Raw genomic sequence first — 57,671 nt, 5'->3', positions numbered from 1 at the left:
AGGGCGACAGCATCAGCGACCAGGGTGCGGCCAGGCACAGACAGGCCGCCGCCAGCGCGGTGATGGCGCTGTACAGCTCCACCGCCGGGCGCAGCAGGGTTTCAATAACGTGGCGGTTACTCATTGTGACAGCCCGGTTTCGGTGATCAGCACCGGATAAGCGTGCAGCTTCAGACGCTGCGCCAGATCTTCGCCGCTGACCGGCAGCAGCGTCAGCCCGGGAGCCTGCTGGCGCAGACTCTCCAGTTGAGCGGATGTGGCGACATTCACCACCAGCCCGGTGGCCTGTAAGGTGATAAGCGCCTGGTGATGCTGTTTCAGCCAGCGCAGCGAAAAGGGATCGACGCCGGTCAGAAACAGCGGTGAGAAACCGGGGAGCGACAGCGGGCGGGAAGCCACCGGGCCGGGATGCAGATGCGGTGAAATCACCGGCAGTACATCGTTTTCACTGAATGCCGGGGCAACGGAATGGGGGGAGGGAGGCGTATTCCCGTTATCCGGCTGAATGGCCTCATACAGCGGCGCGGTGGACTCACCGCCCAGATCGGCCACCACGGTTAAACCGGCGGCAGCCTGAAAGCTCAGGCCGAGCAGCAGCGCAGGAAAGGTATTTTTCATGATGTCATGCTTTCCTTCTTTCATGAGGAGAGATCCTGCAGATAGCGGGCCACTTTCTGGCGGTAGCGCCGGGCGGGTACTCCTCCTGCCGGATGATGATAGCGCCCGGCGGCATCCAGCCAGCTGTGTTGTGCGTCAAAATGCGTGCGCAACAGTTGTGCCGCCACCTGCAGATTCCGGTACGGATCCAGCGCATCGCACGGCGAGGCGAAAAGCCGTCCGTTCCAGCCGATGTTGATTTGCCCCAGTCCGGCGTCGATGCGCCGGGGATCCCGGGTGCGCAAAAACTGGTTCAGGGCCTGGCATGCCTGCTGCTGCGTGGTGTACTGCCAGGCCCGGCCTGCGACATTGAGCGTCCACGGCCACGGATGCACGCCACGGGAAAGCTGCGTGCCGCTTTCGGTCAGGGCCACGGCGTAGAGCAGTTCTGCCGGGATATGTGCCTGGCGGGCCACCTGCTGATAGCCTGGCGGAATACGCGATGATGCCAGACCGGTCAGGGCGGGCAGCAGCAGGATCAGGGTGAGGCGACGGATTGCCATTGTCCCTCCTGCTGTTCCAGTACCGCCGGGATCGGCTTGTTGCCGAGTTGCTGCCAGCGACCGGCGTCATGGTTGAGCGTTATCTGCCGTGATTTGACCTGCTGTGGATCGATCTGCTGCGCCAGCGCCCAGCGCCGCAGACGGGCGTCGTCGCCCTGGCTGCCGACCAGCCAGATATCCAGCGGATGCCCGGAACGCAGCAGTGTTTTCAGACGCGTTTCGCAGGGCGGGCAGTTTTCGCGCACGAAGACCGCCAGGCGGCTGGTCGGGGAGCGCGCCGTCTGCAGGTGGGCATCGGTCACTCGCGTCAGCAGCGGGTAACGCCGCTTCCAGGCCGCATCATAAGCCCGCTGGAACGCGAGTTCCTTTTCCACCCGCCGGGACTCTTTTTCCACCAGCAGGTCGGCATATTTGCGGCGCTCTTCATCGGTGCCAGCCTCCACGCCCAGCGTGGTCAGGGGGTCGAGACCCGGCGACCAGATGCCGCGCTCGCCCTGACGGAGCCGGAGGTACTGGCTCCACTCCTCGCGGCTGAGTCCCCAGCGCTGTGCCTGCTGTGCTTCACTGAGCGCCTGGCGGGTTGTCTGCTGTGTGGTGGTTGCCGTTTCTGTAGCCGCAATGGCGGTCAGGCTGAGGCAGAAAAACGGCATCATCAGTGGCAAAAGGGTTCGCATGATATCACCCTCTGCGCGGTGAGCGGATGGCAGGAGCGGGTTGCCAGCAGACGGTGCGGCTGACCTCATCGGTGGTCATCACCCAGGCACTGCCTGCAATGGTCTGCAGTGCGGCTTCGGTGCGAACCGGCCCCATCCGGCGCTGGGCATCCGGCAGCGGACTGCCGTAGAACAGCTTCATCGGCGTGGTAACCGGTAAACACAGGCCGTAACCGCTGCCGTCCAGCCAGCCGCGCAGCGCTTCTTCGCGGGTCAGGTGGCGGTGGTGTTTTCCCGATGCCGGGAGTGTCTTACTGATGATCTGTCGCAGGGGAAAGCGCAGCGTTTGCGCCGGCGCGATATCAACCAGCGTATAGCGGGCGGTATGCACCCTTTCCGCGAGCACCGGGGCTGGCGATGTGGGGCAGGGTAACGGCGGCGCGGGGGGCGCGGTGCAGCCCGCCAGTAACAGCAGGCCAGGAATAAGGGATTTTTTCATCACACAGGTTCTCCGGGAAATAATGTCAGGGAGCAGCATGCGCGGGCGTAATTATCGCTTCAGCAGGAAAAGCGATACGGGAAAAGAATAAAAAAACAGGCCCGGTTGCCGGAGCCTGTTTGGGAGGTTTACTGGGGTGGCAGATACGGTGTGATAGCGGATGAGGCCTGGCTGAGATTCTGTCATTGATACTGTTCAGGGGCGCAGAGATCAAACGTGGTCATAAACGACAGTGCCTGCTGCTTATCGTGATAAAAGCGACGGTGAAAAAATCCGTCTCCGTTGGCATACCGGACGCAGTAATTACCGTCGTGTTTCTCCAGAATGCTGGCGCTTATCCGGTATTTTTCCGCCAGGCGAGTGAGATCCCGAAGACAGAACCCCTGCTGCAGGGCAAGTTGTAACATCTGCCTGACGGCGTATTTTTCCTGAAGGTAAATATCATTCAGTTCAGCCTGTAATTCCGGGGAGAGTATCGTCATTTTTATTTGCTCCATAAATAGCGTGTTTTTTACTGAGCTAATACGGCAGGGAAAGTATTTCTCTTTCCACCATGGCCGTTTGCTGGCAGGGCTCTGCGCGGCTGTCGGCGTCCTGCAATATCCAGTAGCGCCAGTCAATGGATTTGCGGGCAGTCCGGATATGGTTCAGAAAACTTTGGGCCAGTTCGTGGGTCGGGAATAACAGATAATGATCAAACCGGCTCCAGGGATCGTCCGGGACGCTGGCGTAATACAGGCTGACATGAAAATATTCAGTATACTTTCCGGTGTCGGCGTCTTTAAGGGAATGGCGCATAATGGTGAAATCACGGATCATAATTATTTCCTCGAATACCGGGGGCGTTTTGCAGGTAAAAAAAGTTTCCGGTCCGGGGGGACACTCTGCTTACAGGAAACCACAGAGCTAAAAGGGCGCTGTCGGCGACAGCATTAAGCCCTTCAATTAAATTCCTCTCGCCAGGGAGACGACAGTCAAAATTCTTTTATGCCTGGAAAAATAAAAGCGCTTAATCAATTTTTATTGATAATAAAAAAGGAACAGCGCCAGAATTCAGAAGAATAATGGCGCTGGCAGGATTTAACCTGACGGTTAAGGAACCTCCGGAGATAGTGCCTTTCTCGGCATTATCCCGATTCGCTCAAAGGAGGGACGAATCGAACTGAATGGCGCTTTCGCACAAAAGGCTCCGGTTGGTTGCCGGTCGGCCACCGGCTACAGGGCAGAAGAGTGTTGCCTTGTCTGGCTACTTTAATGGCCTGAGAAATAAAAACAGTCGTTAATTCATTCTGGGTCATGAAGATTGACTGACGGTCCATACTACGTTTTTTATTTCAGTATTATGCCTGAAAAAAACGGGCATCAGAGGATGATGCCCGAAGGGGTTGAGGAACCCATGTATGACGGGAAGGAAAACAGCATCAGAATAATCAACAGAGAAAATACAGACAGAGAAAATTGTTTTTCAGACAGAAATAAAAGGTGGGGTGATATTCGTGCCGAAATGACTATTTTGCCCGGTGGTTAATATTCCGAAGGCAACAGGATGGTGGTAATACCTTCATCGGTCAGTATCCAGATTTTAATATCTGGCGTAATGGCATAGGCCGACAGAATTCTGTCATCATGCGTCCGGACTGCATCATCGTTGGCTAGTTTGTCATCGTCACCGATATCGCCCCAGTCGCCGCGTAAATGTCGGCTAAGCAGGGGGCGAATATCAAGCCCCTGTGATATCAGGTGATTAACGCCAGCGGTGGCGTACAGACGACCTGGAGAAAATAATATGCGCATAAGCTGTTCTCTGTGAATAAAGGGAGGCGAATTAAGGGATGGCAGTGTCATCATGCGGCAGGCAGCATCCCCGGAAAGTGTTTTGCCACGATGTCGTTCATTTTATCCACCAGATCCGGGCGTCTGAAGGTGATGTGCGCGCTGCCCTTCCGGAAATAGCGAATGGAGAAAAGAGTGTCTTCAAAGTGCTGCTGGTGCGGGTTGTCGCGGATAAAATCCATCAGCCGGAGAGCGATGTCATTCCGGTTGTCGGGGATCGCTTTGCCGTCCAGCAGGAACAGCATCCGCTCCAGATCGACCAGTTGATCGCGTCGCCAGTTCCAGTTCAGGCTGTAACCCCATTTATCATGCCTCACCAGACCGTTGACGATGATGCGTTTGCCAAAGCAACGGGGATTGTTGGTTTTATAGTGCCAGCTTAATCCCTTAAAGACGTTGATAATGCCACGCTCAAAGACTTCGTGTTTGCTGTGGTGGAGTTGCTCAAAGGTGCTGAGAATGTTGGCTTCACTGATCGCCGGAAGACTGCCGCTCTCCAGGTCTTTCGACCACTGACTGCGGGCGGCAGCGTCCATCAACGCCAGCATGCCGGATTTAACCATCAGGCTGCGCCAGATACTGCGGTCAATATTACGGGTGATCCCCTTCATGGCCTTGTCCACGGGCTGCATCAGCCAGCAGTCGAAAGCGCGGCCCTGGTATATGGCCCAGTGATTTGCCACATCGCCGCCGATTTCGGCGGTCAGCCGGGAGATATTATCAAGCTGGTGGAGCAGGGCTTCGATTTGCGTAAGCGCAGCATCGCGCCCCGTGACGATACGCTCAATGCTGGTTGAGCAGATAACCTCATTGTGGTCGGTTAAAACTTCAGATTCTGTTGGCATGATGATGGTTCCTGTTAAGGCCAGTACGTCCGCCGGAGATGGCAGACGTACTGTGGGTTGAACAACGGAGATAAAAGATCTGAAATGTGAGTGGCTCACCAGTCAAAGACGTCAAAGCCCGGCAGCACATCCCCCAGGGCGTCCAGATGGATCAGCGAGAGACGGCAATGCAGTGCTGTGGCGATCAGTCGGCGGGCGGATCGGGATAACCCGAGCGCCTTAAGCCGCAGCAGCGGGTGACGCCATGCGCTGAGGCGCAGCAGATAACCCGTACCGGTAAAGTGTATCCATTCACCCTCGCCATACTCTTCATGACGGTGTGACGCACGCCACAGGCAGTCATTATCGGCGCTGGTTAGGTGGGCGGTACTGCACTGGATGCCGCAGAAACAGGCTGAAACAGGCAGTTCGATAGCAACCATAAGCTCACCTCCTGTCAGGCCGGGTAAATGGTGAGGTAAACGTAGCCGCAGGAGCCGCGCGTGTCGGCTTCGCAGGTCAGTCCGTTAACGGTGTCGGTTATCCAGGTGGAGCGGCGTGGATCCAGCCGTCCGTCGTGAAGCGCCACTTCAAGTCGCGCAATAAACAGCGGAAAAGTGGCGTCCAGCTTTTCACGTTGCTCTGGCGTAAACTCACCGGAGAGCGTGGCCCGGTCAGCAAGAAAGTGCAGCTTTGGCCCTTCCTGAACTAACCGTGCGCCAAACGCGGGCGTGATATCGTGCCGTAAGCCCCAGACGGGGTCGGGTGGGTTAATTTCTGACATCGATGTGTCCTTCGTGAAGGTAACTGAAGAAGAGGGGAAGTGTTGCTGAGAAACCGCGTTACGCAGAAAGCCGGTAAGGCTGCTCTGCCGCCTGTTTCAGCAGCCATTCACAGGCCTGACGGGCCTGTCCACTGGCGCGGATAATCGCTTTATTGTCTTCGCGGAGTATCTTCAGCCAACTGGCGATATAGCTGGCATGCTGTAGCCGGGACGCAATACCGGTATGGGCGCACAGAAATGCCGACCCCATCTCCGCCACCAGTTCTTCAAACGCATAATGCGCGTTGCCAAACCGGGCGGTGGGTGAAGTGATCCCTTCACGGCTCAGGCGGGACTGATGCCCGGTGGCGTGGGTGAGTTCGTGCAGCAGGGTGCTGTAATAGTTCTCCTGGCAGGAAAACTGCGCCGGGTGAGGGAGCATAATCCGGTCCTGCGCAGGGTAGTAATACGCTCTGTTTTGCTGGCGGTGGGCAACCGTTACCCCACTGTGCGTTTTGATGTTTTCCGCTGTTTCCAGCGGTGTATTCATCCTGACCACGGGGGCCAGAAACGCGTCGGGTAATCCCTCACACTGCGCCACGTTAAACAGGCGAAACTCTTTCAGCAGCGCGAATTGTGTCACCTGCGGTGAGCCGTCATCGTTCAACAGTGGTGCGCCGGTTTTATCCAGCAACTCCCGCTCTTTTGGCAGGTACAGGACGGCAAAGGTGGATTTTTCGCCCTTGCGGACATTTCCTCCGGCCTGCAGTGCCTGATGGAACGTGAGCCAGCGGTCATTTTCATAACCGTTTTTATCGGCGCTCCGCCAGAGCAGGGGAATGTTGATGCCGTTATAGGCGCGTCCTGATGCGATGTTGAGTGGAAATACCGGTTCGCCATCGCGCCAGGGGCGTATCCAGGGGGGATTCCCCTGCTCCAGGGCTTCGATGATTTCGTCGGTGACTTTCTGGTAGATATCGCTGTGGGGTGTTGAAGATGTCATAGGTTGCCTCGTGATGTCAGACAGAGGCTGGCTCCGTCAGGAGTCGCCCCTGACGGGTGAGTGAAGGTATATGAGGGACGGGTTCAGAACTGAACGGCGTCTGCGTCTGTTTTTACAGCGGGTGTCAGAGGTACTTTCGGTTGTGGTTCAGGTTTTGGTTCGGGTTGCGGCTCTGCGGCTTCAGGCGCCGTTGTTTCATGCGCCCAGACCAGGCTGCCGTTGATATACACCGACGAGATGAAAATCAAACGTCCCCTGAGGCTGATGCCCTGCTGACCAGCGCGTTCGCCTTTGCGGTATTCGAAGATTTCGGGACAGATATCCCCGATACGAAAAGCAATCAGCACCTTGTCCTGACGCGCAAGCGCCTCCTGGCAGCGGTTGAGCAGGTGAACGGCTTCGTCGTTATAAACGCGTACGTCAAACCAGGTATATTCCACGCTGTCCGTCGAACCTCGCAGGGCGGCGATGGTACAGGCGGTAAAGGCATCGCCTTTTTTCGGCGTGACCGTGCGCAGGCGATTCACATAGCCAATACCACGGGTGTGCAGGTCAAAATATTTGTGTTCAGTGTTCATTATGAATCTCTAGGTATGTTGTGACCGGAGACAGATCCCGGGCGGGATTTGTCTCCCGCAGGGGGTAAAGTGGTTAAAACAGCAACGACGGTATACCGGGTATACTGCTCATTTTCAGTCGTATTGAGCATTCAGAGCTGGCATTGCATCAGGGATGCGACAGCTTTCAGCCTGCTGTCAAAGGGCCATCCGTACAGGATGAGTGACGCAGAGCTATCAGACGATAAAAGCCGTGGACGAAACAGCGGAAAATGTTTTCGGCAGATAAAAATAAACAGGAATAGCACCGGTACCGGACGCCATTCCTGTTATTTTTCAGCCATCAGCATCAATTAATCAGCGTCTTCCTCATGGTTGCCTTCCGTTAATCCGGGCAATTCCGGCTGCCGGGTGTCAGTTTCTGGCTCAGGGGAGATGTCAGTTTGCCCGGTGGCAGACACGCCCGGTCTGTGGCCCAAAATCTGCAGCGTACCGTTCATATCCACGATAACCTCAACGGCCAGCCGCTCCGCGCCAAGATTATCCGTCCAGCGCCGGGTTTTCAGGCGACCTTCCAGATACACCTGGTTGCCCTGTTTCAGGTATTGTGCGGCGACATCGGCCAGCCGGTTATAGACAACCACCCGGTGCCACTGCGTGTGCTCCTGATGCTCGCCGGTCTCTTTGTTGCGCCAGCTTTCCGTTGTGGCGACGGAAAACAGGGCGATGGGTTGCTTATCTGCGGTGTAGCGGATCTCCGGATCCTGGCCGAGATAACCGATAATGCACAGCTTATTTAAGTCCCGTCGGGCCATGATGAGGTCTCCTGTCGGGTGAGGGGGAAAGCGAGGCCGCCAGCGTGTCGGCATCGGTGATTTTTTTGGCGCATTCACGGCACTGGCGCAGAATAAAGGTGAGGACCGACATCTGCATGTTGAAGACAATCCGGTCGCGCTCAATCTGCAGCAGGGCCTCCCTGGCCTGAGGCGGCAACGTTGGCGACTGCAACAGCTCCTGCCAGGCCAGTACGCCGGAGCGGTTGTTCTCCTGGTTGCGCCAGCGCAGAAAATTTGCACCAGAGCGGGCTGGCCCACGGCACAGAAGTAACGGTAAGTAGCGTACCGGGAAGCGCCAGGCGCGCTGAAGCATGCGAACCTGAATCTGGTGCAGGGTCGCTCTCGCCGCCAGCGCATCCTGCGCCAGCAGCGACAGCTCCCTTACTCTTAAAAGGCCCTTTAGCGTGCTTTCATCAGCCAGCGGGTTATAGTCTTCGTCAGCCAGGCGTTTGTAGCCCTGATCAGCCATTATTCCGCCTCCGTTTCTGGCACAGGCAATGTGTCGGTGCCGGGCTGAGGGGAATCTGGCGCAGCGTCATCCGTTTCATCCGCTGGCGCAGGCGGCGGGGGATTTTCGGTGGCAGAAGCACGGCGCAATGGTGGCGCAAACTGTGAACGGCGGGAGCCATCAAGAATATCGCCGGGCAGCTCGCCGACAAGCGCCGTCGCCGCTTTTGCCCGGGCGTTGTCCTCCTTAAAATCGCTGCGGGTGACGGGGATACGGCGGTATTTTTGCGCCAGTGAGAAAATGCTGCGGATAATGCCCGAACTGCGCTGAATGAGATCGTTGCATTCGGTGCGGTTCAGCAGCGCCATATGGGTCGCCAGTTGGGTGTTACGCGCCAGCTTATCAAAGTCGGTCAGCAGGTAGATGCCGATAAAGCCCAGTTGTGAGGCAGAGAACACCGGAAACCGGACGGGCTGGATGCTGAGGCAGTTTTCCACCGTCAGCGTGTCGGGAAGAAGCTTAAAAATACCGTTTACGCTGCCCGTCATCCGGTCCATCTCGCGGCGGGCCTTCAGCAGCCGCTCTTCGAGTTTCAGCATATACAGATCGGCGCAGGGGTTATCCAGCGAGGAATCCATGCGGATGATATTGAGCAGGTTCAGAAAACGGGGGATGCCGATAATCGGGTGCAGCGGATGGCCTTCCGGTGAGGCTGAGGCCTGGCGTCCCTGCCAGAGCTGAACGGCACGGTGGGTATGCAGTTCGATGGTGATGGCGCTGCGCAGCGGGCCGCTGGTGAGGGTATAAGATTGCTCGTGACTGGGGTCGCTCATAATAAACTCCGTCTGGTGGTGAGAGGACGGGCTACCATGCGCTGCCGGGGAGGGGGTCAACAAGGATAAAACCGGTCTGGCGGGTGAAAGTTAATCAGCCGGACGACAACAGAAACAGATGAATGTAAAAATGTCGCGCCCGATTATGCGGGGCCGCATAATTCAAGGCTGTACCTTACAGCTCTGTAAGGTACAGCCTATTGATGTTGTTATTAACATGATTAATCAGCCAGTTACGCTACAGGTGCCATGTCAGTGACTGCTTACATTATACGCCATGTTAGCCCTGTCGCTCCGCCTCCTGCTGGCAACTGACACACAGGCTGACGCCGGGTATCAACTGCCGTCGCTTCTCGGGGATAGGTTCTGCGCAGCGCACGCAGAATAACTGTGACGGTGAGGATGAGCGGCACGAACGAATCTTATCAATGCAGGTTTGCAGACTCTGCTCATTAAACGCCTGATCGCGGTCGATTTCATCAACCATGGGATCTCTCCTCTTTTTCCTTTTCGCACAACATGATGCGGTTCCATACCACGGTCAGGGACAGCTCGTCGGGCTGTGAACCCAGTTGTTCCGATTCCTGCAGCTCTTCGGTAATGCGCAGCATGGCGTCCAGCGCCTCCATGGAATACAGGTTTGTCGGGCGGCGCTGCTGCCAGCCCTGCCAGATTCTGGCGTCAATCTCTTCACTGGGGATCTGGGTGCGTCCCTGCGGCAGCGAGATCCCCTGTAACCGTCGGCGGGCGCTGATTTCCCCGGATGACAGGCCGAAAAACTGGTTGAGGAGTTCAATAGAGCCGCCCAGTTGAATGGCCTGGCGGATCCGGATTTGCAGCGTGAGCTCCTGGCGGGCCTGGGCGAGGATCTGGCGCAGAACATCATGGTGGATAGTGACATTCATAAACTGGGCGGAGGTCCGGCTGAGGGCAAACAGCTCATCAAGAGACAGCGCATTGATGGCGTTCAGTTCATCATAGGTGAAGCCCATCGATTCGCAGTGGCGAAGATTCCCCTCTTTCAGGGCGCTCAGGACGTCAGTCAGAACGGCAAAATTAAGCGACGGGATCATGGTGTGGCTCCTTCCTGCTGTTTTTCATGCAGGCGGCGTAATGTACGTATCAGCCGGAACAGCGGGATCACGGTCGTATCGTCAAGGGTGGCGGACTGGTCTGGCGAACCTATCAGCAACAGATGCCAGATTGTAGGAGGACCGGGGGTTTTTCCGGCCAGGAAGGATAGCAACTGAAACAGAAGCCTGGCATCGCCGGACATTTCACCTTCCGGGCAGGCAAGATCAAACCCGTTGTTTTCGCAAGGGATAACAAGATGCTCCAGCTCCGCCGTTGCCGCCAGTTCCCAGGCTATCTGATCGGCGACAGTGGCAAGGCATTCGGGTGTATCCATCAACGGGTCAATATCCCAGATAATATCGGGGTCTGGGCGCGGATGACCTGCTGGTGACGCAGGCTCCGGCATCCTCGTTTCATCGGCCTCCGGGGGAAGGGAAACCCGGGGGCTTTTGTCTGCTGGCGTTGCGGAAATATCGTCGGGGATTTTATTGTTGAGTGGAGGTGTATCGTCGGGCGTAATTTTTTTGCCCTCAGTGGCGTCCGGGGGACGGACTCGTTGTTGTGCCACATCAGGCAGCGTGGGCTCAGGCACGCCGAGTAAATGCTGGCGTTTTTGATTCCGGCTGTCGGTCACCAGTGCGACGATATTGTAATCCACCCCCAGTGCCTGACTGAGTAAGCCGGTCAGTTCATCACGCAGGTGGTCCGGTGAAAAACCGGCCAGTGGCCCGTTAAACGGCAACAGGGCCATGGCAAAAATATCGGCAAACAGCGGCAGGTCATCCCGGTTTGCCGATTGCTGAAACCAGAACTGTTCGGTGTTATTACGCAGCAGCAGTATTTTTTCAATCACGGTACGGGAAAGACCGCCATACAGCAGGTCAGGGATATGCGGGAGCAGTAATTCAATGGTGGACTCCATGCGGCTGACGGAGGACTGCGTCACCGGAAATCCGTCGTGGCACAGTTGCCGGGCCAGTTGAGTCTGCGACAGGGTGCCTGACGTGGTGTGCTGATACAGGTCTTTAGCGCGCTGAACGCCCAGCGCACGTTCAATGAAGGTCAGCGATCCCCGCATTTCATTTTCAATCAGATGACCGAGCAGGCAGTGCAGGTTGCCTTCATCGAGGCTTTTTTCCGTTTGCCATGGGTGACAAATACAGGTGACGTTCTGGTATTTGTCATCACGGGTTTCCTGCCAGAGCTCATTCAGCACCGCCAGCCGGGTATTACCGCCGCTGGCGATAATATAAAACGATTCACCGGGACGCTGGGTGACCAGGGGAGGGTGATCCAGACCCCGTAAACGAATGGACGCTTTTATCTCATCGTAGTCCGGATTACGCACAATCCGCGGATTCATATCAAAGGGGCGTAATTTTTTCAGGGGAATAGTGATCAGTGTTTGCGGATTATTATTCATGAGGATTGTTCCTTTTTGATGGGGGCAATTACCGCTGGTCCAGTTTTTCCTTAATCCAGTTGTCAATTTCCTGCTCCAGCCAGGCAACGCTGGCGGGGCCAATTTTTATGGATGCCGGAAAGGCGTGTTCTTTCATGCGGGCATAAATCTGTGAACGTTTAAGCCCGGTCTTATTTTCAACCTGCTTAATGCGTAATAAACGATAGCTGTCACTATGGGATGACATACCTTTTCTCCTGCGGAGTGAATAAACAGCAATGTTGATTATTACCTTTTGACACCTGGCGGAGAAAAGATAAAATTAGAACAGGACGGACGATGTTTTATGAATGATTTTGTGAGTGGGTGTCATTTGTGTGTCCGTGTGTTACGGGCTGTGTGCACGGGGGGGGCATTATAAATAGTCAGTCTTTCATAGTTTTTAATTTAATAGTTGAAGAACTTTCTTGTTAACAATGGATTGAATTTTATTATTGCATTGTGATTATTTTCTCCAGGACGATTTTTGTGATGTGCATCAGGTTTTCCAGGTGTAGTGATAAAAATAAAAGCTAACAATAAGTAATGATATTGCTGGTGCTGTGGTCTTATTTATTTTGTAAGTTTATCAACATCGTTGGTTGTCTTAATCATTAACCCGGCGTTGTTCAGTTTTATTCTGGTGTCCGGTGAGTTGATTTGTAGTAATAGCGGTAACCTCTGCACGATAGTGGCTACGTACTGCCATGTTTCAGATGTCCGCTGGTTCTTCGGCAGGGCTCAGCGACCTTCATCCATATTAAGCAGTCCCCGTCCTGACAAAACGCACCTTCTCTGTTTTATTCCAGGACTTTCTTCAGCGCGCCACTGGCCTGTTTCTTTGTTGCGCAGCAACACCGCATGGCAGCCCTGCCCATGCTGAAGGGTACTGACTCCCGGTTGCAATGTACTTTACGTTTTTAGTGATGAATAAATGGGAAATGCGAAGATACTCACCCGGAGTAAAGGAAACCGGTAAGGTTCAGAACAGAAGTCAGAATTTTATAAGTAAATGGCCTTGGGTAATTTTCTTGTTTATTCTTTTAGTGAATTTGTTTGCTGCATTGCATTCATTGAGTGAATATAAAAAAGCTCGCAAAAAGCATATTCTTTTCATTCTTAAATTCATCTGGTGATTAAATTGTTACTCGTCTGAAATAATTGGTTTCGAAAATTAAGTTATCTGAATAAAGATATAATCCGGGTTAAGCCCGCCCTTCAGAGCGTGAAGCGTCATTTTAAAACCCGTCATTCAACATGGTCTGGCTTAAAAATAAACAATTCCAGTCACCGAATTTTACATTTACCTGTGCCCGTCATCTTGTTAACACGCTACATCGGCGTAGCATTTTCCTCGTAACTGTCTGTTTTATCCATTTTATTCATTGCGGTGAATGCGGTAGCGTGCTGCCTGGAATGTGTGTCAGTCGTTCCCGGCTGTCCGTGGCCTGATCCCGCCCTATGAAGGAACATTGCATGTCCGGTTCATTCCAGGAAGAAATCCCCAAAGCCCGTATTAATTTAAAGCTGTCGTTACACACAGGGAATGCCCAGAAGAAAGTCGAACTGCCGCTCAAACTCCTGACTGTGGGAGACTTCAGCAACGGACAGGAAAATCGCCCGCTGTCTGAGCGTGAAAAAATCGACGTGAATAAAAATAACTTCGACAGCGTGCTGGCTGAATTCTCTCCTTCCGTAAACCTTACCGTCGAAAACACCCTTGCCGCCGACGGCAGTGAAGAAAATGTCCGCCTTGCCTTTAAAGAGATGAAAGATTTCGAACCAGAACAGGTGGCACGGCAAATTCCGCAGCTGAAAGCGATGCTCGCCATGCGCAGCTTATTACGCGACCTCAAATCGAATCTGCTCGATAATTCGGCATTTCGTAAAGAGCTGGAGATCATATTACGCGACCCGGCGCTGAGTAATGAACTCAGAGCTGAAATTGCCGCGCTGGCACCCAAAGACTGACGGATAAAATAAGGAATATGCTGATGTCTGTACAGAATGAGACCGCTGTACCCGCAGGTGAAGTCATTACCCGGGAACGTTCCACATCGGAAGGGGTTTATGCCTCCCTGTTTGAAAAAATTAACCTGAAACCGGCTTCTCAGTTAAGCGACCTGTCAGTCTGGCAGGATGAGACCGCCATGGCGGAAGCAGGTGCTAACGAGCGTATCACCGCTGGCGTGCAGGTGTTCCTGGAGCGTCTGAAGCAGTCCGGTCAGAAAGTGGAAAAGCTCGATAAGACATTAATCGACCACCACATCGCCGAACTGGACCACCAGATTAGCCGCCAGCTTGACGCGATCATGCACCACCCGGACTTTCAGTCCGTGGAATCCCTGTGGCGCGGGCTGAAGCATCTGGTGGATAACACTGACTACCGTCAGAACGTGAAAACTGAAATTCTGGATATATCCAAAGACGATTTGCGCCAGGATTTTGAGGATGCGCCGGAGGTTATCCAGAGCGGACTGTACTGGCATTCTTACGTTTCGGAGTACGACACCCCAGGCGGCGAGCCGCTTGCGGCGGTGATCTCAGCGTATGAATTTGATGCATCAGCGCAGGATGTGGCGCTGATGCGTAACATATCTAAAGTGTCTGCAGCAGCGCATATGCCGTTTATCGGTTCTGCAGGTCCAAAGTTCTTTTTAAAAGAAAATATGGAGCAGGTTGCTGCCATCAAAGACATCGGCAACTACTTCGACCGCGCTGAATACATCAAGTGGAAATCTTTCCGTGACACCGACGATTCCCGCTACATCGGTCTGGTGATGCCGCGCGTGCTCGGTCGTCTGCCGTATGGCCCGGATACCGTACCTGTTCGCAGCTTCAACTACATCGAAGAAGTGAAGGGCCCGGACCACGAGAAATACCTGTGGACTAACGCCTCGTTCGCCTTTGCCGCCAACATGGTACGCAGCTTTATCAACAACGGCTGGTGTGTGCAAATTCGTGGTCCGCAGGCGGGCGGCGCGGTGCAGAACCTGCCTATCCACCTCTACGATCTGGGTACCGGCAACCAGGTAAAAATTCCGTCGGAAATTATGATCCCGGAAACCCGCGAATTTGAGTTCGCCAACCTCGGCTTCATCCCTTTGTCGTACTACAAAAACCGCGACTATGCCTGCTTCTTCTCGGCCAACTCCACCCAAAAACCGGCACTGTACGACACCGCCGACGCCACGGCCAACTCGCGCATCAACGCCCGTCTGCCGTACATCTTCCTGCTGTCGCGTATTGCCCATTACCTGAAGCTGATCCAGCGCGAAAACATCGGCACCACCAAAGACCGCCGTCTGCTGGAGCTGGAGCTTAACACCTGGGTACGCAGCCTGGTCACCGAAATGACCGATCCGGGCGACGAACTGCAGGCCTCCCACCCGCTGCGCGATGCCCGCGTGACGGTGGAAGACATTGAGGACAATCCGGGCTTTTTCCGCGTACAGCTGTTTGCCGTACCGCACTTCCAGGTGGAAGGGATGGACGTGAACCTGTCGCTGGTGAGCCAGATGCCGAAGGCCAAAGCGTAGGGGCGTTATGAAAATCTATCGTCCGTTATGGGATGACGGGGCGTTTCTGTTCCCGCAGCAGTTTCAGCAGCAGGCGCGCTGGGATGCGCATGTGGCGGATACGGTGGCCCGGATGGCGCTGGCGCACCCGTGGGGCGTGTTGTGCGCTGAATTTGACGAGGGCGCGCTCGCGCTCTCCCGCCTGAACGCCACCCGGCTGGTTGTCCGCTTTTCTGACGGGACGCTGACGGATACGGAGCTGGCGGATACGCTGCCGCCGGTCTGTGATTTGTCGGTTGCCAGTGGCCTGGAAAGTGTGGAGGTGGTGCTGGCGCTGCCGTTGCTCAGCGCGAACGGCGGCAATCTGGACGACGGCAGTGACAGCGCCCGCCCGCGCCGCTGGCGCTCAGAGCGGGTGACGGTGCAGGAACTGGCCGGTCATGAACGCAGTGAGCTGGCGGTGTTGCGTCACGCCCTGACGCTGCGCCTGTCGAACCAGGAAAACAGCGCCTGGCTGACCTGCCCGGTGGCGCGGCTGATGCGCAACGCCCAGGGGCAGTGGAGCCTGGACCGGCGCTTTATTCCGCCGCTGCTGTCGCTGGCGGCCAGCCCGTTACTGCTCAGTGAACTGAACGACCTGCTGCACCGCCTGCAGGCGCGGCGTAAGCGTCTGATGGACATGCGCCGGGAAAGCAACGAACGGATGGCGGATTTTGCCGTCGCCGATGTATCGCTGTTCTGGCTGCTCAATGCGCTTAACAGCGCGGAGCCGGTGCTGACGGAACTGCACCAGTCGCCGTCGCGCCACCCGGAGCTGCTCTACCGTGAACTGGCGCGGCTGGCGGGCAGCCTGCTGACCTTCTCGCTGGAACACAACGCAGACGATATTCCCCTGTATGTACATGAGGCCCCGGAGCAGGTCTTTCCGCCGCTGTTTGCCCTGCTGGACAAACTGCTGGAAGCCAGCCTGCCGTCGCGGGTTATCGCCATTGACCTCACTGCGGACGGTGAAATCTGGAAGGGCGTGCTGCACGATGCGCGGCTGCGTGAAGGGGCGGACTTCTACCTCTCGGTGCGTTCCGCCCTGCCAAATCACGAACTGCAGACCCGCTTCCCGCAGTTGTGCAAGGCGGGCAGCTTTGACGCGGTCTCGGATGTGGTCAATGTGGCGCTCAGCGGCCTGGTACTCAAGCCGCTGTCCCATGTGCCGGCGGCTATCCCGCTGCGCCTGGAAAACCAGTATTTTGCGCTGGACTTATCCTCGGAGGCGGCCCGCGCCATGCTGGACGCCGGGAACTGCACCTTCTATACCCCCCGCTCACTGGGTGAGGTGAAACTGGAACTGTTTGCGGTACTGCGCTCATGAATAAAACCGATAACACCCTGACGGACACCACGTTTTATCCCGGCTGGCTGATGGTCAGCCAGTTGCGCAGCGGACAGGAAATTAAGGACGGTGACGCGCTGTACCGCCGGGCCTGCCAGTGGGTGAACGACGCCCGTGATGCGCTGAACGCGGCGGGCTTCAGCGCCACCGCCTGCGACCACATGCTGTATGCGTACTGCGCCCTGCTCGATGAGAGCGTGCTGAACCGCCAGGTGCGGGACGACGGCTACCGTAAATGGCACCAGGACCCGCTTCAGGCGCGTTTTTTCAGCACCCTGAATGCCGGGGAGGAGCTGTGGGAGCGTATCCGCACGCTGCTGCGCGAGCCTGCGCCGGATATTGCGGTGCTGACCTGCCTGTACCGCACCCTGCAACTGGGCTTTGTCGGGCAGTACCGGGCGCAGGATGACGAGCGGCGCGAAGATGTGGTGAAGGCGCTGAGCGAGCGGGTACCGCCCTTTGCTCTGACTCAGGATGCGCCGGTAGTGGTGCGCGCTTCACGCCTGCGTGCCGGACGCCGGGCATACTGGCTGTCATGGGCGGCGGGGGCGATGGTGCTGGTCGCATTGTGGTTCACGCTCTCCTCCCTCCTGGCGCATCAGGTGGCGCAGATAACGGGGAAGGGGTAACGGATGCGTGACGCTTCCCGCGCGGTACTCACCGTACTGGCCACTCTGCTGGCGCTGTGGCTGGTGCTGGGGTTCTGGCCGCTGACAGGCGTCAGTCAGGGTATTCTGAGCCTGTTCATTCTGCTGATTGCCGGAACTGCGCTGTGGTTTCAGTGGCGGTGTGACCGGATGCAGCAGGTCCTCAGCGAGCAGATAACCGACAGCCTGCTGCCGCCGGAAGATTTTCAGGGGGCGGTGGTGCTGGTCTGTGGCGATACAGAATCCCTGTTTTCAGCGTCCGCGCTGTACCGGGAAACCCGTCAGGGCTGGTACCTGCAGGCAGAGAATGCGGAGAAACTTCCCCTGCTGGCGCAGCATCTGGCCACACAACGCCCGGCGCTGGTTGCACAGGTCTCGGTGCTGCTGGCGCTGATGCCGGAGCAGCAGTCGTCAGAAGAGGCCTTCACGCAGTCCCTGCATGGCTGGCACCGGAGCATTGTGCAGTGCCGGAGCTGGCTGAACGGCATTCCACCGGTCTGGCGTGTCAGCTGGATTTCGCCGCCGGACGCCGTCACTGAGCAGGAGCCGCTGTGGTTTACCGTCACCCCGGATTTACCGGGCGTGCGGGTGCGCCAGAACGGACACGTTGCCCTGCCGGTGGCTGACTGGCAGCGGGAAACGGGCAGTGGACTGCGTTTTTGCCAGACGCTGTGGCTGGACAGCCAGCTGGCCTGGGTTCACCGGCATGTGACCCGGAAACTCAGCACCCGGAAGGGGGAACTGCCGCCGCTGAACGTCTGCGCCGTCGGGGTCTGTCTGACCCCCGTCCGCGCCGTCGCGGATAACCTCCGCCAGAAGCAGATAAGTGATATCACCACGCTGGCCCCGGTGAATACCGCATCGCCCGACATGCTGCCTTTGCCTGACCTGCTGTTACCCCACCTGCCGCGCCGTCACGGCATCAGCCGCCGGATGCAGGAACTCCGGCAGGCCGGTGTGCTGTGCTTCACCTTTCTGGTGCTGGCGTGTCTGGCCTCCTTTGTTAACAACCAGCGCCTGGTGCGCAGCGTGGAAGACCATCTGGCGCTGTACCACCGACTCAGCGGCCAGCCTCCGGCCCCGAAAGCGCAGGCGCAGCAGCGGCTGCGGGCCGACAGCCGCCTGCTGGACGCGTGGCTGCGTAAAAGCGAACCGCTGCGCTACGGGCTGGGGCTGTACCAGGGGCTGCGGCTGATACCGCCGGTGGAAGCCGCCATCAGTGACTGGACGCCTCCGCCACCACCGGCCCCGGTGATTAAGAAAATCGTCACCGGTCCGCAGACGGTGCGCCTGGACAGTATGTCGCTGTTCGACACGGGTCAGTGGCAGCTTAAACCGGGTTCAGTGAAAGTGCTGATTAACGCCCTGGTCGGCATTAAGGCGAAGCCCGGCTGGCTGATTGTGGTGGCCGGGCATACCGACAGCACCGGTGAGGCGAAAGCCAACCAGGTGCTGTCGCTTAAGCGCGCGGAATCGGTACGCGACTGGATGCGTGATACCGGCGACGTGCCGGAAAGCTGTTTTGCCGTACAGGGATACGGGGCCACCCGACCCCTTAAGACCAACGACACGGCACAGGGGCGGGCAGCCAACCGCCGTGTCGAAATCAGTCTGGTGCCGCAGGCGGATGCCTGCCGGATGCCAGGTACCGGAACCGTCGCCAGAGCAGGCGACCCCGTAAATCAAAAGTAATGAAGGAGTTCTGAAATGGCAATACCTGTTTATCTGTGGCTGAAAGACGACGGCGGCGCGGACATCAAAGGTTCTGTGGACGTGAAAGACCGCGAGGGCAGCATTGAGGTGGTGGCGCAGGAGCATAACCTGTACATCCCGACCGACAACAACACGGGCAAACTGACCGGCACTCGCGTTCATACGCCGTTCCTGTTCACCAAGGAAATCGATTCCTCCAGTCCGTACCTGTATAAAGCGGTGACCACCGGCCAGACCCTGAAATCTGCCGAGTTCAAATGGTACCGCATCAATGACGCCGGCCAGGAAGTGGAGTATTTCAACACCAAACTTGAGAACGTCAAGCTGGTGAAAGTGGCCCCGCTGATGCACGACATCAAGGACCCGGCCAAAGAGAAGCACAACCACCTTGAGCGCATCGAGCTGCGCTACGAAAAAATCACCTGGACCTACAAAGACGGCAACATCATTCATTCCGATTCATGGAACGAACGCACCACAGCGTAAGACCCTGGCGGACAGATCCCCTCTGTCCGCCATTTTTGTTTTGCTCTGCAAAGCGTCCGTCTGACGGGCGCTTTGCAGAGCAGTATCACACTTTATCGGCATGAACCTTATGGGCATCGGTTAACGGCCACGGGCGGTAGCGTGCCTGAACACGAGAGCAAGCGACATGGAACATCATTCAGCAGTCCTGTTACGACGTTTAAACCCATACTGCGCGAAAGCGCTGGAGGCCGCAGCCAGCCTGTGCCAGACGCGGGCGCACGCCCACATCACCCCGGAGCACTGGCTGCTGAAACTCCTCGAAGGCGGCGAGGGCGACATCACCGTACTGGCGCGGCGCTATGAGTGGGATATGGACGCGGTGTGGCGGGATTTACTCGCCCATCTTGACCGCCTGCCGCGCTCGGTGCGCAGCCGCCCGGAGCTTGCCGACAGCCTCGACGGCCTGCTGAAACAGGCGTGGCTTATCGCTTCGCTTGCCAGCGACGGCAGTCAGATACGCAGCTGCCACCTGCTGCAGGCGATGGCGGAAAACCCGAATCTGGTCGGCTGCGATGGCCTGTGGCCCCTGCTGAGCCTGCGGGCCAGTCAGTTTGAACGCCTGCGCCCGCTGCTGGATGCGCAGTCTGATGAACGCCCGGAAATGCAGCAGGAAGCACAACTACAGCAACCGACAGGCGGCGAAGTAGAGTTTATCGGTCGTCCGGTCAGTGCGGAAATGAACGCAGGTGAGCTTAACCCGGCGCTGCAGAATGTGCTGGATAAATTCACCCTCGATGTGACGGCGAAAGCCCGCGAACAAAAAATCGACCCGGTGTTTGGCCGCGATACGGAAATCCGCCAGATGGTGGATATCCTGTCACGCCGGAGAAAGAACAACCCGATTCTGGTGGGCGAGCCGGGTGTCGGCAAGACTGCCCTGGTGGAGGGCTTAGCTCTCAGAATCGCCGAAGGCAACGTCCCGGACAGCCTGAAACCCGTCACGCTGCGTACCCTTGACCTCGGCCTGCTGCAGGCGGGCGCAGGCGTGAAGGGGGAGTTCGAACAGCGGCTGAAAAACATTATCGATGCGGTGCAGCAGTCACCGACGCCGATTTTGCTGTTTATTGACGAAGCGCACACCATTATCGGCGCAGGAAACCAGGCGGGCGGCGCGGACGCGGCCAACCTGCTGAAACCTGTGCTGGCGCGTGGCGAACTCAGAACCATCGCCGCCACCACCTGGAGCGAATACAAACAGTACTTCGAACGCGACGCCGCACTGGAGCGCCGCTTCCAGATGGTGAAAGTTGATGAGCCAGACGACGACACCGCCTGCCTGATGCTGCGCGGCCTGAAATCCCGCTATTCGGAGCACCATGGCGTGCATATCACCGATGAAGCGGTCACAGCCGCCGTCACGCTCTCGCGCCGCTATCTGACGGGCAGACAACTGCCGGACAAGGCCGTTGACCTGCTGGACACTGCCAGCGCCCGCGTGCGCATGAGCTTAGATACCGTGCCGGAGCCGCTGACCCGTATCCGTTCGCAGCTCACCGCGCTTGCAATGGAAAAGCAGGCGCTGCTGGAAGATATTGCGGTGGGCAACAATAAAAGCGGTGAACGCCTTGCCGCCATCGAACAGGAAGAGGTTGCCCTGATAGTCGAACTGGACGAGCGCGAAACGCAGTACGGCCAGGAACTGGCGTTGACGGAACAACTGATGGCCTGCCGTGCCGATATCTCCCGTCAGGCGGAAACTGCCGCACTGCAACAGCAACTGAGTGAGCTTCAGCAGAACGACCCGCTGCTGTTCCCGGACGTGGACGCCCGCACCGTCGCCACGGTGATTGCCGACTGGACCGGTGTACCGCTCTCTTCCCTGATGAAAGATGAACAGACGGAACTGCTGACGCTGGAACAACAACTCAGCCAGCGTGTGGTCGGTCAGGATGAGGCGTTGACCGCCATTGCGCAGCGCCTGCGCGCCAGCAAAACCGGTCTCACCCCGGAAAACGGCCCGCAGGGCGTATTTCTGCTGACCGGCCCGAGCGGTACCGGGAAAACCGAAACCGCGCTGGCACTGGCTGACAGTCTGTTTGGCGGCGAAAAAGCGTTAATTACCATCAACCTGTCGGAATACCAGGAGCCGCACACCGTTTCGCAACTGAAAGGTTCACCTCCGGGCTACGTCGGCTACGGGCAGGGCGGCATCCTCACTGAAGCGGTGCGCAAACGCCCGTACAGCGTGGTGCTGCTGGACGAAGTGGAAAAGGCGCACCGCGACGTGATGAATCTGTTTTACCAGGTGTTTGACCGGGGCTTTATGCGCGACGGCGAAGGGCGGGAGATTGACTTTCGCAACACGGTCATCTTGATGACCTCCAACCTCGGCAGTGACCTGCTGATGCAACTGTTACAGGAGCAACCTGATGTCAGCGATGCGGATATGCACGAGCTGGTGCGCCCGATTCTGCGCGACCACTTCCAGCCTGCGCTGCTGGCGCGCTTCCAGACCATTATTTACCGCCCGCTCACCGCAGAAGCGATGCGTACCATCGTCGGCATGAAGCTAAACCAGGTCAGCCAGCGCCTGGCGCGTCACTACGGCATGAAAACCACCCTCGGCGAAAGCCTGTACGGCGCGCTCACCGCCGCCTGCCTGCTGCCGGACACCGGGGCGCGCAATATCGACAGCCTGCTGGACCAGCAGATTTTACCGGTGCTGAGCCAGCAACTGCTTACCCACATGGCGGAAAAACAGAAACCGCAGCATCTGACGCTCGGCTGGAATGAGGATGAGGGGATTGTGCTGGAGTTTGACCATTAACCGGGGCAGAAAATATGGATACGGTTGAAGAGCTGAACGATACCTATTTTTTTGATGGGATGAATAACCTGACGGCCTGGGAGTTACTTTTCTGGGTTCTGGTTGATGAGACGGAAAAACAACTGGGGATACAGGATATTGTGGGTATCGCTTCTTTAATTCTGGGTAATAACATCATTGATATCCCTGGAAAGCCTGAAACCGCAACGCCCGGAACATCGCCTGCATCATTATTTTTTCGCAGACATATCAGCTATAAATTCAGGAAAAGAGTATTGCCGACATTGACCAAAAAATCATTTTCCTTAAGAGGGATAAAGATTTTTTGGGTCAATAATCTCGGCGCTTTCGCCGGAAGAGCCGTTCCTGTTCTGGGCTGGATAATCATGGCGCACGATGTCTCGGTTATCAGTTACCGTACCGTTACCCGGTACAACACTATCGCCCGTGAAGAGGATAAAATCTGGTGAGCGACTCTGTTGATAAAAAAGTCAGGGATTTTGTCCTTCGCGAGTTGCCGCTGGTGACAACGCTCTTTCTGAAAAAAATTTATCCTGATGATGATGCGGCATTACAGGATCTTTATGAATCCGATGATGTGGCGGAAATGGCCCGACATTATTTCAGGCATTTTAATGTACTGCCCGCCGGGTTTTCCATTGACAACTATTTTCCCTGGAAAACACCGTCAAATAAAACAAACCGGCAGGATAAATATCCCCTGACGATCCGTATGTTTATCGAATCGGCCCGGGCAGGCTGCTGGCTATATCAGTAATCGGCCTTCCGACGTATACAACATATTATTACCACGGAGTCACCATAATGAGTCTGACGGACACGCTGCAAAACACGCTTTCAGGTATGGCGAATACCACGCTCAATCGTTACCAACTGGATATTCCCGGCTGTGCTTCGCCGCTGGATGTTGAGGACTTTTGTGGGTCTGAACAGCTAAGCAGGCTCTACCGCTATGACATCAGTTTCACCAGCACAGACAAAGACATCGATGCCCGTCAGCTGGTGAGTAAACCCGCCACGCTGACGATGGGGGGCGGCGGATTGCTGGCCCTGACCGAGTGCAAGCGGGTGCATGGCGTCATCACGCATTTTGAGCGTATCAGCAGCTCTGCCGATCAGGCGGAGTATATGATAACCCTTGAACCTTTTCTTTCCCTGCTGGACAAACAGTTTCGCACCCACCGCTTTTTCGTTAACAAGTCGGTGCCGGAAGTAGTGGAACAGGTTTTACAGGACCACGCGCTGCACGGCTGGGAATATGAATTTAACCTCAAACAGAGCTACCCGAAACGTGAGCAGATAAACCAGTATCAGGAAAGTGACCTGGCGTTTATTCAGCGTCTGCTGGCCGAAGTGGGGATATTCTACTTCTTCACCCTCCAGGAGGACGCGCAGACCGAAGTGGTGCATTTTATTGATGCGCAGCGGGGGCTGACCTTTGGTAAAACCCTGCCGGTCAACAGCCCGTCGGGGATGAGCGACAGCGGCGCGGACTCGGTGTGGGGGCTGAATGTTGCCCACAACGTGGTGGAGGCGAACGTCACCACCCGGGATTACAACCACCGCGAAGCCCAGAGCATCCTGCAGTCCGTTCCGGCGGACATGACCCGGGGTGACGGCGAAGGAAATACCTACGGCGAGGTTTACCACTACAGACTGCGCCACCTGGAGCGCGGCGACAAAATCGACCCCACCGCAGAAACCGCCAACTTCTACGCCCGCCTTGACCACGAGCGCTTTCTGGCCAGCCAGACGCTGATAACCGGCGCCAGCACCGATGCGACGCTGGCCCCTGCGCAGGTGCTGACCATCACCGACAGCCTGCCGCCAACCTTACCGGCACCGTTACAGCAGCCGGTATTAATCACCGGGGTGGGGTTTACCGCCAGCCGTAAAGATGCCCTGCGGGTGGACATTACGGCAGTCCCTTACAGCGAAACCGTCTGCTGGCGACCGCCGTTGCTGCCGCGTCCGAAGGTCAGCGGGACGCTGACTGCGCGCGTCACCAGTGCGAAGGCGAATGATATCTACGCCTGGCAGGATGCATCCGGCCTGTACCGGGTGAAGTTTGATGCCGACCGGGATGATAAACAGCAGGGTAAAGAGAGTATGCCGGTGCGGCTCGCCAAACCCTACGGTGGCGATGTGTACGGCTTTCACTTCCCGCTGATACAGGGCACGGAAGTGGCGATAGCCTTCCACGAAGGCGACCCGGACAGGCCGTATATTGCGCACGCGCTGCACGACTCGCGGCACGTTGACCATGTGACGGAGAAGAACAGTACCCGTAACGTGATACGCACACCGACGAATAATAAGCTGCGGATGGAGGATAAGCGTGGCGAGGAGCATATCAAGCTCAGCACCGAGTACGGCGGCAAGACACAATTGAACCTGGGGCACAATGTGGATGCGTCCAGGGCGCTGCGGGGAGAAGGGTTTGAGCTGCGTACCGATAAGTGGGGCGCGCTACGGGCAGGCAAAGGGATATTTATTAGCGCAGACCAGGCGAGTGTTGATGCACAGATACTGGATATGAAAGCTGCCATTATTCAGCTTGAAAGTGCGCTGTCGCTGGCAAAAAGTTTATCTAAAGCGGCAGAAATAGCCAAAGCTGAGAAAGCTGAAACCAGTAGTCAGGAGACACTGAATCAATCCCTGGAGCAACTGACTGCACCGGGGATTGTGATGCATGCCCCGAAGGGAGTTGGCGTTGTCAGCCCTAAAGCGATACGAATAGCCTCAGGGAACGAAAGTGTGGGGGTTGTTTCAGGAAGTAATACCGATATCGCTGCCGGGAAAAGCTTTACAGCAGTTGCAGGGGAAACGGTAAGCCTGTTTGCCCAGGCTGCCGGCATGAAGTTGATCGCGGGCAACGGTAAAGTTGATATCCAGGCACAGGATGACAATATTGAAGCTGTTGCCAGACAGGACATCAAAATTACCAGTGCTGAAGGTGAGATCATAGTCACCGCTGCAAAAGAGCTGGTTCTGACTTGTGGTGAGGCATATATAAAAATTAGTGGCGGAAATATCGAGTTAGGAGCCCCAGGTAATATTCTGCTTAAAGCAACGAATGTTCAGAAGATGGGTTCCGCCAGTCTGAGTGTAGTTCCACCAGAAATACCTAAAGGGTTTAACGAATTCTTTATTCTGGCGGATGAAGAAACTGGAAAACCCCGGCCTTATTTTCCTTATCGAATTATCACTCCAGACGGAGAGGAACTTAAGGGAAGGACGGATCATGAGGGTAAAACGATGAGAGTATATAGCGCCACGCCAGGCAATATGCAACTTTTCCCGGATGACGAATAACAGGATATTTCTATGACAGACTCAAATAAACCAATAGGCCAGACTAAAACGAAGGCTCAGGGAAATGGTACCCCGGCAAAGCTGAAATCGAAAAAAAATGGTGTTGTTTACTTTGAAATTGCGACCGGATACTACTACGTTGTAGAAGCTGCTATTGCCATGGCTATTGAAGATGAAAATAATAAACTCCAACATCTTCTGGAAATGCAGATTAGAGCCATTCGTGAATTTGAAGCGATCAAGAACGAATGTCTGGCAGATCCTAAAAATGAGGCGCTAAAAAATAAATATACTGCCTTAGAAAATAATCTGTTTGATGCAAATAAAAATCTTAAGGCAGGTCTTGGTTTCCTTGGGCCAGTAGTCACCAGTGATGATGATAAAACAAAAATTCACTCTCTAAGTAACATTTCAGGTGATACGGAAAAGTTAGTTGAAGTACTGCCAATAAGAAAATCGAATGGCACAGGGAGAGTAATTTATGTCAGGTCGGGGCTGAATAAAGAGAAATGGAAGCCGTATATCCCTGAGCAATCCGAAAATGGAAAAGGCAGTTTTTTAAACAGCAAGGGGATAGATAAAAGTGAACTGCGTAAACAATTAACAGATGTTTCTTTTAAGATTAAAAAAGACTGGGACATCATAGATCCTAAAGAGCATACCGGGACATTATTTGACTGGGCCGATAAGTGGAACAAAGCAAGGCAGTATCAGTTGCATAAAGAAAAAGACCAGTCTCCGGACGATCACTTCGATGCGTCGTTTGGCGCACAATTAATGCGTTACACTGCAGGTCTGGGGGCCAGTATTGAATTTGACCCCACAAAAATGGAAGGTCAGGCTAAAGTAAGTGGTAATGCAGAATTTGCTATCTGGGAAGCTAAGGGTAACTTTAAGATTATGTTTCCACATCGTCTGGGGTGGTTACCTTCGCTTCCCAGACGTGATGGCAAGGGAGAGTGCGTGCTGGGGTATTTGCGGATCGATCTGGAAGCTGTTGCAACCAGTAGCATTGGTGCCTCAATAACGGCAGAAATAGGGGTGGAAATAAATAAAAAACCAGATGAGGCTGAAAAAGCAGGCATCAGAGGCATTGGTTCTGATTATAAGCCAACGCCCGTACCTTCTGAGCGGAAAATTGATTTATCTAAAGTGATTGAAAACTCAGACGTAAAAGGCGGAATTCGCGCCTTTGCTGGCTTTGAGGCTAAAGGGGAGGTATCAGGTTCTGTTATGTGGAAAGAGCCTGAAAAGATGACATCGAAAAGTGAAGACGATTATAAGCCCATTGCCAAAGTGAGTGAGAGTATATCCTATTTAGCGGGTGCAGGTGTTGAAGCAACCTTTCAGATTAAATTATACAAAAAGAAATTATATGTTTCCTTTCATGCAGGGCTTTGCTGGGGGGAAGGTGCCAGCGGTGGTCTCAGTTTTGAAGTGGATGCAGGGGAGTTGTATGATTTTCTGAAATATGTTTGCTATTTGTTACGCGATGCAGACTTTCAAAAGCTGTCTTTGATTATTGTTGATTCATCATTCCCTCTGATTACAAAGTTAATTATGCTTACTCTTGTCATGGATATTGAGTCGGTGCGCATATTGTATGATAAGGGCATGAATTTGGATAAATCCATTGAAGTATATTTTTCTGACAAAGAAAAGAGAGCTGCTTTTATTACAAAAATATCAAGTGATAAAGAGCTGTGTCATTATACACCTCCCGAGGTAAAAGGTAATATGTTAGCCATGTTGATAGAAGAGGATTTATACGACGGAATAAGGGACTCGTTCCCAGGGAACCAGTTAAATATTAAGAAAGGTGTGCTAAATATATTCCGGTGGGTGCAATCTAGAGCAGAGTATCGGAATGTTTTGCAGCATTGTTCGCTAACCTTAGGTGAACGAAAATATCCAGATTGGGAAATGAAAAAAGAGCAGCTAGAGATTCGCATGTATGCTCCTGATATTACAGAGGTTAATCACAACTGGATGAAGGGAACTGTAATTGATAGTGATGGTTATGGGGCCGCGTTTGAAAAAATATATGACTCGTTAAGTGAACAGCCAATGCCTGGGTTTCCAATTATACCGAACGACTCCGATGATTACAGAATATTCAAAAATAAACTAAACAAAAACTATTACGATATGAATCAACGATTGGTTTAATTAAAAGGATGTGGCTATGAATTTTAAAAGTGGGAAAATAGCATTATACCTTAGCGTGTTACTTTTAGCAGGGTGTGATAAAAGTGACCAGGCGGTTGATGCAGTTATGCAGAATATGGTGTTTGTTCAGGGCGGGACCTTCGAAATGGGAGATATTTGCTTCAAAAAATATGGTTCACCCTGTACTTTTGCCAATGAAGGTGCCAGTTTTCCGGTTCATACCGTCACACTGGACAGTTTTTATATTGCCAAATATAAGGTCACATACAAAGACTATGATCTTTATACAAAAAACAAAGGGTTACCTGACCTTAAAATTGATGCTGGATATATAAAAAGATATCCCAAATTGCGTAATGATGACTATCCGGCAACAGCCAACTGGCAACTGAGCCGGGATTACTGCCGGTGGTTAGGCGAGAAAACCGGGTTACCTTTTGATTTACCTACCGAAGCACAGTGGGAGTATGCCGCCCGCAATCGTGGCCAGGATGTTCATTATGGAACAAATGACGGTCATTTCAGGGTTGGAGTGAATGCGCCTTCTTATGAACAGCAAGGGCGTGATTCGGGGCTGAATGATGGACTTTTCCCTGTAGGACAATTTCCTGCTACGCCACTGGGATTATTTGATATGGGAACCAACGGGCAGGAGTGGATGCGTGACTGGTACAGTAAAACCTACTATCAGCACAGCCCGCAGCATAACCCGGCGGGGCCAGATAGCGGTACCGAAAAGGCTCTCAGGGGCATGCTAACTTCGGACAGCCGCGATAATGATGCGGCACCAACGGCAACAACAATGTTCAGGACCGGTGAGGACCCTTTGCTGAAAGGGATCCCTCCCGATTTGTGGAGTAAGTATAATGGTGATGTGAAGAAAGCATTAGCGGGAGATACTGAAAATAGCCCTTACGAAATTGCAAAACGTGGGTTTATTCCAGAAATAACTTTTCGCTGCGTGATTAATGCGCAATCTCTTCCGGAAAAATATATGAAAAAATGAAGATAATAAGGCCAGTTAGCAAGAGTAAAGTGAACCAGGGGAAAGGAAATAATAAAATGAAATATAAAACATCAATTTTACTTCTTGTGCCGCTTTTTCTTTGTGGATGCGATAAAAGCGATCAAACTGTGAATGAGACTATGCAGAATATGGTGTTTGTTCAGGGCGGGACCTTCGAAATGGGAGATATTTGCTTCAAAAAATATGGTTCACCCTGTACTTTTGCTAATGAAAACGCCAGTTTTCCTGTTCATAGTGTAACACTCGATAGTTTTTATATTTCTAAATATAAAGTCACCTATAAGGATTACGCTTTTTATACCAATGACAAAAATCTGCCTGATTTAAAAATAGATCAAGATTTATTACGATTTTATCCAAAACTGCAGACTAGTAATTCTCCGGCAACAGCCAACTGGCAACTGAGCCGGGATTACTGCCAGTGGTTAGGTGAGAAAACCGGATTACCGTTTGATTTACCTACCGAAGCACAGTGGGAATATGCCGCCCGCAATCGTGGCCAGGATGTTCATTATGGAACAAATGACGTTCACTTCAGGGTTGGAGTGAATGCCCCTTCTTACCAGCAGCAAAAAGATTATTCAGGCCTGGGTGAGGGGCTTTTACCTGTAGGGCAATATCCTGCCACGCCACTGGGATTGTTCGATATGGGAACCAACGGGCAGGAGTGGATGCGCGACTGGTACAGTAAAACCTATTATCAGCACAGCCCGAAACATAACCCTGCGGGGCCGGAAAGCGGTACCGAAAAGACTCTCAGGGGGATGCCGGTTGAGGACAGTCGGGCAGATGATGCGGCACCGACTGCAACAACAATGTTCAGAATGGGGAAGGAACCACTATTAAAGGACAATCCTCCAGGGCTTTGGGATAAATATAATGGAGATTATAAAAAAGCACTAGCGGCAGATACCGAAAATGATCCTTATGAAATTGCAAAACGTGGATTTGCTCCAGGAATAACTTTCCGCTGTGTGATTAATGCACAATCTCTTCCGGAAAAATATATGAAAAAATGAAGATAATAAGGCCAGTTAGCAAGGGTAATGTGAATCAGGGGGAATGGAAATAGTAAAATGAAATATAAAGCATCAGTTTTACTTCTTGTGCCGCTTTTTCTTTGTGGATGCGATAAAAGCGATCAAGCTGTGAAAGAAGTTATGCAGAATATGGTGTTTGTTCAGGGCGGGACCTTCGAAATGGGAGATATTTGCTTCAAAAAATATGGTTCACCCTGTACTTTTGCCAATGAAGGCGCCAGTTTTCCTGTTCATACCGTCACACTGGACAGTTTTTATATCGCCAAATATAAGGTCACATACAAAGACTATGATCTTTATACGAAAAACAAAGGATTACCTGACCTTAAAATTGTGGATACTTATATACAAGACTATCCAAAACTGCGTAATCCTAATTACCCGGCAACAGCCAACTGGCAACTGAGCCGGGATTACTGCCAGTGGCTGGGTGAGAAAACCGGATTACCGTTTGATTTACCTACCGAAGCACAATGGGAATATGCTGCCCGCAATCGTGGCCAGGATGTTCATTATGGAACAAATGACGGTCATTTCAGGGTTGGGGTGAATGCTCCTTCTTATGAACAGCAAGGGCGTGATTCGGGACTGAATGATGGACTTTTCCCTGTAGGGCAATACCCTGCCACACCACTGGGATTATTCGATATGGGGACCAACGGGCAGGAATGGATGCGCGACTGGTACAGCAAAACCTACTATCAGCACAGCCCGCAGCATAACCCGGCGGGGCCAGATAGCGGTACTGAAAAGGCTCTCAGAGGCATGCCAACCTCGGACAGCCGCGATAATGATGCGGCACCAACGGCAACAACAATGTTCAGGACCGGTGAGGACCCTTTGCTGAAAGGGATCCCTCCTGATTTATGGAGTAAATATAATGGTGATGTGAAGAAAGCATTTGCGGGAGATACTGAAAATAACCCTTATGAAATTGCAAAGCGCGGTTTTATTCCAAAAATAACTTTTCGCTGCGTGATTAATGCACAATCTCTTCCGGAAAAATATATGAAAAAATGAAGGTAATAAGGCCAGTTAGTAAGAGTAATGTGAATCTGGGGGAAAGGAAATAATAAAATGAAATATAAAACATCAATTTTACTTCTTGTGCCGCTTTTTCTTTGTGGATGCGATAAAAGCGATCAGGCTGTGAACGAAGTTATGCAGAGTGACGTGATGACATAAAAGGAACTGGATGCCAGTGATCTGGAATCTGCTTTTAATGATAATTGGGGTGCTAATGCCGAATGCCTTAAAAGCAAAGAACATGGTGTGAGTAATGAAAAGATCGAAGAGATTAGGACCAAGATACACGAATTAAACCGAAATGCGGGGTTATATTAAATGAGTATTAATATTGAGACATTGGTGAAACAATTAGGAAAACCATATCAAGAAATTTATGATATGGGGTTGATGCCTTATAAAACAAAACCTTATGGTTCAGTAAGTGATAGTGTTGCTAGTTTAGACATGAAGCGCGAAGGAGTGTCTTTATCCTTTATTAACAATCAAGAAAAAAAACTTAAAGAAGTGACGCTAAAGTTAGAGGATGACGGTAAAGCCGATTGGATATTCCCCAATCAGATGCCTTTTGGTTTGGAACCTGTTATGGCCCAGCAGTGGGTGCGGGCACGCTTCGGGTTACCGATGATTTATGCTGATGCAGAAACAATAATGACTATTTATATAGGCGTGAAAGAAGTTTATGCTCTACCAGCCCCTTATCAGCATATCGCTGCAGCGTTTACCTATAATAAAGATCTTTTTGTGGAACATATTACCTTTTATCCACTGGAGCGAGCCAAGGAAATTCTGGCTGCGTTAGAGAAAAAACGATTGGGTAGATAGCAAGCACAATGGTCCTACCAACGTAGGACTGTTTTTCGAGTAGTGGATGCGCTAACCCAATGAAGTAATATGCTGCCTGATAAAATACTACTGTGCAGGCGTAGATTTGCCTGTTCATTGCGTAGGGTGGTTATATGGGAATGATTTTTGAGTGCTATTTTAACATGAGTGTTGAACATTAATGAAAATATTAAGTGGGTTGTGTAAAACTAATGCGAATTAGTTTTATTTCTACATAGGATCATGAGTGATAATTCTTAATGAACTAATGGTTTCTTTGTGTGAGTGAATTGTGTTCACTACGATTGATAAATTTTAAAATGGCTTTTCTGCTGGCGGCGATGTTATTGATGTTAGACTGGATAGAATTATTAAGTGATGTGAAGTCCTGAGGAGGAATTATTATGTCTAAAGGTTTCGTCTTACTCGGTGATAAAACTACGCACGGTGGTTCCGTTATTTCTGCATCCTCCACCATGACAGTAAACGGTAAAACGGTTGCTCTGGTGGGCGACAAAATCAGTTGTCCGGTTCAGGGGCATGGAACTAATTCCATCATTGAAGGTTCACCAGAATGGTCTTCCGATGGTAAGGCTGTCGTTGTGGATGGCTGTAAATGCCAGTGCGGTTGTCAGGTTATTTCCAGCGCACCGGATTGCGCAATAGGGTAAATCATCATGGGCTGGGAACGAACTAAAGCGATAACCTCTGAACTCTCATCGCCCCCCGCGTTGGGCTGGTGGTTACTGGCGGGTGTTCTGGTGGTGATCGCGGGAGTATTGATCTTTATTCTGCATGCCTCCGGAACGATAAGAGCACTGTCAGCAATGAATATCTGGTGGGTATCACTGGCACCTGTTGGCTGCTGGCTACTGCTGTTCTGCCTGCGCAGCTATTTATGGGGGCGGGAGGTCAATGAGTATCAGTTTTTGCAAAAAGAAGCGCGACATGCCCAGCAACGGTGGGAAGCGTGGGCAGAACGTTATCTGGTTATTCTCCGGAGCATTGTTTTTTTGCCGGACAATCTCACGGTGTTTTCTCTGACGAGTGAACTGCCTCAGCAATATGGCCTTACCCGCAGGATTAATTACCTTCCCGTATCATCATCTGATGTCAGCACAATAAAAATATTGCTTGATGGCACGGGCGATGGTTTGCGGTCGCTTCCGCCAGACCTTCCCCTGCGGGTAACGCTTGTGGCGGATACTCTTTCTGACGGGATGGCCGAAGGCTTTACCTCCGTCTGGCTCGAATTATTTCCCGGGCGTCCGGTTCCGGGTGACATTACCGTTACTGATTCGCTCTCTTTTTCCAGGGTGGAAGAGCGCATCAAACAACCGGTGCTGACGGCAGATCTTATCCTGGTCATGCAGCTTAACGGCGGTGAGGCGTATTCCGACGGCCTGACGGCACTGCTGTTGACCAGTGATGACGTTGCACAAAAATTCCATTTACCCCATTCATCGCGTTTACTGCGCCCGATGCCGCTGGACATGACGAAATTCGATGATGACATCACGCTGTTCCTGGAGACCCAGGCTGCGGCTTGTCGGACGTCCAGCGTACTGGGCGATACAAAGGCCTGGACGGAGAAAAGCGCAGCGCTTATCACCCGGGGAGGAAAAATGAATGCTCCGTGGAAGGCCGAAAATATTGCGCTGCTGGAGAAGTGGTGCGGCATACCGGGGCCTTTTGCGCCCTGGCTGCTAACCGCACTTGCTGCCGATATGGTCAGTCAGCGTCAGCAGTCACTGTTAGCGCTGTTCAGCTCAGAACAGGAACATTTTATCAGTACCATCATCCCAGGGAGTGAAAATGAATTTACCGGGTAATGGCCTGGGCCGGTTTGGCCGAATCGGGCTGATACTGGCAGGGCTGGCCGCCATCTGGTGGGGTATCATCCGCTTCGGTGGCGTTGTGGGTATTGATACCCGGGGGGAACGGCTGCTGGCATTTGCATTAATCTGTCTGGCGCTGGCTGTTGTTCGTTATCTTCCGGCCCTGTCCCGCCATGTTAAAGAAAGCTTTCATCGTCGCAAATCACAGCAGGCAAGCAGTTTACCCGGTGAGGAAGGGCGTGTGGCGCAGACGCCACCCCGTAATGTGACGATGGGTGAGATTCGCCAGATGATGCGCCATCAGTACGGGCGCTTCTGGTTCCGCAAAGTCCGTATCCTGCTGGTTACCGGTAGTATTACTGATGTCGAACAACTTACCCCAAAACTTCCCCGGGAACTCTGGCAGGAAGATCAGGGCACGTTGCTTCTGTGGGGGGGAGATCCGGCGTCTCCCGCAGATGCTGCCTGGCTGACGGCTCTGCGTAAACTGCGCCATCGCCCGGTGGATGGCATGGTATGGGTGACGTCTGCCTTTGACCGCCTTTCGGGCTCAGGGAGCGAACCGGCAGCACCGCTTACCACTGCAGCCATGGATACCCTGGCGCATGCCCTCACTGCCCGTTATGGTGAACTGGGCTGGCAGGTACCACTGTATGTCTGGTCACTGCATCCACGTGCCGGAGTTCAGACCGGGCGCGTGACCCAGCCAGTAGGATGCCTGCTGCCAGCAGGGTGCTCATCGGAGACGCTGGCAGGTCATTTGAGTGATCTGGTACCGGTACTGACCGCGCAGGGTGTTCAACAGGTGTGTGGCGACCCGCAACATCACTTTTTACTCGTTCTGGCTGATCAGCTTGCCCGTGAACCTGAGAGTCTCGCCGGGCCTTTATCCGTGCTGCTTAATCCGTACCGTCCTCTGCCTCTGGCTGGCGTGGTGTTAAGCCAGCCGTCGGCTGGGGCGGAGCGGAGTATTGCCCACCATTGGGGGAAAGATAATCGCTGGGACATCCTGCCTGAAGTCGTACAGGCGTTACCCGCAGGCTTACGTCCACGTAAACCGGGTGTCAGCTGGCAACAGATAGCGGGTGTAACCGCCGCCGCTCTGCTGGTGCTCTGGGCCACCGGCTCCGTTACTGCTTTCCTGGTCAACCGTTCCGCCATCCACACCGCCCAGGAACAGGCGCAGACCGCCGCAAATGACAAACAACCGCTGCCCGCCCGGTTACAGGCCCAGCTCGATGTGCAGAAAACCCTCGGTCAGCTTCAGTACCGCGCCGCACACGGCGCACCGTGGTACAGCCGATTCGGCCTGAACCAGGACGATGCGCTACAGGCCGCCCTGTGGCCGCGCTACCAGGAAAGCGCGTTACCGTTGCTGCGTGACGCCGCGGCCCGGCATCTCGAATCGCAACTTACCGCCTTCACGCAACTGCCACCGGACAGTCCGCAGCGCGAACACATGGCGAAAGCCGCCTACGACCAGCTAAAACTCTACCTGATGCTCGCCCGCCCGGAAAAAATGGACGCCGCCTGGTTCAGCGCGCAGCTGCTGCGCGACTGGCCGCAGCGTCAGGGCGTGCCGGATGGCGCGTGGCAGGGCAGCGGCCCGGCGCTGTTATCCTTTTATGCCGCCAGCCTGACCACTCATCCCGGCTGGCGTCTGTCGCCGGACGATGGTCTGGTGAATCAGGCGCGGACCCTGCTGGTGCGCCAGATGGGGATGCGCAACAGCGAATCCACCCTGTACCAGAAAATGCTGGCACAGGTGGCGAACCAGTATGCCGATATGCGGCTGGCGGACATGACCGGGGAGACCGATGCGGCCCGCCTGTTCACCACCGATGAGGTGGTGCCGGGGATGTTCACCCGCCAGGCCTGGGATGACGCGGTACAGCCCGCCATCGATAAGGTGGTGAATGAACGCCGTGAAGAGATGGACTGGGTGCTGAGCGACAGCAAACAGTCCGCCACGCAGCAGGCCTCACCGGAGGCATTGAAACAGCGGCTGACGGAACGCTACTTTGCCGATTTCAGCGGGGCCTGGCTCGATTTCCTCAACAGCCTGCGCTGGACGCCTGCCGCCACGCTGTCGGATGCCATCGACCAGCTTACCCTGATGGCGGATGTGCGCCAGTCGCCACTGGTGGCGCTGATGAACACCCTGAACGTGCAGGGGCGCACCGGGCAGACCCGTGAGGCCATCTCAGACTCACTGGTGAAATCGGCGAAGAACCTGCTGGGCAGCGACACCCAGCCCGCCATCGACCAGAGCGGCGGCACACATGGTCCGCTGGACGCAACCTTTGGCCCGGTGCTGGCGCTGATGGACAATCAGGCGAAAGGGACAGGTGCCACCGACCTGAGCCTGCAGACCTTCCTGACCCGCGTCACCCAGGTGCGCCTGCGCCTGCAACAGGTGACCAACGCCGCCGACCCGCAGGCGATGACGCAGACCCTGGCGCAGACGGTGTTCCAGGGCAAGGCGGTGGATTTAACCGAAACCCGCGACTACGGCAGCCTGGTGGCCGCAGGCCTCGGGCAGGAGTGGAGCGGGTTCGGGCAGACGGTGTTTGTCCGCCCGATGGAGCAGGCGTGGCAGCAGGTACTGCAACCCGCCGCCGAAAGCCTCAACGCCCAGTGGCAGAGCGCGGTGGTGGATGACTGGAACAGCGCGTTTGGCGGGCGTTATCCGTTTAAGGATGTCAGCAGCGAGGTCTCCCTGCCGCTGCTGGCGAAATACCTCAACGCCGACTCCGGGCGCATTACCCGGTTTTTGCAGACCCGGCTTAACGGCGTGCTGCACAAAGAGGGCAGCCACTGGGTGCCGGACAGCATCAACGCCCAGGGGCTGACCTTTAACCCGGCATTTTTGCAGGCGCTGGACACCCTGAGCCACATTTCTGATGTGGTGTTCACCAACGGGGAGGCCGGACTGTCCTTCGAGCTGCGGCCCGGCACGGCGCGGGACGTGATGCAGACGGATTTGATTATCGACAGCCAGAAGCTGACCTACGTGAACCAGATGCCCGCCTGGAAGCGGTTCACCTGGCCTGCCGATACCGAAGCGCCGGGCGCGGCGTTAAGCTGGATTAGTACCCAGGCCGGAACCCGCCAGTGTGCCGATATGTCCGGGAGCTGGGGCTGGATACGGCTGCTGAATAAAGCTACCGTCAGCGCGTACCCCGGCACCGGCAGCAGTTACAGCCTCACCTGGCAGGCGCAGGACGGCAGGCCGCTCAACTACACCCTGCGTACGGAAGCCGGGGAAGGGCCGCTGGCGCTGCTCAAATTGCGCAACTTTACCCTGCCGGAGGCCATCTTCAGCGTGGGTGCGGCAGCAGCGACACAGGCCTCCGCCAGCACCGGCGATACCGCTGACGGGGAGAGCTGGTGATGGCCTCCATTCATACCCTGCTTGCGGTCTGCCAGGCAGAGCCTGACGCCCTGGCACAGCAGACACAACAGCGTCTTGCCCTGTGGGATAACTGGCTGGAGCCCATCGCGACAGATAAGCCTGCTGGTGACGACCCCGGCTATGACGATGATTTTCAGCAGATGCGTGAAGAGGTGAATAAGCTCTCCGGCGCCGATACGGAACTTATCTGCCGGTCAGCCGAAAAACTGCTCACCACCACCGCGAAAGATATCCGCATCGCCACGTACTACGCCTGGGCGCGTCTGCACCGCGATGGCGAGGCCGGGCTTGCTGACGGTCTGGAGCTGCTGGCCGGGCTGACGCAGCGCTTTGGCGCACAACTGCACCCGCAGCGGGAGCGCAGTCGTCAGGCGGCGCTGGAATGGCTTGCCAGTTCCAGAATGCTCGACAGCCTGTCGCGGTACCCGGAGGTCAACAGCGCGGATACCCTGCGCATCGCGGGCGCGCTGCTGCTGATGGAGTATACCGCAGAAGGTTCGGTGCCCGGCGCACTGTTAAGCGCCCTGGAAAAACGCCTGCAACAATCCGGCGGCGTGGATGCTGTGGTCCCGCAGAACGTCAGTGACAGCGCCTCCGCCACGGCAAACAGCGGTGCGCCGCTGCTGAGCCGCATCACCTCCGGGCGTGACCTGCTGGACCAGGCCCGCCTGCTTGCGGATTACCTGCGCGAACAGCCCGACGGCTGGCTCTCTGCCCATCATCTGATAAAGAGCATCCGCCACGACACGCTACACCAGTTGCCGCCGCTTGCCGCCGACGGCAAAACCCGCATCGAACCGCCAAAACCTGACCAGCGCGCGCTGCTAAAACGCCTGTATCTGCAACAAAGCTGGCGGGAACTGCTGGAGGAGGCCGACAGCCTGCTGTCGCGCGGGGCGAATCATCTGTGGCTGGACATCCAGTGGTATCTGCATCAGGCGCTGCTGAAATCCGGGCGCGATGCGGAAGCAGCGATTATCCAGGCCGACCTGAAAGGCCTGCTCTCGCGCCTGACCGGGCTGGAAGGGCTGGCGTTTAACGACGGCACGCCGTTTGCCGATGAGGTGACGCTCGCCTGGATACAGCAGCAGGTGATGGATAATCCGGGCAACTGGCAGGATGACTCAGCCACCCGTGCGGGCACCGCGTCCGGCGATGACGATATCCTGCAACTGGAGCCGGAAGCCTTACAGCTTGCCGACAGCGATGGCGCGGATGCCGCGTTGCTCTGGCTGCAGAACCGCCCCGGCGTCACCACCGTTCGCAGCCGCTGGCTGTTGCGCCTGCTGATGGCGCGACTCGCTGAACAGGTAGGCAAAAACGAGCTGGCGCTGCACCTGCTGGGGGAACTGGACGCACACGCCGCCGCCGTCACGCTCAGCCAGTGGGAGCCGGGCCTGCTGTTTGAAGTGAAGGCCCGCCGCCTGAAACTGCTGCGGATGAAGGCCGGGCGCAGCGAGGCCGACAAACTCCGCCTGCTGCCTGAAATGGAGCAACTGCTTTGTGGGCTGATTGCCATCGATCCGGCGCGTGCTGCAGTGCTGTGTAACTGAACAGGCCGAATGACTGAATTCTTTGTGGATACTACGGAGACATGTAATGAAAAAAATGCCACTGGTGAGCTATTTCACCCTCAGCGTGGGTATTACCACGTTATTTCTCTCGGCGTGTACGTCTCAATATGAAAACGATGGCGCGTCACCTTTCTCTGTCAGTCCCTACTCATCGGTTATTATATCGCCAAAATATATTGCAACATCCGGTGGAATTTTGAACGGAAAATCGGTCCTGATTAAGGACGGTATCATTGAGGATGTCTTTGCGAATGCGGAGGTGGCGCAGAAAGCGAAATTAAACCAGTCACTGATCATTCAGGCACCGGACGATGTTCTGTCACCGGCCTTTATCAATACGCACGATCATATTAACTATAACCAGAAAGGGCCATTGCCGGAGTTAAGCTGTGAAAATAAAATGAAGAACCCTGATGTGACATATAACCAGCGCAATGACTGGCGTAAAGGATGCCGTGGGCTGATGAAGCTCACTGCGCCTGCAGACAACCAGCCTGAGGTGGTGGCATGGAATGAGCTGCGTCAGTTGATCAGTGGTACCACGCTGGTGGTCAGTAATGGCGGCACGCCGGGTTTTGTCCGTAACCTGGGCGACAGTGATGATAAAAATAATCTGCGGGAAGGGCTCCATTCGCCCTCTGTCCGGGCGGACACCTTTCCTCTGGGGGATACGGCGGGTTGTGATTATCAGCTTCCTGCTGGCGACGGTTATCCGAAACACCCCTCTGTGCAGCAGACAGCGGGTGTTATTTATATTGCCCATATGGCGGAAGGCGTGGACGCTGCTGCGAGAAATGAATTTACCAATATCAGCACACCGGCAGGTACAGAAAATGATAAACGGGTGAATATTCTGGGGAAAAATGTCGGCCTTGTGCATATGGTTGCTGTCACTCCGTCAGATATTCAGAAGGTTAAAGATTCGAAAACGACGGTTATCTGGTCGCCGCGTTCAAATATGGCGCTTTATGGCAATACTGCCCCTGTGGCATTACTGAGCCAGCAGGGGATAAATATTGCGCTGAGTACCGACTGGTTATATTCCGGTTCGGCGAATTTGCTGGATGAGTTACAGGTCGCGCAAAAATTGAATGCGGATTATTTTCATCACATACTCAGTAACCAGCAGTTGTGGAAGATGGTGACGGTGAATCCTGCTGCGCTGCTTGATGCGCCGCTGGGGGATATTAAACCGGGGCGGATTGCTGATGTGGTTCTGTTCAACGTGGCGTCCCGTGACAAAGCGTCTCTGCAGGATATCTATGGCCTGGTAATTAACTCTTCACTGCAGGATGTGGATATGGTGATGCGTTCAGGCTCGCCGGTGTATGGTGATAAAGCGCTGCTGGCGACATTTACTCAGACGGAGCCGGAACAGTGGGATCCTGTTGACGGTGCGGAATTCACCAGCAAGCTGAGCAATAAAATCATCAATACGGTAAATGAAACCCGCGATCGTTACCCACAGGCACTGCACTTTGCACAGTTAGCGGCGATGAATCAAAATACCTGGGGACTCATTCCTGATGTGAATACAGAAGCCTGCCCGCTGCCGCTCCGCCCGCTGAACCGGCTGGCTAACCCTGAGCATGAAGTTCCTTACCCGGCGTTTCCCCGTGCCGAAGATAAAGATCAGGACGGGATAAAAGATGGCAAAGATAATAAAACGGAAATCTTTAACCCGCTGCGACCGGTTGACGAGGGTAAACAAATCAACTGGTAACCTGCGGATTCGCAGGCCTGCCCGAATACCGGGTTTACTCCTGAGGAATTATGGATATTATTAAATTAATTCTTTCTCCGCTCATTACATTTTGCCTGGGTCTGCTCTCCATTTTTTATCAGAAAAGAAAAAATCATGATTTTTCGGACCTGACGGGAAATGAAAAATATCAATTTATTGTTAACTGGCTTGAACTGAAAAAGAAATGCCCGGTTATTAATAATGCGTCATATGCAATTTATGACACATTTTATTACGCCCATGGTTTTAAGTATGGTGTGGAATTTAATGAAAGCATTATTTCGTTTGTTCTGGAAAGTCGAATATCGTTTCTGGATAAGGAACTGAATGCTTTCCTGGGTACGTCTTTTTTGATGCGTGACGGCGTTCAGAGTCCGTGGGCAAGAAGAAAAAGACGACTTGCTGTTGTGACGCTTTTTCCATGCTGTCTGTTTTTATTTGTCATGCTTTGCAACTGGTCAGGTTTATTTTCATCTTATGTAAACGAACCGGTACGTTCGCTCTGGCCCTGGTTGTGGGGGCTGTCAGTTGCGTCGTCTTTTGTCATTTGCCTTTGTTTTTGCGGTTATTTTATCGCTCAGGTTGAGCGTTCAAAAAAGTTCTGGAAAAAACTATACCGCTACTTGAACCAGGGATGCTAATTATCCCGAAAGAGAGTTTCCATGGAAGACTTAACCCTGCGTTATTTTGACGCCGAAATGCGCTACCTGCGCGAGGCGGCAAAAGAGTTTGCACAGACCCACCCTGACCGGGCGGCGATGCTCGACCTCGACAGGGCGGGAACGCCGGACCCGTATGTCGAGCGGTTGTTCGAAGGTTTCGCCTTCTCGATGGGGCGGCTGCGCGAAAAAATCGACGACGACCTGCCGGAGCTGACCGAGGGGCTGGTAAGCATGCTGTGGCCGCACTACATGCGCACCATCCCGTCGCTGTCGGTGGTGGCCTTCACGCCCGATGTTCCGGCGATGAAAATGGGCGAGGTGGCGCCTGCGGGGCTGGAGGTGCTCTCCCGCCCGGTGGGGCCGAAAAACACTGTCTGCAGCTACCGCACCACGCGGGATATTACGCTCAACCCGCTGGCGGTCGCCGGGGCGGTGATGACGACCGAACCGGACGGGCGCTCCGTGCTGCGTATCCGCTTTGCCTGCAGCCCGCAGGCCGACTGGGCGCAGGCGGATCTGCGCACGCTGTCGCTGTACCTCGGCGAGGATGCGGTTACCGGCAGCGCCCTGCATCTGTGGCTGACAAAACGTCAGGCCGGGCTGTACATCCGCCTGCCGGGGCAGACGGAGCGGATAAAGCTCGACGGGTATTTCTCACCGGGTGGCTTTGGTGATGCAGACGGCCTGTGGCCGAAGGGCGGCAGCGCCTTCAGCGGTTACCAGTTGCTGCTGGAGTATTTCACCTTCCGTGAAAAGTTTATGTTTGTGCAGCTTAACGGGCTGGCGGATATCACGCTGCCTGCCGGTATCGACGGGTTTGATATTGAGGTGGTGTTCAGCGCGGTCTGGCAGAGCGATTTACCGGTGACCGACAGCACGCTGCGCCTGCACTGCGTGCCGGTGATTAACCTGTTCACGCTGGAGGCCGACCCGCTGACCATTTCAGGGCTGGAGAGCGAATACCTGCTGCGCCCGAAGCGTCTGCAGGACGGCCATACCGAAATTTACTCGGTCGATGCGGTCACCGGCTCCGGGCGCACGGGTGATGCCCGCTACGTACCGTTCACCAGCTTTCGCCATCAGGGCGGCATGATGCGCCGTCATGCGCCGGAGCGTTACTACCACACCCGCGTGAAGCGGGGCGTGACCGGGATGCACGACACCTGGCTTATCCTTGGCGGGCAGCAGTGGGAGGCCGACCGGGCGGTGGAGCGTGAAACCGTGTCGCTGCGCATTACCGGCACCAACGGCCAGCTACCGCGCCGGGCGCTACAGAGCACACTGCTCGACCGCTGCGAGCAGATATTCGAAACGTCGGTGACGGTACGCAATCTGTGCAAGCCGACGCTTCCGGCGTATCCGCCAGCGGAAGACCGCTTTCACTGGCGGGTGATGAGCCATCTCGGCACCCGCTTTCTGAACATGATGAGCAGTGCGGAGGTGCTGCGCGGCACGCTGTCGCTTTATAACTGGCGCGATGATGAGCTGAACAACCGCCGTCTGGATGCCATTCAGGAGGTGCGCCATCACCGCATTCAGCGCTTCGAGGACGGTTTTTTGCTGCGCGGGCTGGATGTGGAGGTGACCCTCGACAGCCACGGTTTTACCGGCGAGGGCGATGTTCACCTGTTCGGAGAGATGCTCAACCGCTTTTTTGCGCTGTATGCCGACATGAACCAGTTTAACCAGCTCACGCTGATAGTTCAGCCTGAAGGGAAATGTATCCGGTGGAAAGAGAATCACAGTCCACGCCTGCCCGGCTGATGGAGCAGCTACGGCCTCAGTTGCCGTACATGAACTTTTACCGCTTCTGCCAGCTGCTGGAGCAGAGTCAGCCGGGCGCGCCGGTGGCGGGCAGCGGCTGGCAGGTGAAACAGGAGCCGGTGCGCTTTCGCCCGCATCCGGGAATGGGCTTCCCGGCCAGTGAAATCAAAGGTATGGACGACCCGGAGCCGCAGCATCAACACCTGCCGCCGTCGGTGCGGGTCACCTTTATGGGGCTCTATGGTGTGGAGTCACCGCTGCCGACTCATTATATCGACGATATTGCGCAGCGGCGGGAAGGGTATGAAGCCACCTGCGACTTTCTCGATATCTTCAACCACCGGCTGATAACCCAGTTTTATCGCATCTGGCGCAAATACTCGTACCCGGCGACCTTCGCCCCGGGCGGCACCGATGACACCTCACAGTATCTGCTGGGGCTGGCGGGGCTGGGGATACCGGGGAGTGCGGCGTCTGTCGGCACGCCGTTGTCGCGCTTTCTGGCGCTGCTGCCGGTGATGCTGCTGCCGGGGCGTACGGCGGAAGGAATGGGGGCGCTGGTCAGCCTGCTGGCCCCGGACACCCGTGCGGAGGTGTTCCACCATGACCGCTGCCGTATTCCGCTGAAACAGCAGGTCACCATGAGTACGCGTCATCCCGTCAGCCTGAAACACCGTCCGGTGATGGGCGCGCACGGCACCGATGTGAACGGTCAGGTGCTGCTGCGCCTGACCACCGGTAATCCTGATGAAGTGCATGGCTGGCTGCCGGGAGGCGACCTGCACCGTGACCTGGTGGCGCTGCTGCATGTGTACCTCGGCGCACATCTGGATGTCCGGTTGCAGCTTTGCGTGGCCCGGCATCTGCTGGCGGATGCGCAGCTATCCTGCAACCCGGACCACGCCGTACAGCTCGGGCGCACGGCGGTGCTGCGGCCACTGAAGCCTGACAGTTCACGCCACCATGACATTATCACCATTCCTCTGGGCCGCTGGCAGCGGGTTCAGGAAAACATTCACCGAAGGGAGAGCGATGAAGATGGCGACTATCGCTGGTAAGACATCTGCTGTATTGCTGGCACTGTTACTGACCACGCTGTTAACCGGCTGCGGCCTGACGCAGCGCGTAACCGACAGCACAGTTTCAGTCACGAAATCCATTTTTTATAAGCAGGTGAAAACTCTGCATCTGGACCTGCGCGCCCGCGAGGGGGTGAACAACAACGCGAACGGCGCGGCGCTCTCTACCGTGGTGCGCGTTTATCAGCTAAAAGACAGCAAGGCTTTTGACAGCACCGACTATCCGTCGCTGTTTGCTGACGACAGCCAGGCCATAAAGGCCGACCTGCTGGCGGAAAAAGATGTCCGTCTGCGTCCGGGCGAATCCGTGACGCTGGATATGCCGATGGACGACGGTGCACAGTTTGTGGCGGTGGCGGGGATGTTTATGGCCCCGGACCTGGCAAACAACACCTGGCGACTCACCCTGACCCGTGATGACCTCGACCCGGACGACGCCCGCATCATTGATGTCAGCAACAATCAATTGTCCCTGCAACCGCGTAAGGATGACTGAGATGCCCAACCGCCATCACACCCCTTCTCTGTATGACATGCTCTACGGCAACTTTACCGGCGACCTCGACCTGCATAACGTCAGCGAAGAGAATCAGGTGATTTTATCGGTGCTGGATAATATGCAGTGCATCCTTAATACCCGCGCGGGCAGCATCAGACATCTGCCGGACTACGGCCTGCCGGATATGACCCAAATTCTGCAGGGGATGCCGGGGACTGCCCACGAGTTAATGGAAAAACTGTCCTCTGTGTTGTTGAAATATGAGCCGCGTCTTACACGTATCAGCGTGGTGCTGCTACCCCAGATTGTACCAGGCGAACTGGCTTATGCCATCGATTCTGAACTCAGGGGCGTTGGTCTGGTGCGCTACGGCACGGAGTTTATGCCGGAAGGGCGCGTGCTTATCCGCCACCTTAAGCGGCAGGGCTTCATTAAACATCCTGCGCGCTTATAGCGACTGAACGCAGGGGGCGATGAGTGCCAGTCAGACGGGAAAAATGCAAAATCAGGAGAGGCTCAGGACAATGATTAATGTGCTGTTTCGGTTGCTGCTGACCTTTAATGCTACATCGCTGTTGGTTGCCATTTTTCTTATTCAGAAAAAGTTCTCAATAAGCCATTTCCTTTCCGGAAGTCATCGTTTCAGGGAGATCGTGGCATTACCGGATATCGTGTCTTACCTGCTTTATCTTTTACTTCCCGTGTTACTGACATGGGTCAGCGTATTGCTGAGCGGTTGCCTTGGAAAGGATAGCTTCAAAAAAGGGCAGATAGAGAGTATTGAATATGCTAACAACAGTTTTTTACCCAGTTATCTGGGCTATTTTTTTGTTGCACTCAGTGTGGCTGACTGGGAAACGCTGCGGTTTGTCTACGGGATGTTGTTTATCTTTACCTTCCTGTCTCAGGCGCTTTACTTCAATCCGCTGTTTTTGCTGTTCGGTTATGAGTTTTATAATGTGAAGACTCGTCATGGCGTCACGCTTTTCCTGATTAGCTACAAAAAATACAAAAAGCCTGGTGATATCGACATTGACAAAGTGTTTCGGATTAATAACTACACTTTCATTGAAAGGAGAACGTAGTGGATCATGTTTTTGCGGTAGTTAAAGACAAACGAAAACAATTATATTTCAAATTAATTTCAGACTGTTCGATTTTTAAGAAAATTAATATTACTGTGGCTGACTGTATTCCTTATAACCCTGATCATAACCTTGATGAGGATGCCTGGTTTAAGGTTGAACAATTCAGTCAACAACCATTTTGCCCGCAGATATTAACAGACCCCTTTGATGAAAAGGAATATGATGAACTGACAGCGGCGCAGTTCGGTAAAATCAGCTGTCTGGTGTCTGTACAAAATGGTGATTTTTATTTTCAGAAGTTAACCCCCTCTCTGTTTGTCCGCAAAAAAACTCTTTTATTTGGTGAATTATTCAAAATAGAAGAGGATGAAAAAAGGATCGTCGTGAATGATATTCCTGATGCGGTCTATCTGCCTGAGCAGGATGCTCTTATTTTCCGCAGTCTCGCAACAATCTCCGGCCTTTTTACGGGTATTGACCAGCTATATAAAGAGGCGACGAATGAAGAGGTTGAGGACTTCCTGGTTGAGCCCTTTATTGCCCTGGCAAATGATTACAATGTGGAAAAAGTCTCCAAACCGAACCGTAAGCGGATCTCTCTTGCGATGACAACACTGGAGACGATGTCAGTAGAAGATAAAGAGGGGATGCTGACGTATATTGATGATTACTGTAGCCAGAAACTGACGTTTGATCATCTGAACAGTACGTTTGAAATTTCCACAGATGAAGAATTGAAGTTGCTTCTTTATGGCATTGAGCAACGCTTTTATACAACGCCCTTTGGTCATGAAAAACGCCTTGCCAACTCCGTCATGGCGCTGGGGTAATATTGCTGTTATTGCCGGTTTCAGTACGTTTTCCCTCCTGTGGTATCTGAATTAAATTGTATGGAATATAACAATGGCGAAAAGAAAGAGTAGTGGCGATGCTGCTGTGGGGATTTTAATCATCACCGGCATCATTGTGTGGGCCGTTTATGCTGTCATCAGAGTGTTAATTAATATTAACGAACGCTTTATTGAGTCTGCATCCGGTCCGGCAGGCGTTATCGGGCTCTTCTTTGGCCTGCTGTTGCTGGTCAGTCTGCTTATCAGATTGTTTATTTACCGGGGATTTAAACAGCGCACCGCTGAACTTGAACAGGCCAGAGGAGAGCTTGAGCGGCAGGAAAATGCGTTCAGTGAGCGGGTTCATCACGAGGTGGAGCGCTTGATGTCCGGTGAGCGTAAACGCCTCAGGCACCGCGAAGAGCAGTTTAATGAAGCCAGAGCCAAATCATCCCGTGCGCTTCAGCGCATTGTGGACTCTGCGTATACCTTTAAGGTGAAAACCCTGCTTGCCGGAACCTCCATCAATAACTGGCAAAGTAAGTACAATCAGTTACGTAAAGAGATAGCCGGTTATGCGGCTATTCGTGAAAAAATCACTCACCTGGAACTGCAGGATAACGCTGACTGGAACGACGTCAGGCAGCAATTCCTGGACAAGGTTGCGTTGCTGGAAAAAGCTCAGGAAGAGAAAGAATATCAGGCAGAAATAAAACGCCAGATGCGTGATGAAAAGCAACGCCAGGATGAACTGGACAGACAGCAGCAGGAAGCGGAAGAAGAGCAGCGTCGTCTAGAAGAGCAGCAGCGGGTGCTGGAGGAAGCGCTTCTGGCGGCTGAAGGCGCACACCGGGCGGAGCTGGAAAGACAACGCCTGGAGCTTGAACAAAAAATCCAGGACGTTCACCAGCAGTATGAAAGAGCCAAATCCATGGCTCAGCTCACCCGGCAGGGGCACGTCTACATCATTTCGAATATTGGCTCATTTGGTGAAAATGTTTACAAGGTCGGGATGACCCGGCGGCTTGAACCGATGGACAGGGTGAAAGAGCTGAGTGATGCTTCGGTACCGTTTGATTTTGATGTTCATGCAATGATCTCCTGCGATGATGCCCCGGCGCTGGAGAAAGTGCTGCACGAACATCTTGAGCACTACCGGATGAACAAAATCAATCTGCGCAAAGAGTTCTTCCGGGTGGATCTGACGAAGATTATCCACGAAGTGGAGCGCCATCACGGGCAGATTGACTATATTGCCGATCCGGTGGCGCTTCAGTACTGGCGAAGCCTGGACAGCACGGATACCGAAGCGGCGTAACGATGGAGTATCGCACACTACGATGCCCTGTATCGCCGGAGTAACCTGTTATGAGTGTACAAACCCTTTTCGACAATCTTCGCAGTGAGCTGGGGCTGGATATCTTTCCGGCTGACAGCGTCACGCTGAACGGTGAAGACCCGGTGTATCCGACGCCGTTTCGCACGGGTGAAGCGGCTGCCGCCATACTGGCCCTGCAGGGGGTAATGCTGGATACATTACGTACAGGTCAGGGGATGTATCCGCAGAATATTGCGGTGGACTGCCACAGCGCGGCAGCGTCCACCCACGCGGTCACTTTCCAGCGCCAGAATGGCTATAACTGGCAGTACAATGACCCGGACTATCCGACAACCGATTTCTATCGTACCGGTGATAACCGATGGATATTTCTGCACGGGGGCTATCCGAAACTGCGCGACGGTATTCTGGATATCCTGAACGTACCCAATAATCGCCACCGTATTGCCGATGCGGTGATGACCTGGAATGCGGAATATCTGGAATCCACGCTGGCGGATGCGGGGCTCTGCGGGACTGTCGCCCGCACGTCTGAAGAGTGGCTGGACCATCCGCAGGGCCGTGCGGTGAGTGCGGAACCACTGGTTCGTCTGACGCGGGTCAGCGACAGCGCGCCGCTTTCCCGCCGCTACGGGCTGGCGCAGACCCTGCAGTGCCTGCGCGTGCTGGATTTTACCCATGTGATTGCAGGACCCACTGCCACCCGTGGCCTGGCGCAGATGGGGGCCGATGTGCTGCATATCGCCTCGCCGCACCGTCCACGCATTCTGCCGTTTGATGTGGATACTAATCACGGCAAGCGTAATGCCTGGCTGGATTTGTCCGTGTCAGCGGACCGCCAGACAGCAGCACAACTGGTGCATGACGGGGATGTGTTTGTACAGAGCTATCGCCCGGATGCGCTGGGCCGCTACGGCCTTAGCGTGCCGGAAATGGTGCGCCTGAACCCGCATCTGATAGCCGTGAACCTGAACTGCTACGGCCACAGCGGCCTCTGGAAAAACCGCCCTGGATTTGAGCAACTGGCACAGACCTGTACCGGGATGGCGATGGCGCAGGGCGAAAATCAGCGGCCACTGCTGGGGCCAACATACCCGAACGACTACCTGACCGGATATCTGGCCACGCTTGGCGTGCTGATGGCGCTGGAGCGTCAGGCCCGGGAAGGTGGGGCCTGGCAGGTGGATGTCTCGCTGTGTCGCACCGCCACCTGGCTGCAACAGCAGGGGATGGCGACGGGCTCGCGGGAAGCGCAAGGACCCGGTGAAGAATGGATTGCCGCGTGCATGGAAACCGAAACCGGCCCCTTTGGTAGGCTGAATTATTTCAATACCGCATTAAGTCTTGAGAAAACACCGCTGCGCTTTACCCGACCCGCCATGCCGCTCGGGGCACACCTCCCTGAATGGCTGAACCGCTGAATCGTTCACCCCGGCCAGACTTCGTGCCGGGGAGGGGGACACCCCGCCAGGCTGCAGCCGGAAGAGCCTGACGCTGAAAGTGCCGGCCTGCCGGGAGAGAAACAGCCTGCAACTGAACGCTGAATGCAGCGACCTTAATTTAAACAACCGTACCATTTATTTTAGCGCGACTAAATTTACCATCATGCGCTGAAGGTCTCCGGTGACGACGGCATAACAGAGGGACAATGATGTCTTACGGAACTTCACGGCACCTGCGCCCGGGCGGTGACCCGCGCACATTGCCGGATTACACGGCCCTGTGCGACGAACTGAACAAACTGACCCATCCGGCGCGCCCGGACGTGAACTGGCTGTACGCCGAAAAGCTCTGTCTGTCGCTGTTTGAACACAATGGTGTGGAGCTGCAGACCGCCGCCTGGTACACCCTGGCGCGGACACATCTGGCCGGGCTGCAAGGTCTGAACGAAGGGCTGGCGATACTGGAGGCATTACTCACTCACCAGTGGGGCTCACTCTGGCCGCAGCCGGTTCATGCCCGGATGGCGATACTTTCCGGTCTGAGCCAGCGCCTGCAGCAGAAGATTCGCACGCTGACGCTGGGTTATGCCAACCTGGAGCCGCTGTACCAGGCGGAGAAGCATCTCACCGCCACCGGCGACGTCCTTCAGCGGCTGGAACTGAAACATGTCAGCCAGCTTGACGGGTTACGCTTACAACTGCATAACGCAGCGGTACGGCTGGAAAACAGCGATGGTGCCGTCACGGAAACTGCAGCGGTTGCGTTACCCTCACCGACAGCCACCCTCAGCGACCACAACACGGCGGAAAAAACGCAATGGGTTTTCGTGGCGCAGCCGGAGCCACTGCCGGGCATGACGGTTATCAGTCAGTCACCGCTCCACCTCTGGAAACCGTTTGTTGCCGGGATGTTCGCCATGCTGGTGTTAAGCGGTGCCGCCCTGTGGGGCTGGCAGATGCTGCACCGGCCAGATCCGCGGGTGGAACAGGTTGAGGCATCTCTCCGGCTGCCGGAGCCTTTGCATGACCTGACGCCGCGAACGATAAGCCTCAACGCCGTTCAGGCCCGTGAGGGCATTCGCCTGACGGAACAACAGCTTGCGCGGCTGGGTAAATTGCCGCCGGACTGGGTGCTGCGCTACGGCAGCCAGCTGGTACAGCAGGCACAGAGCCTGTGGCCGGAGCAGGCAACGCCCCTGGCGCAACAGTGGCAGCAGCAACTCAGCACAGAAGCACTGCCCGCTGAAAATCTCGGTGGCTGGCATCAGGGCATGGCGGAGCTGCAGCAACTGACGGATAAGCTCAATGCGCTGGATGAGCGCAGGGGGCGCTACCTGACCGGCAGCGAGCTGAAAACGATGGTCTATGACATCACCCGCGCATTCAGCCAGAGCGTGCCGGTGGAAGAGCAACTGCGCCTGTTGTCGCAGACGCCGCCAGGACAGCCTCCTGCTGCACTGCAAAGCCAGACAGAAATAGCGCTGAAGCAGCTTACCGCCCGCTATGCTCTTATCGTGCAGCGGGAACCGGGCCGATGAGCTACTCCCCTCCCTGCCGGAACCACCGGTCGCCCTGGACGCTGCGCGAGCTGGATTTTGTGGAGAAGCATTACCGCCAGGATATGACAGCGGTGGAAATCGCCGAAAATCTTGGCCGCTCTCCAGCGTCGGTCCGCTCTGCCGCAGGCGCTCTTGGATGTTCACGCAAAAATGGCCCGGCCTGGACGGAGGCTGAAAAGGATATTCTGCGCACCCACTACCTGGAAGGCAATGCGGCAGTGAGGGCGCTGCTGCCGGGGCGTACCCGGGGAATGGTCAGCTGGATGGCGGGCAGGCTGGGGGTGGTGAGCGCGAGAAGCTGGAGCCGGGAAGAAGAATACATTCTGGCCGCTCACTACCCGCAGGAGGGAACCGCAGTATCGAAATATCTGCCGGGCAGGACGACGGATGCAGTGAAACTCAGAGCCTGTGAGCTGGGGATTAAATTTCTGGGTGGTGGGGAAAACCGGCAGAAAATGTGGAGTAAGGAAGAGCTGGCACTACTGCAGAAATATGTGCATTTGCCGCTGTGCGAACTGGCGGTGAAGTTTCCCGGACGCACTTACCGTTCGGTGGGTAAAGCCCGTGAACGGCTGCACAGGCAAAAAGTCAGAATGAACAGGATGACAGCGTCAGGCAACAAATCAAAAGCGGGGAGATAAGGTGTCAGTCAGGGAACGTTTTTTTAAAAAAGTGCAGCAAAAGCAAAACGCAGCCACGCCCGGTGGCGGCTCAGTTGAGGATGATATCCGGGCCTTCTGTGAACGAATGGTTGTGCTGGCCCGGCAGATACAGCAGTGGTTTGATGGCTCCGGCATTGAGGTGGTTATTACGACAACATCCCTGCAGGATCTGAGTACAGTGGGGCGCAGCCTCAACAGCGGTGTGTCCCGATATGACATTACCACCATCATGCTGCAGAATGGTACCCGCAGCGTCAGCATCCGGCCTGAGCAACTGTACCGGAATGGCAGTAAGGGCTGTGTGACGATGACTGTTGACGCTCTGGAGGGGACTCCGGATAAACAACGCTTTCATCTGAGTATGGCTGCGGAAGCGGGCTGGTTTATCCGGAATGAACATCAAACCGCGATGAACCAGAGCGTCATGACCGAAGACCTGTTCTTTCAGGCCATTGAAAATCTGGCATAGCGAAACAGAGATTCATTAACGAACCGATGCTCTGTCTGACAGACGCCCGGATATCCGTCACACAAAAATAACAACGTATTTCTTATTTTGCCGCCAGCCCGGCTCCTCTGGTTTCATTATTACTAATTGCGAGGAAAAGTATTGTGGGACTGACCTATAAAGACGATGAGGATTTGCATTTTTTACAGCACTGCTCGGAAGAACAGTTAAAAGTGATTGCTGCATTGCTGACGCAGGACGATAAAGGTAAACAGCGGCTTGCCAGCGAATTACTGAAGCATGATGCGTTTAAAGCGCTTGAAAACCATCCTGAACAGCATCGTCGTAACTGGCAGTTAATTGCCGGTGAACTGCAACATTTTGGCGGGGACAGTATTGCCAACAAGGTTCGTGGTCATGGCCTGCTGTACCGGGCGATACTGCTGGATGTGTGTAAACGACTGAAGCTGAAAGCTGAGAAGGAAATGTCCACGCTGGAGATTGAACAAAGTCTGCTGGAGCACTTCCTGCGTAACAGCTGGCAGAAGATGGATGAAGCTCACAAGGCAGAGTTTCTGGCGGCAGTGGATGCAAAGGTCACTGAGCTGGAAGCCTTACTCCCTCAGCTGATGCAGGATAAGAAACTGGCTGCTGGCGTATCGTACCTGCTCTCAGGACAACTCAGTAAAATCCTGCTTACCCATGCCGCCATCAGCGTGGTCGGGCATGGCCTGCTGCGTGGTGCTGGCCTGGGTGGCCCTTTTGGTGCGGCGCTGAACGGGGTGAAAGCCGTCAGCGGCAGCGCGTACCGGGTGACCATTCCGGCGGTACTGCAGATAGCCTGCCTGCGCCGCATCCTCTCTGACCAGGCCGCCTGATGCTGGCGTTATAGTGCGTGTGCTGTTAACCACCCTGCTGCTGGCAGGGGGTACCGGCAAAGCGGTATCCCAGAAGCTGGATGAATTTGCTGATACCGACAGTGCGGTAATGATTTGTTGCCCTGTACCCAACGGAATGGCCTGTGACTGGCTGACGGAAGCAGAAGACGGACACGAAAAAATGATGCTGGCACGGCTCAGTAAGAGTACGGGAATAACGACAGCGGTCTGTCCTTTATTGCCTTCTGCATAAAGACCGGTGGCTGAGGATGTTAAGGAGAAGGGATAGCGATGTCTGAAAGGGTTAATGATGCTACTGCTCAAAAGCTGGAAACCGCAGGTTTATGGCGCAGGGCAGCGGCCCGCTGGCTGGTGGTAATGAACAGTACTGAGCATACCGATGCACAACGGGAGTGGATCCGCCAGCGACGTCAGTACTGCCAGTCGATGGTGGTACCTGCGGTTATTGCGCAGGAAAAATTAGATATTTCGGCGATCAACAAAGCAGCGAATGCCGCACAGGAAAAAATGGGAATAGCTCAGCCGAATGGCGCAATGTTCAGGGCATTTTCGGATCAGGTCAGGAATATGAAGAAAAAATGATTCATCACGGTGTCTGAGCAGCGGGTAAGTGAAAGCTGCTGCCAGTACCATATTATGTTGACCCGGGAGAAATAACCGGAAAAGTATTGTGCACAGACCTGTGTTCATTTCTTCGGTGGTCATGGCCTGCATATTTTAACGGTGGCGCAGGTTTCGGTAGTGCCCTGTGCAGGAACGTCGGATGAAAAACAAAATACCTTTGTTATTTCTGTACGCAAGCCAGGTGAAATTGACGCTGGTTAAGCAGTGTTGTTATTGATATTTCATTATCAGGAAGAGTATGAATCTTAATTATGTACGCGCAGCGACCAGTGCGTCGCTTATTTTACTGAGTCTGGTGAGTTTTTCTTCTTCAGCGGAAGTCGCGCTGAGTGCGACCGATAAGCAACAAATTAATGCGCTCCTGGACCGCTGGAACGACGTTTTTAATCACCATGCTGATGCGCAGCCGCAGATGGTTTATGCCGATCAGGTTGAATGGTACGGAAAATCGATGTCTGTGCAGCAGGTGACTGCCAGCGAGCAGGCGTTTGTGAAAAAGAATGAGGCGTATTACGTTCAGAGTATTGCCAGCCAGTTGATGATTCAGCCTGCAGGCGATGAAGAGTCACAATCCGCCAGGGACGATGTGCGGGTGACTTTTGTCAAAAACGTGTTGCTCAGCTCCGGGCATGAAGAAAATTACCCGGCAGAGTTTCTGGTCCGAAAGCTACAGCAGGGCTGGCGAATTACCGGCGAAACGGATGGTATTACGCGCTATAACCAGAAAGAGAAGAGAGACGCTTCCGTTGCTAAAGGGAAGTTTGACGGTGAACATGTCAGCTACGTCTGGACTACGTCGTTCGATCCCCGCACCGGAGATGTGTGCACCGAAGAGACGGACTGTAGCAGCCTCCTGTGGAGCAGCGATCCCAGCGTTGCGCCCGTAAAAATCGCCAATCGGTTGATTGAAGGCATCACTGTACTGCCGTCGCTGGATAACAGCGGGCGGGACCGCGTGGTCATCCATACCGGATCGGAGATGGGCGCATGGACACCACTCTATCTTTATGATATTCAGCAAAAGCAGTGGATACGGGATATTGCGCCGATTTCATATAACGTCAACGTCGAAGAGGAGCTCTCCGATTCCGATATTATCAAACCGGATACGGCGCATCCGGGGCATGTGAACGTTGTTCGCGCCGATATGGAGGCTGTTGCCAGCGATAGCGATGAGGTAACGAAAACGACCTCTGAAAAATTACTGGTACTGCAGTAATAACCCATTCGCACAGATAATAAGATCATAGAAAATAGAGTGGTACTCACCGGCTATTTCTGGCAAAAATTGAAATACTGATTTTTTTCGCGACGCCATGATTATATGAATGATTTTGATCGACAATGGACAGCGAGTTAAACATTCAGGTAAATTGTCTTCGCCTGCAATCAGGCTCAGCAGGGAGAAATATTTTTCTAATATTTATGCCTGCCTGGTATGTTCATCATTAACAGGTCAACTGACAGTAATGGATAATACACGTATATTAATAATTCTGACTGGATTATTATTCATTAGTACAGCCGTGGTCGCAAATGACAGAGCGGCAGAAAATTCGTCGAAACCCATTTATTACCAGGGGAAGAAAACAGATTACAAACCCGGAGATTTTAAATTCTTTGGTGAAAGTAGTGAACCCTTTATGGGAGGAGAAAGTGACGAGTATACGGCAACGGCAGATGAATGGACTGGCATTTATGCTGATTCAGTGACTTCAGATCACTGGCAACGGGTCATACCCGATGATGGCTCTATCTCAGATGGCGCGCCATGGTGTTCTCTGCAATTTATGGAGAAGAAGGACAACACGGTTACGGTTACCGGAGATGAAAATATACGATGTGTGGAGCTTCTTGCGACTTCAGAAAAAGAAGGGGTGATCCCAAAAGGAATGAAAGGCACCTTATTAAATTATGGCGATCATAATGAATTCATTCCTCAGGTAAAAAACATCACCCTTCCAGGTGAATATCCTGAAGCCTCCCGTACTCTGCTTACGTTAAGAACAAAAGAAACGCGTGCGAAAACCGCTGGCGACCTGAAGATTATGCTGAATGAGATTTATGCCCGATACGGCTATATCTTTGTCGCGGGTGGAGAAATGGACAAATATTTCAGAAAGCAACCCTGGTACCATCCTGTATTTACAAATGTCGATGCGCTTATCACTGATACAGAGCATGAAAATATTAAATTATTAAAGGGCTTACTTTCTCCGGAATCACAGAAGAAAAAAGCGCTCTACATAGAAAATACAACGACGTTTTGTAAGGCTCTGGCGGATAATAATATTGAGTATATCATGGATAATACATCGAAAGATCTGACTGGAGATACTGATATACCTATAGGACGTGACAGTTTAAAAAAATCATGGTCAGCATTCAGAGATATGATGCTTAATCGCCCTGAGAATTGCCCACGAAGTGTTGATGGATATAAATATTCTTCATTTTTATATAATGAACCTGCCGAAATTTATTATAATTCACACTTTGCATTTGATGAAAGTAAAGGAAAGTATGTTTTAGACTCTGTCACTACAGCTATGCCCTGCTATAAAGAGGGTGAAAATATTACGCTGAATGGCGTGGTAGTCAAAAGAAAACACGCAGTTGAAGATGAAAATGGTGAACACGAAGAAGCTGACATTGAATTGAAAACAGTAGAGCTTCAGTGTGTTTCTGGTGCAAATATGGATCAGCATCAATGGGACAGGTATGTTCAGTTAATTATCCCGTCAGATAAATACCCGGAGTACGAACGAATGGTTGGCAAAAAAGCCACCTTACAGGGGAAAATTGTTATAGCGCAATCTATGTACCATATGACACCTGTACTCCTGGATCTGACGGATATTGACGAGCCTGAACCTGCTGAAAAAGTAGCTGGTTCAGCTCCGCTTAATGACGCGCAAAAGCGTGAAATGCTGACCCAGTTTCAGCAATTCCAGAACGCGTTACGGGAGAAAAATGTTGCAAAGGTGAAATCCTACCTGGAATTTCCTGTTCGCTGGGAGATGACATTCCTGCCTGAAAATAAAGATAATCCACCAGAGGAAATGACAGAGGCGTTGTTTGACCAGTATTCTGCATCCATCATAGATGAACTGAGTTCACTGAGCCTGATTACGGTGGATCCGCAGACGCTGGCAATAAATGAACATCGGGATAATGCGTTATCGGCTAAGGAGCAAAGCAGGAAATATTATCCTGCGGATGATGATGATGAAAACCTGTACTACTATCTGGAAAATGGTCAGAGACATTTTGTGAATGGTGTGTGCGATGCCATCAGTAATGCTGAATTCAGTGATGATGAAATGACGGCGTATGTTGGATCTTCAGCGAATGAGCAACTTCCTGGTTTGTCTGAGCTGTGTGATCATTCACAGAATTTTGGGTTTGTTCTTATTAACAATAAACTTCGTCTGAAACATTCTGACTTTGCTGGTTAGTTGAAGAGTCAGCAGGGCCGGCGATTACTGTGGATAAGAGGACATGGTATTACAGTAGTCGCGAGTGAGTCGGTACTGAAGATGGCGATGTCGTCGAATGAGGAAAATCTTCCATTGCTATTATGGAATATTTGTAGAAGAGTAATTATTAACAAATGTCCTTTGTATTTCAGAAGTGCAGTAGCGAGCAGAGGATGACTGTAAAATAAGAAAGGGAAAATGCGGCTGAATAATTCTCAGATATAAAAAATCGGTATCAGTATTTTAATAAATTATCAGGAAATTAAAGCAGGGTTAAGGCAAAGGATGCGAAAAGTTGCGATTAAAGGAGACTACTTATTTCAGGGGGAATCCCCGGATAATCTACCAGGGCTGTGGCGGGCATTTCAGGCTGTATGCATGGATGGGGGCGGTCGGCGCAGAATAGGTGCCTGTTAGCCTGGTGTAGCCATTGTTTATGCATGTTCAGGCCGGAAGCAGGGTTACCAGTGTATGGTTGCTGCCAGCGGTAATGGTGTACCGGAGCGCCTGCGTATCAAAGGCTACCGTAGCGGCATCTGGCGTGCCTTTTACCAGAAACGTCACTACGCCGGTGAGCTGTCGGTATGAACCGGAAACATGGGTAACACTTTAGACCGGATACATGGGTAACAGTTATAACTGGCATAGAAGAGGGGACTCACTATGCCCTGGACTGAGACCCAACCTATGAAACGGAGACTGTAATTAAAATTGTGTAATTGCCTGTTTTTGATATGTTCCTCCCAACTACGGAGACAGGCAAATTATGGACGAGAAGAAGCTTAAAGCCCTCGCGGCTGAACTGGCTAAAGGTCTTAA

At 53.9% G+C, this 57,671-nt stretch carries 58 protein-coding genes and 1 pseudogene (1 of these 59 running past the window's edge); 39 read left to right on the top strand and 20 right to left on the bottom strand.

Annotation, left to right across the window (positions count from 1 at the left end; genetic code table 11):
- The 20 genes from traD to WB371_RS19075 all read right to left on the bottom strand — a co-directional run.
- A protein-coding gene (gene traD / locus WB371_RS19170) for a type IV conjugative transfer system coupling protein TraD (protein WP_336221629.1) crosses the window boundary here: on the bottom strand, positions 1 to 124 show its 5' portion. It extends 1,976 nt beyond the left edge of the window; only the first 124 of its 2,100 coding nucleotides appear in the window; it begins with the start codon at positions 122 to 124; its stop codon lies off the left edge, out of view.
- Positions 121 to 642, bottom strand: coding sequence for an integrating conjugative element protein (locus WB371_RS19165; RefSeq protein WP_336221628.1), 522 nt, complete (start codon positions 640 to 642; stop codon positions 121 to 123). Before WB371_RS19165 ends, traD begins: the two co-directional genes overlap by 4 nt.
- Positions 639 to 1,160 carry a transglycosylase gene (locus WB371_RS19160; protein ID WP_336221627.1) on the bottom strand — a complete coding sequence of 174 codons (522 nt, stop codon included), beginning with the start codon at positions 1,158 to 1,160 and terminating at the stop codon, positions 639 to 641. The genes WB371_RS19165 and WB371_RS19160 overlap by 4 nt, the downstream gene beginning before the upstream one ends.
- Complete coding sequence (locus WB371_RS19155; RefSeq protein ID WP_420704066.1) at positions 1,136 to 1,837, bottom strand: TIGR03759 family integrating conjugative element protein; 702 nt, start codon at positions 1,835 to 1,837, stop codon at positions 1,136 to 1,138. Before WB371_RS19155 ends, WB371_RS19160 begins: the two co-directional genes overlap by 25 nt.
- Before the next feature lies 1 nt (position 1,838).
- Entirely contained in the window at positions 1,839 to 2,312 is a 474-nt protein-coding gene (locus tag WB371_RS19150) for a response regulator (protein WP_336221675.1), read from the bottom strand.
- A gap of 182 nt (positions 2,313 to 2,494) precedes the next feature.
- Complete coding sequence (locus WB371_RS19145; protein WP_336221625.1) at positions 2,495 to 2,794, bottom strand: hypothetical protein; 300 nt, start codon at positions 2,792 to 2,794, stop codon at positions 2,495 to 2,497.
- Positions 2,795 to 2,831: 37 nt separating this feature from the next.
- Positions 2,832 to 3,131, bottom strand: coding sequence for a hypothetical protein (locus tag WB371_RS19140; protein WP_336221624.1), 300 nt, complete (start codon positions 3,129 to 3,131; stop codon positions 2,832 to 2,834).
- Positions 3,132 to 3,836: 705 nt separating this feature from the next.
- Positions 3,837 to 4,106 (bottom strand): hypothetical protein, encoded by a 270-nt coding sequence (locus tag WB371_RS19135; RefSeq protein WP_336221623.1) that lies wholly within the window; start codon positions 4,104 to 4,106, stop codon positions 3,837 to 3,839.
- A gap of 50 nt (positions 4,107 to 4,156) precedes the next feature.
- Positions 4,157 to 4,990 (bottom strand): DUF4942 domain-containing protein, encoded by an 834-nt coding sequence (locus tag WB371_RS19130; protein WP_336221622.1) that lies wholly within the window; start codon positions 4,988 to 4,990, stop codon positions 4,157 to 4,159.
- Between the two features lie 95 nt (positions 4,991 to 5,085).
- A complete protein-coding gene (locus WB371_RS19125) occupies positions 5,086 to 5,412 on the bottom strand; it encodes a DUF5983 family protein (RefSeq protein WP_336221621.1) in 327 nt (108 codons plus the stop codon).
- A gap of 14 nt (positions 5,413 to 5,426) precedes the next feature.
- On the bottom strand, positions 5,427 to 5,753 hold the full coding sequence (locus tag WB371_RS19120) for a type IV toxin-antitoxin system YeeU family antitoxin (RefSeq protein ID WP_336221620.1): 327 nt from the start codon (positions 5,751 to 5,753) through the stop codon (positions 5,427 to 5,429).
- 58 nt (positions 5,754 to 5,811) lie between these two features.
- Positions 5,812 to 6,735: an ArdC family protein gene (locus tag WB371_RS19115; RefSeq protein WP_336221619.1), complete on the bottom strand. Its 924-nt coding sequence runs from the start codon at positions 6,733 to 6,735 to the stop codon at positions 5,812 to 5,814.
- A gap of 83 nt (positions 6,736 to 6,818) precedes the next feature.
- On the bottom strand, positions 6,819 to 7,313 hold the full coding sequence (locus WB371_RS19110; RefSeq protein WP_336221618.1) for a DUF3577 domain-containing protein: 495 nt from the start codon (positions 7,311 to 7,313) through the stop codon (positions 6,819 to 6,821).
- A 332-nt stretch (positions 7,314 to 7,645) separates the two neighbouring features.
- On the bottom strand, positions 7,646 to 8,107 hold the full coding sequence (gene ssb / locus WB371_RS19105; protein ID WP_336221617.1) for a single-stranded DNA-binding protein: 462 nt from the start codon (positions 8,105 to 8,107) through the stop codon (positions 7,646 to 7,648).
- Positions 8,085 to 8,597, bottom strand: a complete 513-nt coding sequence (locus WB371_RS19100; protein WP_336221616.1) for a DUF3158 family protein — start codon at positions 8,595 to 8,597, stop codon at positions 8,085 to 8,087. Before WB371_RS19100 ends, ssb begins: the two co-directional genes overlap by 23 nt.
- On the bottom strand, positions 8,597 to 9,409 hold the full coding sequence (locus WB371_RS19095) for a PFL_4669 family integrating conjugative element protein (RefSeq protein ID WP_336221615.1): 813 nt from the start codon (positions 9,407 to 9,409) through the stop codon (positions 8,597 to 8,599). Before WB371_RS19095 ends, WB371_RS19100 begins: the two co-directional genes overlap by 1 nt.
- Before the next feature lie 280 nt (positions 9,410 to 9,689).
- Positions 9,690 to 9,896: a TraR/DksA family transcriptional regulator gene (locus tag WB371_RS19090; RefSeq protein ID WP_336221614.1), complete on the bottom strand. Its 207-nt coding sequence runs from the start codon at positions 9,894 to 9,896 to the stop codon at positions 9,690 to 9,692.
- Positions 9,889 to 10,482 (bottom strand): DUF2857 domain-containing protein, encoded by a 594-nt coding sequence (locus tag WB371_RS19085; RefSeq protein ID WP_336221613.1) that lies wholly within the window; start codon positions 10,480 to 10,482, stop codon positions 9,889 to 9,891. Before WB371_RS19085 ends, WB371_RS19090 begins: the two co-directional genes overlap by 8 nt.
- Entirely contained in the window at positions 10,479 to 11,906 is a 1,428-nt protein-coding gene (locus tag WB371_RS19080) for a ParB family protein (protein WP_336221612.1), read from the bottom strand. The genes WB371_RS19085 and WB371_RS19080 overlap by 4 nt, the downstream gene beginning before the upstream one ends.
- 28 nt (positions 11,907 to 11,934) lie before the next feature.
- Complete coding sequence (locus WB371_RS19075; protein WP_336221611.1) at positions 11,935 to 12,132, bottom strand: AlpA family transcriptional regulator; 198 nt, start codon at positions 12,130 to 12,132, stop codon at positions 11,935 to 11,937.
- Positions 12,133 to 13,400: 1,268 nt separating this feature from the next.
- On the opposite strand from WB371_RS19075, the gene tssB reads away from it, so the two are divergent.
- The 39 genes and pseudogenes from tssB (at position 13,401) to WB371_RS18890 (ending at position 56,831) form a co-directional block, all read left to right on the top strand.
- Positions 13,401 to 13,895, top strand: a complete 495-nt coding sequence (tssB, locus tag WB371_RS19070; protein ID WP_336221610.1) for a type VI secretion system contractile sheath small subunit — start codon at positions 13,401 to 13,403, stop codon at positions 13,893 to 13,895.
- Positions 13,896 to 13,912: 17 nt separating this feature from the next.
- Positions 13,913 to 15,463, top strand: coding sequence for a type VI secretion system contractile sheath large subunit (gene tssC / locus WB371_RS19065; protein ID WP_336221609.1), 1,551 nt, complete (start codon positions 13,913 to 13,915; stop codon positions 15,461 to 15,463).
- Between the two features lie 7 nt (positions 15,464 to 15,470).
- A complete protein-coding gene (gene tssK / locus WB371_RS19060) occupies positions 15,471 to 16,808 on the top strand; it encodes a type VI secretion system baseplate subunit TssK (RefSeq protein WP_336221608.1) in 1,338 nt (445 codons plus the stop codon).
- The gene (tssL, locus tag WB371_RS19055) at positions 16,805 to 17,458 is read left to right on the top strand and encodes a type VI secretion system protein TssL, short form (protein WP_336221607.1); all 654 of its coding nucleotides are present in this window, start codon (positions 16,805 to 16,807) and stop codon (positions 17,456 to 17,458) included. The genes tssK and tssL overlap by 4 nt, the downstream gene beginning before the upstream one ends.
- A gap of 3 nt (positions 17,459 to 17,461) precedes the next feature.
- Positions 17,462 to 19,168 carry an OmpA family protein gene (locus tag WB371_RS19050; RefSeq protein WP_336221606.1) on the top strand — a complete coding sequence of 569 codons (1,707 nt, stop codon included), beginning with the start codon at positions 17,462 to 17,464 and terminating at the stop codon, positions 19,166 to 19,168.
- A gap of 15 nt (positions 19,169 to 19,183) precedes the next feature.
- The gene (gene hcp / locus WB371_RS19045; protein ID WP_336221605.1) at positions 19,184 to 19,675 is read left to right on the top strand and encodes a type VI secretion system effector Hcp; all 492 of its coding nucleotides are present in this window, start codon (positions 19,184 to 19,186) and stop codon (positions 19,673 to 19,675) included.
- A gap of 166 nt (positions 19,676 to 19,841) precedes the next feature.
- On the top strand, positions 19,842 to 22,484 hold the full coding sequence (gene tssH, locus WB371_RS19040; RefSeq protein ID WP_336221604.1) for a type VI secretion system ATPase TssH: 2,643 nt from the start codon (positions 19,842 to 19,844) through the stop codon (positions 22,482 to 22,484).
- A gap of 14 nt (positions 22,485 to 22,498) precedes the next feature.
- Positions 22,499 to 22,954, top strand: a complete 456-nt coding sequence (locus tag WB371_RS19035) for an STM2901 family protein (RefSeq protein ID WP_336221603.1) — start codon at positions 22,499 to 22,501, stop codon at positions 22,952 to 22,954.
- A complete protein-coding gene (locus tag WB371_RS19030) occupies positions 22,951 to 23,262 on the top strand; it encodes a DUF1493 family protein (protein ID WP_336221602.1) in 312 nt (103 codons plus the stop codon). The genes WB371_RS19035 and WB371_RS19030 overlap by 4 nt, the downstream gene beginning before the upstream one ends.
- 47 nt (positions 23,263 to 23,309) lie before the next feature.
- Positions 23,310 to 25,820 (top strand): type VI secretion system tip protein VgrG, encoded by a 2,511-nt coding sequence (locus tag WB371_RS19025; RefSeq protein ID WP_336221601.1) that lies wholly within the window; start codon positions 23,310 to 23,312, stop codon positions 25,818 to 25,820.
- 12 nt (positions 25,821 to 25,832) lie between these two features.
- Positions 25,833 to 27,989 (top strand): hypothetical protein, encoded by a 2,157-nt coding sequence (locus WB371_RS19020; protein WP_336221600.1) that lies wholly within the window; start codon positions 25,833 to 25,835, stop codon positions 27,987 to 27,989.
- Between the two features lie 16 nt (positions 27,990 to 28,005).
- Positions 28,006 to 28,995 carry a formylglycine-generating enzyme family protein gene (locus WB371_RS19015; protein ID WP_336221599.1) on the top strand — a complete coding sequence of 330 codons (990 nt, stop codon included), beginning with the start codon at positions 28,006 to 28,008 and terminating at the stop codon, positions 28,993 to 28,995.
- 56 nt (positions 28,996 to 29,051) lie between these two features.
- Positions 29,052 to 30,035, top strand: a complete 984-nt coding sequence (locus tag WB371_RS19010) for a formylglycine-generating enzyme family protein (RefSeq protein ID WP_336221598.1) — start codon at positions 29,052 to 29,054, stop codon at positions 30,033 to 30,035.
- A gap of 57 nt (positions 30,036 to 30,092) precedes the next feature.
- Positions 30,093 to 31,076, top strand: coding sequence for a formylglycine-generating enzyme family protein (locus WB371_RS19005; RefSeq protein ID WP_336221597.1), 984 nt, complete (start codon positions 30,093 to 30,095; stop codon positions 31,074 to 31,076).
- A gap of 165 nt (positions 31,077 to 31,241) precedes the next feature.
- Positions 31,242 to 31,400, top strand: a pseudogene (locus tag WB371_RS23880) (S-type Pyocin family protein); the annotation flags it as partial.
- Entirely contained in the window at positions 31,401 to 31,907 is a 507-nt protein-coding gene (locus WB371_RS19000) for a DUF6392 family protein (protein WP_336221596.1), read from the top strand.
- Positions 31,908 to 32,311: 404 nt separating this feature from the next.
- Positions 32,312 to 32,578, top strand: a complete 267-nt coding sequence (locus tag WB371_RS18995; RefSeq protein WP_336221595.1) for a PAAR domain-containing protein — start codon at positions 32,312 to 32,314, stop codon at positions 32,576 to 32,578.
- Between the two features lie 6 nt (positions 32,579 to 32,584).
- Entirely contained in the window at positions 32,585 to 33,739 is a 1,155-nt protein-coding gene (locus WB371_RS18990) for a type VI secretion protein (protein ID WP_336221594.1), read from the top strand.
- The gene (locus WB371_RS18985) at positions 33,723 to 37,139 is read left to right on the top strand and encodes an ImcF-related family protein (protein WP_336221593.1); all 3,417 of its coding nucleotides are present in this window, start codon (positions 33,723 to 33,725) and stop codon (positions 37,137 to 37,139) included. Before WB371_RS18990 ends, WB371_RS18985 begins: the two co-directional genes overlap by 17 nt.
- Positions 37,139 to 38,713: a type VI secretion system protein TssA gene (tssA, locus tag WB371_RS18980; RefSeq protein WP_336221674.1), complete on the top strand. Its 1,575-nt coding sequence runs from the start codon at positions 37,139 to 37,141 to the stop codon at positions 38,711 to 38,713. Before WB371_RS18985 ends, tssA begins: the two co-directional genes overlap by 1 nt.
- A gap of 46 nt (positions 38,714 to 38,759) precedes the next feature.
- Complete coding sequence (locus tag WB371_RS18975; RefSeq protein WP_336221592.1) at positions 38,760 to 40,457, top strand: amidohydrolase family protein; 1,698 nt, start codon at positions 38,760 to 38,762, stop codon at positions 40,455 to 40,457.
- A 50-nt stretch (positions 40,458 to 40,507) separates the two neighbouring features.
- On the top strand, positions 40,508 to 41,119 hold the full coding sequence (locus WB371_RS18970; protein ID WP_336221591.1) for a hypothetical protein: 612 nt from the start codon (positions 40,508 to 40,510) through the stop codon (positions 41,117 to 41,119).
- Positions 41,120 to 41,140: 21 nt separating this feature from the next.
- Positions 41,141 to 42,904: a type VI secretion system baseplate subunit TssF gene (tssF, locus tag WB371_RS18965; protein WP_336221590.1), complete on the top strand. Its 1,764-nt coding sequence runs from the start codon at positions 41,141 to 41,143 to the stop codon at positions 42,902 to 42,904.
- Positions 42,859 to 43,962, top strand: coding sequence for a type VI secretion system baseplate subunit TssG (tssG, locus tag WB371_RS18960; protein WP_336221589.1), 1,104 nt, complete (start codon positions 42,859 to 42,861; stop codon positions 43,960 to 43,962). Before tssF ends, tssG begins: the two co-directional genes overlap by 46 nt.
- Positions 43,943 to 44,479, top strand: coding sequence for a type VI secretion system lipoprotein TssJ (gene tssJ / locus WB371_RS18955; protein ID WP_336221588.1), 537 nt, complete (start codon positions 43,943 to 43,945; stop codon positions 44,477 to 44,479). Before tssG ends, tssJ begins: the two co-directional genes overlap by 20 nt.
- A gap of 1 nt (position 44,480) precedes the next feature.
- On the top strand, positions 44,481 to 44,936 hold the full coding sequence (tssE, locus tag WB371_RS18950) for a type VI secretion system baseplate subunit TssE (RefSeq protein WP_336221587.1): 456 nt from the start codon (positions 44,481 to 44,483) through the stop codon (positions 44,934 to 44,936).
- A 70-nt stretch (positions 44,937 to 45,006) separates the two neighbouring features.
- On the top strand, positions 45,007 to 45,567 hold the full coding sequence (locus WB371_RS18945) for a hypothetical protein (RefSeq protein WP_336221586.1): 561 nt from the start codon (positions 45,007 to 45,009) through the stop codon (positions 45,565 to 45,567).
- Positions 45,567 to 46,400 (top strand): ATP F0F1 synthase synthase, encoded by an 834-nt coding sequence (locus WB371_RS18940; protein WP_336221585.1) that lies wholly within the window; start codon positions 45,567 to 45,569, stop codon positions 46,398 to 46,400. Before WB371_RS18945 ends, WB371_RS18940 begins: the two co-directional genes overlap by 1 nt.
- Positions 46,401 to 46,473: 73 nt before the next feature.
- Positions 46,474 to 47,718: a GIY-YIG nuclease family protein gene (locus tag WB371_RS18935; RefSeq protein ID WP_336221584.1), complete on the top strand. Its 1,245-nt coding sequence runs from the start codon at positions 46,474 to 46,476 to the stop codon at positions 47,716 to 47,718.
- Between the two features lie 50 nt (positions 47,719 to 47,768).
- Positions 47,769 to 49,160 (top strand): CoA transferase, encoded by a 1,392-nt coding sequence (locus tag WB371_RS18930; RefSeq protein WP_336221583.1) that lies wholly within the window; start codon positions 47,769 to 47,771, stop codon positions 49,158 to 49,160.
- Positions 49,161 to 49,227: 67 nt separating this feature from the next.
- Positions 49,228 to 49,353 (top strand): hypothetical protein, encoded by a 126-nt coding sequence (locus WB371_RS23875; protein ID WP_420704065.1) that lies wholly within the window; start codon positions 49,228 to 49,230, stop codon positions 49,351 to 49,353.
- A 37-nt stretch (positions 49,354 to 49,390) separates the two neighbouring features.
- On the top strand, positions 49,391 to 50,719 hold the full coding sequence (locus WB371_RS18925) for a VasL domain-containing protein (protein ID WP_336221582.1): 1,329 nt from the start codon (positions 49,391 to 49,393) through the stop codon (positions 50,717 to 50,719).
- On the top strand, positions 50,716 to 51,381 hold the full coding sequence (locus WB371_RS18920; RefSeq protein WP_336221581.1) for a hypothetical protein: 666 nt from the start codon (positions 50,716 to 50,718) through the stop codon (positions 51,379 to 51,381). The genes WB371_RS18925 and WB371_RS18920 overlap by 4 nt, the downstream gene beginning before the upstream one ends.
- 1 nt (position 51,382) lies before the next feature.
- The gene (locus WB371_RS18915; protein WP_336221580.1) at positions 51,383 to 51,871 is read left to right on the top strand and encodes a hypothetical protein; all 489 of its coding nucleotides are present in this window, start codon (positions 51,383 to 51,385) and stop codon (positions 51,869 to 51,871) included.
- A 143-nt stretch (positions 51,872 to 52,014) separates the two neighbouring features.
- The gene (msyB, locus tag WB371_RS18910; RefSeq protein ID WP_336221579.1) at positions 52,015 to 52,728 is read left to right on the top strand and encodes an acidic protein MsyB; all 714 of its coding nucleotides are present in this window, start codon (positions 52,015 to 52,017) and stop codon (positions 52,726 to 52,728) included.
- Positions 52,729 to 52,741: 13 nt separating this feature from the next.
- A complete protein-coding gene (locus WB371_RS18905; protein WP_336221578.1) occupies positions 52,742 to 52,981 on the top strand; it encodes a hypothetical protein in 240 nt (79 codons plus the stop codon).
- 38 nt (positions 52,982 to 53,019) lie between these two features.
- Positions 53,020 to 53,331, top strand: coding sequence for a PerC family transcriptional regulator (locus tag WB371_RS18900; RefSeq protein WP_336221577.1), 312 nt, complete (start codon positions 53,020 to 53,022; stop codon positions 53,329 to 53,331).
- A gap of 280 nt (positions 53,332 to 53,611) precedes the next feature.
- Positions 53,612 to 54,592 carry a hypothetical protein gene (locus WB371_RS18895; protein WP_336221576.1) on the top strand — a complete coding sequence of 327 codons (981 nt, stop codon included), beginning with the start codon at positions 53,612 to 53,614 and terminating at the stop codon, positions 54,590 to 54,592.
- Positions 54,593 to 54,701: 109 nt separating this feature from the next.
- A complete protein-coding gene (locus WB371_RS18890) occupies positions 54,702 to 56,831 on the top strand; it encodes a DUF4459 domain-containing protein (RefSeq protein WP_336221575.1) in 2,130 nt (709 codons plus the stop codon).
- The last annotated feature ends 840 nt before the right edge of the window (positions 56,832 to 57,671 follow it).

Origin of the sequence: Citrobacter amalonaticus, from assembly GCF_037053465.1 — a bacterium.
Taxonomy (GTDB): Bacteria; Pseudomonadota; Gammaproteobacteria; order Enterobacterales; family Enterobacteriaceae; genus Citrobacter_A; species Citrobacter_A amalonaticus_H.
The sequence above is the reverse complement of the archived record's forward strand: the minus strand, read 5'-3'. Positions and strand labels throughout refer to the sequence as shown.

Bases quoted from the DNA above. Each gene is read 5' to 3' on its own strand.
- WB371_RS19165 (WP_336221628.1), bottom strand. From the start codon at position 642: ATGAAAGAAGGAAAGCATGACATCATGAAAAATACCTTTCCTGCGCTG.
- WB371_RS19160 (WP_336221627.1), bottom strand. From the start codon at position 1,160: ATGGCAATCCGTCGCCTCACCCTGATCCTGCTGCTGCCCGCCCTGACC.
- WB371_RS19150 (WP_336221675.1), bottom strand. From the start codon at position 2,312: ATGAAAAAATCCCTTATTCCTGGCCTGCTGTTACTGGCGGGCTGCACC.
- WB371_RS19145 (WP_336221625.1), bottom strand. From the start codon at position 2,794: ATGACGATACTCTCCCCGGAATTACAGGCTGAACTGAATGATATTTAC.
- WB371_RS19140 (WP_336221624.1), bottom strand. From the start codon at position 3,131: ATGATCCGTGATTTCACCATTATGCGCCATTCCCTTAAAGACGCCGAC.
- WB371_RS19135 (WP_336221623.1), bottom strand. From the start codon at position 4,106: ATGCGCATATTATTTTCTCCAGGTCGTCTGTACGCCACCGCTGGCGTT.
- WB371_RS19130 (WP_336221622.1), bottom strand. From the start codon at position 4,990: ATGCCAACAGAATCTGAAGTTTTAACCGACCACAATGAGGTTATCTGC.
- WB371_RS19125 (WP_336221621.1), bottom strand. From the start codon at position 5,412: ATGGTTGCTATCGAACTGCCTGTTTCAGCCTGTTTCTGCGGCATCCAG.
- WB371_RS19120 (WP_336221620.1), bottom strand. From the start codon at position 5,753: ATGTCAGAAATTAACCCACCCGACCCCGTCTGGGGCTTACGGCACGAT.
- WB371_RS19115 (WP_336221619.1), bottom strand. From the start codon at position 6,735: ATGACATCTTCAACACCCCACAGCGATATCTACCAGAAAGTCACCGAC.
- WB371_RS19110 (WP_336221618.1), bottom strand. From the start codon at position 7,313: ATGAACACTGAACACAAATATTTTGACCTGCACACCCGTGGTATTGGC.
- ssb (WP_336221617.1), bottom strand. From the start codon at position 8,107: ATGGCCCGACGGGACTTAAATAAGCTGTGCATTATCGGTTATCTCGGC.
- WB371_RS19100 (WP_336221616.1), bottom strand. From the start codon at position 8,597: ATGGCTGATCAGGGCTACAAACGCCTGGCTGACGAAGACTATAACCCG.
- WB371_RS19095 (WP_336221615.1), bottom strand. From the start codon at position 9,409: ATGAGCGACCCCAGTCACGAGCAATCTTATACCCTCACCAGCGGCCCG.
- WB371_RS19090 (WP_336221614.1), bottom strand. From the start codon at position 9,896: ATGGTTGATGAAATCGACCGCGATCAGGCGTTTAATGAGCAGAGTCTG.
- WB371_RS19085 (WP_336221613.1), bottom strand. From the start codon at position 10,482: ATGATCCCGTCGCTTAATTTTGCCGTTCTGACTGACGTCCTGAGCGCC.
- WB371_RS19080 (WP_336221612.1), bottom strand. From the start codon at position 11,906: ATGAATAATAATCCGCAAACACTGATCACTATTCCCCTGAAAAAATTA.
- WB371_RS19075 (WP_336221611.1), bottom strand. From the start codon at position 12,132: ATGTCATCCCATAGTGACAGCTATCGTTTATTACGCATTAAGCAGGTT.
- tssB (WP_336221610.1), top strand. From the start codon at position 13,401: ATGTCCGGTTCATTCCAGGAAGAAATCCCCAAAGCCCGTATTAATTTA.
- tssC (WP_336221609.1), top strand. From the start codon at position 13,913: ATGCTGATGTCTGTACAGAATGAGACCGCTGTACCCGCAGGTGAAGTC.
- tssK (WP_336221608.1), top strand. From the start codon at position 15,471: ATGAAAATCTATCGTCCGTTATGGGATGACGGGGCGTTTCTGTTCCCG.
- tssL (WP_336221607.1), top strand. From the start codon at position 16,805: ATGAATAAAACCGATAACACCCTGACGGACACCACGTTTTATCCCGGC.
- WB371_RS19050 (WP_336221606.1), top strand. From the start codon at position 17,462: ATGCGTGACGCTTCCCGCGCGGTACTCACCGTACTGGCCACTCTGCTG.
- hcp (WP_336221605.1), top strand. From the start codon at position 19,184: ATGGCAATACCTGTTTATCTGTGGCTGAAAGACGACGGCGGCGCGGAC.
- tssH (WP_336221604.1), top strand. From the start codon at position 19,842: ATGGAACATCATTCAGCAGTCCTGTTACGACGTTTAAACCCATACTGC.
- WB371_RS19035 (WP_336221603.1), top strand. From the start codon at position 22,499: ATGGATACGGTTGAAGAGCTGAACGATACCTATTTTTTTGATGGGATG.
- WB371_RS19025 (WP_336221601.1), top strand. From the start codon at position 23,310: ATGAGTCTGACGGACACGCTGCAAAACACGCTTTCAGGTATGGCGAAT.
- WB371_RS19020 (WP_336221600.1), top strand. From the start codon at position 25,833: ATGACAGACTCAAATAAACCAATAGGCCAGACTAAAACGAAGGCTCAG.
- WB371_RS19015 (WP_336221599.1), top strand. From the start codon at position 28,006: ATGAATTTTAAAAGTGGGAAAATAGCATTATACCTTAGCGTGTTACTT.
- WB371_RS19010 (WP_336221598.1), top strand. From the start codon at position 29,052: ATGAAATATAAAACATCAATTTTACTTCTTGTGCCGCTTTTTCTTTGT.
- WB371_RS19005 (WP_336221597.1), top strand. From the start codon at position 30,093: ATGAAATATAAAGCATCAGTTTTACTTCTTGTGCCGCTTTTTCTTTGT.
- WB371_RS19000 (WP_336221596.1), top strand. From the start codon at position 31,401: ATGAGTATTAATATTGAGACATTGGTGAAACAATTAGGAAAACCATAT.
- WB371_RS18995 (WP_336221595.1), top strand. From the start codon at position 32,312: ATGTCTAAAGGTTTCGTCTTACTCGGTGATAAAACTACGCACGGTGGT.
- WB371_RS18990 (WP_336221594.1), top strand. From the start codon at position 32,585: ATGGGCTGGGAACGAACTAAAGCGATAACCTCTGAACTCTCATCGCCC.
- WB371_RS18985 (WP_336221593.1), top strand. From the start codon at position 33,723: ATGAATTTACCGGGTAATGGCCTGGGCCGGTTTGGCCGAATCGGGCTG.
- tssA (WP_336221674.1), top strand. From the start codon at position 37,139: ATGGCCTCCATTCATACCCTGCTTGCGGTCTGCCAGGCAGAGCCTGAC.
- WB371_RS18975 (WP_336221592.1), top strand. From the start codon at position 38,760: ATGAAAAAAATGCCACTGGTGAGCTATTTCACCCTCAGCGTGGGTATT.
- WB371_RS18970 (WP_336221591.1), top strand. From the start codon at position 40,508: ATGGATATTATTAAATTAATTCTTTCTCCGCTCATTACATTTTGCCTG.
- tssF (WP_336221590.1), top strand. From the start codon at position 41,141: ATGGAAGACTTAACCCTGCGTTATTTTGACGCCGAAATGCGCTACCTG.
- tssG (WP_336221589.1), top strand. From the start codon at position 42,859: ATGTATCCGGTGGAAAGAGAATCACAGTCCACGCCTGCCCGGCTGATG.
- tssJ (WP_336221588.1), top strand. From the start codon at position 43,943: ATGGCGACTATCGCTGGTAAGACATCTGCTGTATTGCTGGCACTGTTA.
- tssE (WP_336221587.1), top strand. From the start codon at position 44,481: ATGCCCAACCGCCATCACACCCCTTCTCTGTATGACATGCTCTACGGC.
- WB371_RS18945 (WP_336221586.1), top strand. From the start codon at position 45,007: ATGATTAATGTGCTGTTTCGGTTGCTGCTGACCTTTAATGCTACATCG.
- WB371_RS18935 (WP_336221584.1), top strand. From the start codon at position 46,474: ATGGCGAAAAGAAAGAGTAGTGGCGATGCTGCTGTGGGGATTTTAATC.
- WB371_RS18930 (WP_336221583.1), top strand. From the start codon at position 47,769: ATGAGTGTACAAACCCTTTTCGACAATCTTCGCAGTGAGCTGGGGCTG.
- WB371_RS18925 (WP_336221582.1), top strand. From the start codon at position 49,391: ATGTCTTACGGAACTTCACGGCACCTGCGCCCGGGCGGTGACCCGCGC.
- WB371_RS18920 (WP_336221581.1), top strand. From the start codon at position 50,716: ATGAGCTACTCCCCTCCCTGCCGGAACCACCGGTCGCCCTGGACGCTG.
- WB371_RS18900 (WP_336221577.1), top strand. From the start codon at position 53,020: ATGTCTGAAAGGGTTAATGATGCTACTGCTCAAAAGCTGGAAACCGCA.
- WB371_RS18895 (WP_336221576.1), top strand. From the start codon at position 53,612: ATGAATCTTAATTATGTACGCGCAGCGACCAGTGCGTCGCTTATTTTA.
- WB371_RS18890 (WP_336221575.1), top strand. From the start codon at position 54,702: ATGATTTTGATCGACAATGGACAGCGAGTTAAACATTCAGGTAAATTG.